General features: G+C 63.5%; 55 protein-coding genes (2 of these 55 running past the window's edge). 28 read left to right on the top strand and 27 right to left on the bottom strand.

Annotation, left to right across the window (positions count from 1 at the left end; all coding sequences use genetic code 11):
- The 10 genes from NKH67_RS08755 to NKH67_RS08710 form a co-directional block, all read right to left on the bottom strand.
- Positions 1–298: the 5' end (the start) of a sugar phosphate isomerase/epimerase family protein gene (locus NKH67_RS08755; protein ID WP_352452428.1), read on the bottom strand. Its footprint begins 641 nt before the window's first position; the window shows 298 of its 939 coding nt (coding positions 1–298); it begins with the start codon at positions 296–298; its stop codon lies off the left edge, out of view.
- Positions 298–1,815 carry a glycerol-3-phosphate dehydrogenase gene (locus tag NKH67_RS08750; RefSeq protein WP_353030590.1) on the bottom strand — a complete coding sequence of 506 codons (1,518 nt, stop codon included), beginning with the start codon at positions 1,813–1,815 and terminating at the stop codon, positions 298–300. Before NKH67_RS08750 ends, NKH67_RS08755 begins: the two co-directional genes overlap by 1 nt.
- Positions 1,816–1,834: 19 nt before the next feature.
- Positions 1,835–2,875, bottom strand: coding sequence for a 2-hydroxyacid dehydrogenase (locus tag NKH67_RS08745; RefSeq protein WP_352978598.1), 1,041 nt, complete (start codon positions 2,873–2,875; stop codon positions 1,835–1,837).
- A gap of 7 nt (positions 2,876–2,882) precedes the next feature.
- Entirely contained in the window at positions 2,883–4,445 is a 1,563-nt protein-coding gene (locus NKH67_RS08740; protein ID WP_353030588.1) for an FGGY-family carbohydrate kinase, read from the bottom strand.
- Positions 4,445–5,569: an ABC transporter ATP-binding protein gene (locus NKH67_RS08735; RefSeq protein ID WP_352680995.1), complete on the bottom strand. Its 1,125-nt coding sequence runs from the start codon at positions 5,567–5,569 to the stop codon at positions 4,445–4,447. Before NKH67_RS08735 ends, NKH67_RS08740 begins: the two co-directional genes overlap by 1 nt.
- A complete protein-coding gene (locus NKH67_RS08730; RefSeq protein WP_352502996.1) occupies positions 5,566–6,684 on the bottom strand; it encodes an ABC transporter ATP-binding protein in 1,119 nt (372 codons plus the stop codon). Before NKH67_RS08730 ends, NKH67_RS08735 begins: the two co-directional genes overlap by 4 nt.
- 4 nt (positions 6,685–6,688) lie before the next feature.
- A complete protein-coding gene (locus NKH67_RS08725) occupies positions 6,689–7,546 on the bottom strand; it encodes a carbohydrate ABC transporter permease (protein WP_023676025.1) in 858 nt (285 codons plus the stop codon).
- A gap of 9 nt (positions 7,547–7,555) precedes the next feature.
- A complete protein-coding gene (locus NKH67_RS08720; RefSeq protein WP_352452414.1) occupies positions 7,556–8,479 on the bottom strand; it encodes a carbohydrate ABC transporter permease in 924 nt (307 codons plus the stop codon).
- Between the two features lie 152 nt (positions 8,480–8,631).
- The gene (locus NKH67_RS08715; protein WP_023676027.1) at positions 8,632–10,077 is read right to left on the bottom strand and encodes an ABC transporter substrate-binding protein; all 1,446 of its coding nucleotides are present in this window, start codon (positions 10,075–10,077) and stop codon (positions 8,632–8,634) included.
- Between the two features lie 44 nt (positions 10,078–10,121).
- Positions 10,122–11,096 carry a sugar-binding transcriptional regulator gene (locus NKH67_RS08710; RefSeq protein ID WP_023676028.1) on the bottom strand — a complete coding sequence of 325 codons (975 nt, stop codon included), beginning with the start codon at positions 11,094–11,096 and terminating at the stop codon, positions 10,122–10,124.
- Between the two features lie 226 nt (positions 11,097–11,322).
- Between NKH67_RS08710 and NKH67_RS08705 the strand changes: the two genes are divergently transcribed.
- From NKH67_RS08705 to NKH67_RS08675, 7 genes are all read left to right on the top strand, one after another.
- Positions 11,323–12,366 (top strand): LacI family DNA-binding transcriptional regulator, encoded by a 1,044-nt coding sequence (locus tag NKH67_RS08705; protein ID WP_353030586.1) that lies wholly within the window; start codon positions 11,323–11,325, stop codon positions 12,364–12,366.
- A 36-nt stretch (positions 12,367–12,402) separates the two neighbouring features.
- Complete coding sequence (locus tag NKH67_RS08700) at positions 12,403–13,671, top strand: ABC transporter substrate-binding protein (RefSeq protein WP_353030584.1); 1,269 nt, start codon at positions 12,403–12,405, stop codon at positions 13,669–13,671.
- A 75-nt stretch (positions 13,672–13,746) separates the two neighbouring features.
- Entirely contained in the window at positions 13,747–14,592 is an 846-nt protein-coding gene (locus NKH67_RS08695) for a carbohydrate ABC transporter permease (protein WP_352472253.1), read from the top strand.
- The gene (locus NKH67_RS08690; RefSeq protein ID WP_353030582.1) at positions 14,589–15,431 is read left to right on the top strand and encodes a carbohydrate ABC transporter permease; all 843 of its coding nucleotides are present in this window, start codon (positions 14,589–14,591) and stop codon (positions 15,429–15,431) included. Before NKH67_RS08695 ends, NKH67_RS08690 begins: the two co-directional genes overlap by 4 nt.
- Positions 15,432–15,452: 21 nt before the next feature.
- Positions 15,453–16,493 (top strand): ABC transporter ATP-binding protein, encoded by a 1,041-nt coding sequence (locus NKH67_RS08685; protein WP_352542239.1) that lies wholly within the window; start codon positions 15,453–15,455, stop codon positions 16,491–16,493.
- 31 nt (positions 16,494–16,524) lie between these two features.
- Entirely contained in the window at positions 16,525–17,805 is a 1,281-nt protein-coding gene (locus NKH67_RS08680; RefSeq protein ID WP_352542240.1) for an amylo-alpha-1,6-glucosidase, read from the top strand.
- 606 nt (positions 17,806–18,411) lie between these two features.
- Entirely contained in the window at positions 18,412–19,803 is a 1,392-nt protein-coding gene (locus NKH67_RS08675) for an FAD-binding oxidoreductase (RefSeq protein WP_353030580.1), read from the top strand.
- A 35-nt stretch (positions 19,804–19,838) separates the two neighbouring features.
- On the opposite strand, the gene NKH67_RS08670 is transcribed toward NKH67_RS08675, so the two are convergent.
- The 3 genes from NKH67_RS08670 to NKH67_RS08660 all read right to left on the bottom strand — a co-directional run bounded on the left by NKH67_RS08670 (position 19,839) and on the right by NKH67_RS08660 (position 22,950).
- The gene (locus tag NKH67_RS08670) at positions 19,839–20,768 is read right to left on the bottom strand and encodes a pseudouridine-5'-phosphate glycosidase (protein WP_352502990.1); all 930 of its coding nucleotides are present in this window, start codon (positions 20,766–20,768) and stop codon (positions 19,839–19,841) included.
- Between the two features lie 12 nt (positions 20,769–20,780).
- A complete protein-coding gene (locus tag NKH67_RS08665; RefSeq protein ID WP_352819094.1) occupies positions 20,781–21,890 on the bottom strand; it encodes a carbohydrate kinase in 1,110 nt (369 codons plus the stop codon).
- Between the two features lie 211 nt (positions 21,891–22,101).
- Complete coding sequence (locus NKH67_RS08660) at positions 22,102–22,950, bottom strand: MurR/RpiR family transcriptional regulator (RefSeq protein WP_352472245.1); 849 nt, start codon at positions 22,948–22,950, stop codon at positions 22,102–22,104.
- Positions 22,951–23,137: 187 nt separating this feature from the next.
- On the opposite strand from NKH67_RS08660, the gene murA reads away from it, so the two are divergent.
- The 9 genes from murA to NKH67_RS08615 all read left to right on the top strand — a co-directional run bounded on the left by murA (position 23,138) and on the right by NKH67_RS08615 (position 33,794).
- Positions 23,138–24,394, top strand: coding sequence for a UDP-N-acetylglucosamine 1-carboxyvinyltransferase (murA, locus tag NKH67_RS08655; protein ID WP_352502988.1), 1,257 nt, complete (start codon positions 23,138–23,140; stop codon positions 24,392–24,394).
- Complete coding sequence (locus NKH67_RS08650) at positions 24,391–25,281, top strand: glucosamine kinase nucleotide-binding domain-containing protein (RefSeq protein WP_352542245.1); 891 nt, start codon at positions 24,391–24,393, stop codon at positions 25,279–25,281. The genes murA and NKH67_RS08650 overlap by 4 nt, the downstream gene beginning before the upstream one ends.
- Before the next feature lie 184 nt (positions 25,282–25,465).
- Positions 25,466–26,389 (top strand): N-acetylmuramic acid 6-phosphate etherase, encoded by a 924-nt coding sequence (gene murQ / locus NKH67_RS08645; protein WP_352542256.1) that lies wholly within the window; start codon positions 25,466–25,468, stop codon positions 26,387–26,389.
- 99 nt (positions 26,390–26,488) lie between these two features.
- Positions 26,489–28,009, top strand: coding sequence for an ABC transporter substrate-binding protein (locus NKH67_RS08640; RefSeq protein ID WP_352502986.1), 1,521 nt, complete (start codon positions 26,489–26,491; stop codon positions 28,007–28,009).
- Positions 28,010–28,043: 34 nt separating this feature from the next.
- Positions 28,044–29,003 (top strand): ABC transporter permease, encoded by a 960-nt coding sequence (locus tag NKH67_RS08635; protein WP_352502985.1) that lies wholly within the window; start codon positions 28,044–28,046, stop codon positions 29,001–29,003.
- Complete coding sequence (locus tag NKH67_RS08630; RefSeq protein ID WP_352472238.1) at positions 29,003–29,842, top strand: ABC transporter permease; 840 nt, start codon at positions 29,003–29,005, stop codon at positions 29,840–29,842. The genes NKH67_RS08635 and NKH67_RS08630 overlap by 1 nt, the downstream gene beginning before the upstream one ends.
- A complete protein-coding gene (locus NKH67_RS08625; protein ID WP_352993978.1) occupies positions 29,839–31,587 on the top strand; it encodes an ABC transporter ATP-binding protein in 1,749 nt (582 codons plus the stop codon). Before NKH67_RS08630 ends, NKH67_RS08625 begins: the two co-directional genes overlap by 4 nt.
- Positions 31,588–31,656: 69 nt before the next feature.
- Entirely contained in the window at positions 31,657–32,658 is a 1,002-nt protein-coding gene (locus NKH67_RS08620; protein WP_352472236.1) for a serine hydrolase domain-containing protein, read from the top strand.
- A gap of 5 nt (positions 32,659–32,663) precedes the next feature.
- Positions 32,664–33,794: an anhydro-N-acetylmuramic acid kinase gene (locus NKH67_RS08615; RefSeq protein ID WP_353030577.1), complete on the top strand. Its 1,131-nt coding sequence runs from the start codon at positions 32,664–32,666 to the stop codon at positions 33,792–33,794.
- Here the strand turns inward: NKH67_RS08615 and NKH67_RS08610 are convergent.
- Both NKH67_RS08610 and NKH67_RS08605 read right to left on the bottom strand, forming a co-directional pair.
- A complete protein-coding gene (locus tag NKH67_RS08610; protein ID WP_352993983.1) occupies positions 33,791–34,222 on the bottom strand; it encodes a GNAT family N-acetyltransferase in 432 nt (143 codons plus the stop codon). The genes NKH67_RS08615 and NKH67_RS08610 overlap by 4 nt on opposite strands.
- A 49-nt stretch (positions 34,223–34,271) precedes the next feature.
- On the bottom strand, positions 34,272–35,447 hold the full coding sequence (locus tag NKH67_RS08605) for an MFS transporter (protein ID WP_353030575.1): 1,176 nt from the start codon (positions 35,445–35,447) through the stop codon (positions 34,272–34,274).
- A 48-nt stretch (positions 35,448–35,495) separates the two neighbouring features.
- Here NKH67_RS08605 and NKH67_RS08600 point away from each other — a divergent pair, with 48 nt between their 5' ends.
- Positions 35,496–36,035 carry an Lrp/AsnC family transcriptional regulator gene (locus NKH67_RS08600; protein ID WP_352452390.1) on the top strand — a complete coding sequence of 180 codons (540 nt, stop codon included), beginning with the start codon at positions 35,496–35,498 and terminating at the stop codon, positions 36,033–36,035.
- A 202-nt stretch (positions 36,036–36,237) separates the two neighbouring features.
- Positions 36,238–36,489, top strand: a complete 252-nt coding sequence (locus NKH67_RS08595) for a sigma factor-like helix-turn-helix DNA-binding protein (RefSeq protein ID WP_502893733.1) — start codon at positions 36,238–36,240, stop codon at positions 36,487–36,489.
- Between the two features lie 5 nt (positions 36,490–36,494).
- Here the strand turns inward: NKH67_RS08595 and NKH67_RS08590 are convergent, their stop codons facing one another.
- Genes NKH67_RS08590 through NKH67_RS08565 form a run of 6 tightly spaced genes read right to left on the bottom strand, consistent with a single transcriptional unit; the run spans position 36,495 to position 40,874 of the window.
- On the bottom strand, positions 36,495–37,754 hold the full coding sequence (locus NKH67_RS08590; RefSeq protein WP_352472226.1) for an ABC transporter substrate-binding protein: 1,260 nt from the start codon (positions 37,752–37,754) through the stop codon (positions 36,495–36,497).
- A 48-nt stretch (positions 37,755–37,802) separates the two neighbouring features.
- Positions 37,803–38,231, bottom strand: a complete 429-nt coding sequence (locus NKH67_RS08585; protein ID WP_352819071.1) for a DUF4440 domain-containing protein — start codon at positions 38,229–38,231, stop codon at positions 37,803–37,805.
- Positions 38,232–38,239: 8 nt separating this feature from the next.
- Entirely contained in the window at positions 38,240–39,295 is a 1,056-nt protein-coding gene (locus tag NKH67_RS08580) for an aldo/keto reductase (RefSeq protein ID WP_352819069.1), read from the bottom strand.
- A complete protein-coding gene (locus NKH67_RS08575) occupies positions 39,292–39,651 on the bottom strand; it encodes a TIGR04076 family protein (protein WP_353030572.1) in 360 nt (119 codons plus the stop codon). Before NKH67_RS08575 ends, NKH67_RS08580 begins: the two co-directional genes overlap by 4 nt.
- Positions 39,652–40,140: a DUF3830 family protein gene (locus NKH67_RS08570; RefSeq protein WP_352452384.1), complete on the bottom strand. Its 489-nt coding sequence runs from the start codon at positions 40,138–40,140 to the stop codon at positions 39,652–39,654.
- Positions 40,137–40,874, bottom strand: a complete 738-nt coding sequence (locus tag NKH67_RS08565; protein ID WP_352502975.1) for a GntR family transcriptional regulator — start codon at positions 40,872–40,874, stop codon at positions 40,137–40,139. The genes NKH67_RS08570 and NKH67_RS08565 overlap by 4 nt, the downstream gene beginning before the upstream one ends.
- A gap of 125 nt (positions 40,875–40,999) precedes the next feature.
- Between NKH67_RS08565 and NKH67_RS08560 the strand changes: the two genes are divergently transcribed.
- The 6 genes from NKH67_RS08560 to NKH67_RS08535 all read left to right on the top strand — a co-directional run bounded on the left by NKH67_RS08560 (position 41,000) and on the right by NKH67_RS08535 (position 45,934).
- Positions 41,000–41,797 carry an ABC transporter ATP-binding protein gene (locus tag NKH67_RS08560; protein WP_352612206.1) on the top strand — a complete coding sequence of 266 codons (798 nt, stop codon included), beginning with the start codon at positions 41,000–41,002 and terminating at the stop codon, positions 41,795–41,797.
- Positions 41,794–42,543 (top strand): ABC transporter ATP-binding protein, encoded by a 750-nt coding sequence (locus tag NKH67_RS08555; protein ID WP_352819066.1) that lies wholly within the window; start codon positions 41,794–41,796, stop codon positions 42,541–42,543. The genes NKH67_RS08560 and NKH67_RS08555 overlap by 4 nt, the downstream gene beginning before the upstream one ends.
- Positions 42,540–43,448, top strand: a complete 909-nt coding sequence (locus NKH67_RS08550; protein WP_353030570.1) for a branched-chain amino acid ABC transporter permease — start codon at positions 42,540–42,542, stop codon at positions 43,446–43,448. Before NKH67_RS08555 ends, NKH67_RS08550 begins: the two co-directional genes overlap by 4 nt.
- Positions 43,445–44,422, top strand: coding sequence for a branched-chain amino acid ABC transporter permease (locus NKH67_RS08545; protein WP_352819163.1), 978 nt, complete (start codon positions 43,445–43,447; stop codon positions 44,420–44,422). The genes NKH67_RS08550 and NKH67_RS08545 overlap by 4 nt, the downstream gene beginning before the upstream one ends.
- Entirely contained in the window at positions 44,419–45,711 is a 1,293-nt protein-coding gene (locus NKH67_RS08540; RefSeq protein WP_353030568.1) for an NAD(P)/FAD-dependent oxidoreductase, read from the top strand. The genes NKH67_RS08545 and NKH67_RS08540 overlap by 4 nt, the downstream gene beginning before the upstream one ends.
- Positions 45,712–45,787: 76 nt before the next feature.
- Entirely contained in the window at positions 45,788–45,934 is a 147-nt protein-coding gene (locus NKH67_RS08535) for a hypothetical protein (protein WP_352452379.1), read from the top strand.
- A 51-nt stretch (positions 45,935–45,985) separates the two neighbouring features.
- Here NKH67_RS08535 and NKH67_RS08530 read toward each other — a convergent pair whose 3' ends face one another.
- From NKH67_RS08530 to NKH67_RS08505, 6 genes are all read right to left on the bottom strand, one after another.
- Positions 45,986–46,822 carry a GNAT family N-acetyltransferase gene (locus NKH67_RS08530; protein ID WP_353030566.1) on the bottom strand — a complete coding sequence of 279 codons (837 nt, stop codon included), beginning with the start codon at positions 46,820–46,822 and terminating at the stop codon, positions 45,986–45,988.
- 5 nt (positions 46,823–46,827) lie between these two features.
- On the bottom strand, positions 46,828–47,568 hold the full coding sequence (locus tag NKH67_RS08525; protein WP_353030564.1) for an aspartate/glutamate racemase family protein: 741 nt from the start codon (positions 47,566–47,568) through the stop codon (positions 46,828–46,830).
- 2 nt (positions 47,569–47,570) lie between these two features.
- Positions 47,571–48,389, bottom strand: coding sequence for an ABC transporter permease (locus NKH67_RS08520; RefSeq protein ID WP_352451583.1), 819 nt, complete (start codon positions 48,387–48,389; stop codon positions 47,571–47,573).
- 4 nt (positions 48,390–48,393) lie between these two features.
- Complete coding sequence (locus NKH67_RS08515) at positions 48,394–49,305, bottom strand: ABC transporter permease (RefSeq protein ID WP_353030562.1); 912 nt, start codon at positions 49,303–49,305, stop codon at positions 48,394–48,396.
- 202 nt (positions 49,306–49,507) lie between these two features.
- Positions 49,508–50,797 carry an ABC transporter substrate-binding protein gene (locus NKH67_RS08510; RefSeq protein ID WP_352451581.1) on the bottom strand — a complete coding sequence of 430 codons (1,290 nt, stop codon included), beginning with the start codon at positions 50,795–50,797 and terminating at the stop codon, positions 49,508–49,510.
- Between the two features lie 36 nt (positions 50,798–50,833).
- Positions 50,834–51,922: an ABC transporter ATP-binding protein gene (locus NKH67_RS08505; protein ID WP_352472207.1), complete on the bottom strand. Its 1,089-nt coding sequence runs from the start codon at positions 51,920–51,922 to the stop codon at positions 50,834–50,836.
- Positions 51,923–52,180: 258 nt separating this feature from the next.
- Here NKH67_RS08505 and NKH67_RS08500 point away from each other — a divergent pair, with 258 nt between their 5' ends.
- The 4 genes from NKH67_RS08500 to NKH67_RS08485 all read left to right on the top strand — a co-directional run.
- A complete protein-coding gene (locus NKH67_RS08500; RefSeq protein ID WP_023676076.1) occupies positions 52,181–52,894 on the top strand; it encodes a GntR family transcriptional regulator in 714 nt (237 codons plus the stop codon).
- A gap of 339 nt (positions 52,895–53,233) precedes the next feature.
- Positions 53,234–55,321 carry a di-heme oxidoredictase family protein gene (locus NKH67_RS08495; RefSeq protein ID WP_353030560.1) on the top strand — a complete coding sequence of 696 codons (2,088 nt, stop codon included), beginning with the start codon at positions 53,234–53,236 and terminating at the stop codon, positions 55,319–55,321.
- Positions 55,318–56,748 carry a putative sulfate exporter family transporter gene (locus NKH67_RS08490; protein WP_353030558.1) on the top strand — a complete coding sequence of 477 codons (1,431 nt, stop codon included), beginning with the start codon at positions 55,318–55,320 and terminating at the stop codon, positions 56,746–56,748. Before NKH67_RS08495 ends, NKH67_RS08490 begins: the two co-directional genes overlap by 4 nt.
- Before the next feature lie 36 nt (positions 56,749–56,784).
- A protein-coding gene (locus NKH67_RS08485) for a phosphoadenylyl-sulfate reductase (protein ID WP_352612185.1) crosses the window boundary here: on the top strand, positions 56,785–56,786 show a 2-nt sliver of it. 721 nt of this gene lie beyond the right edge of the window; a 2-nt sliver of its 723-nt coding sequence is all that appears in the window; only part of the start codon is in view: it crosses the right edge, with 2 bases visible at positions 56,785–56,786; its stop codon lies beyond the right edge, outside the window.

The following is a 56,786-nucleotide window of genomic DNA, read 5'->3' as shown; positions in this document are numbered from 1 at the left end:
TCTTGAACCAGTCGACGTAGTAGCGCCGCACGTCGGCATCGGGGTGGCCGAAATGATTGAGCCGGCCGTAAGGGCCGGTCATCGCGGAGGTCACGCGCACACCGGTGCGGTTGAGCGCGGAGCGGAACAGGCGGACGAATTTGGCGATCGTCGCCGCCGGCCAGCCGGGATTGACGAATTCATGGGTGAGTTGGACGTCCCTGATACCGATCTGATAGGCGATCGCGTCGATCAGGTCGTCCGGCTCCGCAAAGCGGTTGACCAGCGGATTGGTGTTGAGCGAAAGCGTAAAGGCCATCAGCCGGCCTTTGCCAGCCGGCTCGAGCACCAGTCCTCGAAGGCGGTTCTTTCCGCGGCGGACAGATGCAGGCCGTGCTTGGTGCGCCTTTCGAGAATATCGGCGGCGGTCTCGGCCCATTCATGCTCGAACAGGTAATTGGCTTCGCGCTCGAAAAAATCCTTGCCGAAGCGCCGGCCCAGTTCGGCGAGCGAGGTGGCCGCGCCGACCAGATCGCGCGTCCTTGTGCCGAAGAGCCTGCCGTAATGCTTGACCAGCGATGCCGGCATCCAGGGAAATTCATGGCCGAGGTCGCCGAGGAACTGCTCGAAATCGGCATTGGCGATATCGCCGCCCGGCAGGTGCCCTTTCGAGGTCCACGGCTTGCCCATTTTCGGAAAGAACGGGGCGATACGGTCGAGCGCGTGCTCGGCCAATTTGCGGAAGGTGGTGATCTTGCCGCCGAAGACCGAAAGCAGCGGCGCCTGCCCAGCCGGTGCGTCGAGTTCGAATATGTAATCGCGGGTCACCGCGCTCGGATTGTCGGCGTTGTCGTCATAGAGCGGCCTGACGCCGGAAAACGAGTAGACGACGTCGCTTCGTGCGAGCTGGCGCTTGAAGTAGCGATTGACTGCCTTGATCAGGTAATCGATCTCGCCGGCATCCGCGGTCACGTCCTCCGGCCGCCCTTCATAGGGAATGTCAGTGGTGCCGATCAGCGCCAGATCGTCCTGATAGGGATTGATGAAGATCACCCGCTTGTCGCTGTTCTGAACGAGATAGGCCTGCCGCCCTTCCCAGAATTTCGGCACAACGATGTGGCTGCCCTTGACCAGGCGCACGTTGCGCCTGGAATTCTGGCCGGCGACGCGGTTGATGACGTCGTTGACCCAGGGTCCGGCGGCGTTGATCAGCGCCCGTGCCCGGACTGTGGTCCTGACGCCGGTTCGACCGTCGCGCATCTCCACCGACCACAGGCCGTTTTCGCGGCGGGCGGCGGTGCAGGCAGTGCGGGTGAATATCCTGGCCCCACGCTCCGCGGCGTCGAGCGCATTGATGACGACGAGGCGGGCGTCGTCGACCCAGCAGTCGGAATATTCGAAGCCGCGCTTGAAGCTGTCCTTGATCGGCGCGCCTTCTGGCGCGGTGCGCAGGTCGAGCGTACGCGTGGCCGGCAGCCGCTTGCGGCCGCCAAGATGGTCGTAGAGGAACAGGCCGAGCCGCACCAGCCAGGCCGGCCGGTCATCGGGGCTGTGTGGCAGCACGAAGCGCATCGGCCAGATGATGTGCGGCGCGGATTCGAGCAGCACCTCGCGTTCGATCAGCGCCTCCCGCACCAAGCGGAACTCGTAATATTCGAGATAGCGCAAACCGCCATGAACGAGCTTTCCCGATCGCGAACTGGTGCCCTCGGCAAGATCGTCCTTTTCGCAAAGAATGACCGACAGGCCCCGGCCCGCCGCATCGCGCGCGATTCCGGCGCCATTGACACCGCCGCCGATGACGAAGAGGTCGACGATTTCGGTTTCACCGTTCATCTCGCTCTATGCCCTGTCGTCAGCATGGATTGACCGGAGGCAGCCCGGCGATGTAGCGGCGCACTTCCTCGGCCGCCTGCTCGGCCGCGTAGGTCACGGTGCGTACCGACGCGCCGGCGATATGCGGCGTCAGCGTCACGTTCGGCAGTTGCAACAGCGGCCAGTCGGCAGGCACCGGCTCGACGGCGAACGTCTCCAGCATAGCGCTGCCGATCTGCCCCGAGACGAGCGCCTCGTAGAGCGCATCGTAGTCGACCAGCGGTCCGCGCGCGGTATTGACGAAGATTACGCCGGGTTTCATCCGGGCGATGGCGTTCTTGCCGATCAGGCCGCGCGTCTCCTCGGTGACCCGGGAATGCAGCGTGACCACATCGGAGCGCGACAGCAGATCGTCCAGCGCAACCAGTTCGACGCCGGCATTGCGGTCCTCGGCGCTCAATTGCACATAGGGATCGCAAACCAGGATGCGGCAGCCGAAGGCGCGCAGCAGGCGAACCAGCCTGGTGCCGATATTGCCGTAGCCGATGACACCGACGGTCATTTCGTTGAGCTCGCGGCCGGTGCGATCGGCGCGGTAGAGATCGCCGCGCCATTCGCCCTTGCGCAAGGCTTCGTGACCGACGCGGATCAGCCGCGTTTCAGCGAGAATGGCGCCGATGGTGAACTCGGCCACGGCGCTGGCGTTGCGGCCGGGCACATTGACCACGATGATGCCGTGGGCCTTGGCGGCGGCCATGTCGATGTTGATCGGTCCGCCGCGCGAGACCGCAACCAGCTTGAGCGTGGGCAGGCGCTGCATCATGCTTTCGGAGAGCGGCGCAAGCTGGGTGACGAAGATTTCGGCGTCGCCGATGAAATCCACCACCTCGTCGGGATCGCCGAAATACTCCTTGACCTTGTCCAGACCAAGCGCGGCATTGCCGAATTGCATCGGCTCGTCGGGCCAAGCGGTCTCAATGCTGCGGATGTCGAGATTGTCGCCGCAGGCCGCCTCGATTTTCTCGCGAAACACTTCCGGAAGCATGAAGCGGTCGCCGATGATCGCAATTTTCTTGGGCATGCTCTTCTCAATTCACGTCGGTTTGCCTGGACGCGGCGATCGAGTGCCAGACCGGCCGCAGCGCCTCATGCGCCAATGTGTAGGACGGAGCCATCGCCTCATAGGCAGCGGCGAGTTTCCGATCGCTGGGTTCGGCCGTACGGAGCAAAGGCGTGACCCATTCGCTGACGCAATCGTCCATTGATGCGTATTGGCCGACGCAGACCGCAGCAATCATTGCGGCGCCCGCAGCACCGGCCTCCTCGCGCTCGCTGGTGCGAATGTCGGCTCCGACCGCAGCACCCAGGATCTTGCGCAGAGCCGGGCTCCTGGCCGCTCCGCCGGTCAGGCGGATTTCCTTGGGCAGTGGCCCCATGGCGGCGTAGCAATCGCGTGCCGCGAAAGCCAGCCCCTCGAACACCGCGCGGACCATGTCGGCATAGCCGTGCCTGGACGAAATGCCGATGAAGCCGGCCCTGGCATTGGCATCGACGAACGGCCCGCGCTCGCCGGCCTCCGAGACATAGGGCTGGTAGAGCAGCGAGCCTGGCTCGGACGACGATATCCACTGGTCGACCAGCGCGATCATCTCGCCATTGGTCCGCGTAATACCTTGCGAGGCGAGAATGCCGGAGGCGAGGCCAAGGACCCAGTCGATATTGAGCGTTGCCGCCATGTTCGACTGCATCTGCGCAAAGACGCCGGGTGCCGGCATCGTCATCGTGTAGCCGGTTGCAGCCTCGTTGAGCAGAACCTCGTCCGGCGTTTCGGCAAGCCGCATATGCATTCCGGTGGAGCCGATGATCGAGCATCCCGGCTTGCGTTCGCGATCGAACAGGCCGGCACCGAGCGCCGTGCAGGCGACATCGACATAGGCCAGAACGACCGGTGTGCCGGCGAGCAGGCCAGTCGCATCGGCTGCTGCCACCGACAGCGAGGTGCTTTGCCTTGTGCCATCGACGATGGGCGGCAACAGATGCCGGAGATCGGTGACGCCGAGTACCTCGAGCACATCATCGCAATAGCCGCGCGTGCGGAAGTCGCCGAAGGTGAAGGTGCCCTCGGACGGGTCGGTGGCGCGGTGGCCGGTCAACTTGAAATAGAGCCAGTCCTTGCAGTGGAACGCCGTCGCTGCATTGGCAAGCATCGCGGGCATGTGGCGCTTCATGAACACGAACTGCGATCCCTGCTGGCAGGCAGCGAGCCCGCTGCCGGTCTTTTCGAAGCGCAGCCGGTCCTCCGGCCGCGCGCGGATCTCCTCGACGACCGCGGCAGCGCGCGCGTCGAGCCACAGCCAGCCCTTGGCAACCGGCTCGCCATCCTTGTCAATCAGCCAGGTACCGTCGCCCTGCCCGGTCACGGCGATGGCAATGGTCCGGCTGGCGAGATCCGGCACCTTGTCGGCAAGCTCGCGCAAGGTCGTCGCGGTATCGGCCCAGGTGCGTGTCAGGTCCTGCTCGGCGCCGCCGCCCGGCAGTGTCTCGTATTTATTGGGCAGCGCGGCGGACGCGATCTGCCTGCCCGCCGTGTCAAAGGCGACGGATTTTATGACAGACGTGCCGGCGTCGATGCCGATCAGCACATCCTGCATCAAGCCAGCTCCGTGCCGTGCGAAATGGCATTGCCGCTCGCCTGATCGAAGACGTGAAGGTTTTTCGGATCGATGCTGATCTTGATCGGCGCGCCAAGCTCCAAGCGGGTTCGGTCATGTTCGACCAGGACCAGCGAACCGCCGGCGAAATCGGCGGCGATATGGGTCTGGTCGCCGAGCCATTGATTGGCCGAAACCGTCGCCGGCACACCATCCTTCGAGCGGCGGACCGCATAGGGCCTGACGCCGATGACGACGCGCTGCCGGTTGAGCAATTCGTCGCGAACCGGGCCGCTGAACGCATCCTTGTCGTAGTCGAGCGAAAGCCCGTCGGGCAGCTTGAGACTGATCTTGCCGGCAGCCGTGCCGACATAGGCCTCGAAGACATTCATCGGCGGCTCGCCAACGAACGTGCCGGTGAACAGGTTTGCCGGCCGCTCCTTGAGCCTGTCAGGCGTATCGAACTGCTGCAGCACGCCGCCCTCCATGACGGCAATGCGGTCGGCAAGCGCGTTGGCCTCGGTCTGGTCGTGGGTGACCAGGATCGCGGTCAGGCCGCGCTCCTTGATGAAATGCTTGATCCGGCCGCGCAGCACGGCGCGAAGCTGCGGCTCGAGCTGGCCCATCGGCTCGTCCAGCAGATGCAGGTCGGCCTCGCGGATCAGCGCCCGGCCAAGGCTGGCGCGCTGCTGCTGGCCGCCGGAGATCGAGCTCGGATAGCGCTCGAGAATGTCCTCGATCTCGAGCAGCTTGGCGATGTTGGCAACCTTTGCATCGACCGCACTCTTCGCCAGCCTGGCGGCCTTGAGGGCGAAGGCCATGTTCTCGCGCACGGTCAGCGGCGGGTAGAGCGAATAGCCCTCGAAGGCCATTGCGACGTTGCGCCTGACCGGCGGCAGCATGTGCACTTTGCGGCCGGCAACCGCGATGGCGCCGCGCGAGACCTCTTCGAAGCCTGCGATCATGCGCAATGTCGAGGTCTTGCCGCAGCCGGAGGAGCCGAGCAGCGCCACGATCTCGCCCTTGACGATTTCCATCGTCAGGTTCTTGACGGCGTGTACGCCACGGTCAATCGGACCGTAGAACTTGTCGACGCCCGAAATGGTGATTGCGGTCGGGCTCATGCCGCTTCTCCGCTGCGCAAATTGACGACGTTTTTCGAGCCGATGCGCTCGCCGCTTGTGCGATCGAACAAAAGGGCGCTTTTACTGTCGACGGCAATGTAGACCTTGCCCTCGGATTGGCCCGGTGTCCCGGAAGGACGCGAAACCAGAATTTCACGGCCGCGCACGGTGCGCACCAGCGTGACGATCTTCTCGTTGAGCGGCGTCTCAGCCTCGACCGTCACCGGGATGGCGCCGAGCGTGCGTTCATCGACAAACGCCAGCGCCTCCGGCCGCAAACCGATCACGCAGTCGCGGCCGACCGCCGCCTCATGAGCGCCGGCAAGATGGACCTGGACGTTGGACAGGCCGACATAGATGCCCTTGGCGTCCCGCGCCGGCTTGACATCCAGAAGGTTGATGGTCGGGTCGCCGAACAGCCGGGCAATCTCGACATTGGCCGGCTCGCGATAGATCTGCTCGGGCGTGCCGAGCTGTTTGACGACGCCCTGCGACATCACCGCGATGCGGTCGCCGAGCGCCATCGCTTCCTTGTAGTCCTGGGTCACGTAGATGACGGTCGCGCCACGATCCGCCAGCAGTCTTGGCAATTCCAGCCGCATTTCGAACCGCAACTTGGCATCGACGTTGCGCAAGGGATCATCGAGCAGCAGCAGCGGCGGCGACCCGACCAGGGCGCGGGCAAGCGCGGTGCGTTGCTTCTGGCCATTGGACAGCGCCCGCGGCTTGTGGCTGAGCACATGGCCGATTTTCAACAGCTTGGCGACGCTCTCGACGCCGGTCTTTATCGTGCCTTGCGATGAGTGCTTCGCCTGCAGCGGCGTCGCAATGTTATCGAACGCCGTCATATGCGGGAACAGCGCGAAGTTCTGAAATGCCATGCCGACGCCGCGGAACTCGGCGTCGAGATCGGTCATGTCCTCGCCGCCGATGAGTATCTTTCCCTCGTCGGGGTCGATGACGCCGGCCACCAGCCGCAGCAGCACGGTCTTGCCGGCGCCGGACGGCCCGAACAGGACCAGCGTTTCGCCGTCGGCGACGGTCAGCGACAGATTGTCGAGAACAGTCTGGCTTTTATAGCGCTTGACGATGTTTCGCAGTTCGAGGCTTGCCATCGGACTATCCTTTCACCGCGCCAAGCGACAGGCCTTCGACGAGATAGCGTTGCGCATAGAGCGCGAGCGCCAGCGTTGGCGTGATCGACAGCACGATCGCCGCCGAGATCTGGCCATACTGGATGCCCGAGGAGGTGATGAAGGCGAGCGCGCCGACCGTCACCGGCTGCTTGTCGGCCGAGGCGAGCACCAGCGCAAAAACGAAATTGTTCCAGGCAAAGATGAAGGCGAGCAGACCGGCAGCGGCGATGCCTGGGCCGGCGAGCGGCAGCGCGATCTTGCGGAAGGTGGCAAACCAGGAATGTCCGGCAATGCGGTAGGCGTATTCGATGTCGGCGGGAATGTCCTCGAAATAGCCGCGCACGATCCACAGGATCAACGGCAGGCAGATCAACTGATAGACCCAGATCAGCCCGATATAGGTGTTGGCCAGCCCGAGCTTCTGGAAATAGAGGGTGAGCGGCAGGAGCACCAGCAGCGCCGGCGCGAACCGGAACGACAGCAGCGTAAAGGCAATGTCCTCCGAGCCGCGGAATTTGTGCCGCGCAAAGGCGTAGGCCGCCGGAACGCCGAGCAGCAACGCGACGGCAACCGAGGTGACCGACAGGAAGACGGAATTCCAGAGGTTGCGCATGAAGGCGATGTCGAGCGTGCCGGCCGCCGTCATCAGCTTGCCGGTGATCAAGGCAGTGTAGTTGGCGAGCGTCGGCTCGAAGACAAGCTGCGGCGGAATCCGCAGGATTGTTTCGTTGGTCTGGAACGACATCATCAGGATCCAGACGATCGGGAACATGAAGAAGATCACGACCAGCGCCAGGGCAATGCCGCGCAGGATGCGTTCGAGAAGCGAGGTGTGTTCCACGCCAGCCTCCTATGCCTGGCCGCGAGCGCGTTCGCGCAGCCGCAGCCAGTTCTTGATGAAAATGTTCGAGAGGAAATAGGTGATCGCCCACAGGATGATCATCAGTGCCGCCGAGCGGCCGACATTGGTCGACTGGAAGAAATTGAGATAGGCCTCGACCTGGAACACGGTCAGCGTGTCGCCCGGACCGCCCTGCGTCATGGCGTAGATGATGTCGAACTGCTGGATGGAATCAAGCAGGCGGAACAGGGTCGCCGTCAGGATGTAGGGGGTCAGCATCGGCAGTGTGATGCGGAAGAAGACGAAGCTGCGTGGCACGCCGTCGAGTGCTGCCGCCTCGAAGGGCTGCGTCGGCAGGCTGCGCAGGCCTGCAAGCAGCAGGATCATGATGAAGGGGGTGTAGACCCAAATGTCGACGAGCACGACGGTGAGCAGCGCCGTCGACGGAGACGAGGCCCAGCGGAAATCCTGCAACCCGATCAGGCTGGCGAGATAGCTGAGCACGCCGAAACCGGGATTGGTCATCAGCTTCCACATCAGCGCGGCGAGCGCCGGCGCCGTCATCAGCGGCATCAGCAGCATGATCGAGATGAAGTTGTTCAGCGTCGAGCGCTTTTGCAGCAGCATGGCGATGCCGAGACCGAGAAGCAGTTCAAGCACAACGGTGATGCCGGCGTAGAGCAGCGAGATCTCCAGCGTGTTCCAGAACTTCGGGTCGGTGAAGAAGGAGATATAGTTGTCGCCCCAGTTGAACTGCCGCGCCCAGGGTTGGCTCAACCGGTAGCGCTGGAACGAATAGACCACCGACGTCAGGAACGGGATCAGGATGCCGATGCAGACCAGCAGAGCCGGCAGGCTGAGGAGATAGGGCAGCACCCGCTTGCTGATCCTGAAGCCCGACGGCCTGTTTCTTTGTATTGTCGCCGCAGTCATCGGCTGCTCCGTCATCCTGTTGCTTCGCCGTCCCGGCCGCCCAAGGGAGCAAGGCGGCCGGTCGGGCGAGCAGGCGGCACCTTTCGGGACCGCGTCGCAAACGTATCACATCTCAAAGGCTGGCCCGCGGACGGGCCAGCCTTGGCCGCGGCTTAGCCGAGCCCGGCTTCCTTGAGCTGGCTGTTGATGCTCTCGGCCAGCTTGTCGAGGCCCTCGTCGACCGGCACTTCCTTGGCCACCATCTTCTGCAGCGTCGCCGCCCATTCGGTGGTGAGATCAAAGAACAGCGGCTGCGGGGTGAACTTGATGCTGGCGCCCGGCGCCGAGACGTCGAACATCTCGACATAACCCGGATAGCTCTTGTTCAGCTTCTCGCGGAACATCTCGTCGTTCCAGACCGACTGACGAACCGGATTGACGAAGTCCATCTTGGTCGCACCGAACAATGCATGCTCGGGTCCGGATGCCCATTGCATGAAGTACCAGGTGGCGTCCTTGTCCTTGGAGAAGTTGGACATCGACAGCGACCAGATCCAGATATTGGGCGTCGGCGCCTTGGCGGCAGGATTGGCCTTGAATGCCGAAAAGGCGAGCTTGCCGGCCATCTTGTTGTCGCCGCCATTCATGAAGTAGCCAAGGATGTCGGCGTCGTAAATCATCGCCGAAGCACCTGCACCGAGATCGGTGCCGACCTGGTACCAGGTGTAGGTCGACCAGTCCTTCGGACCGCTCTCCTGGATCATCTGGACCCACTGCTTGTGGAAAGCCTTGGATTCGGCGGTGTTCATAGCAGCCGACAGCTTGCCGTCAGCCGAGACGTTCAGGTCCTTCTGGTCGAAATTGGCGTAGGCCGACAGGAAGCCCGGGTGGATCGTTGCCCAGGAGCGCGAGCCGCGCACGCCGATGCCGTAGACGCCACCGCCGACGTCCTTGGTGAGCTTCGCCGCCGTAGCGACCATCTCATCCATATTGCCGGGAACGCTGACGCCGACCTTGTCGAACATGCCCTTGTTGTAGGTGATGTTGTTCTGCTCGAAGCCCCACGGAATGCACCATTGCTTGGCGTCCGCCGAACCGAGCGCGCCGCCCGGCTGGCCGTTCCAGGCGCAGGAGTTCTTGACGCCCGGCAGGAAGTCGTCCCAGGCATATTTCGGGTTGGTCTTGGCCGGATCCTTGATCCATTCGTTGAGGTCGGTGATCCAGCCGGCCGGACCGTAGGTCCAGGTCATGTAGGCGCCGGTCATGAAGGCATCGTATTCGGGCGAGCTGGCCGACAGCGCGGCGGTAACCTTGTCGAAATAGACGTCTTCGGGGAACACGTCATAGACGACTTCCATGCCGGTCAGCTTCTTGAAATTGTCGAGGTTGGCAATCATCGCATCGGCGTAAGGATGCTTGTTGAGCAGCAGCTTGATGGTCTTGCCCTTATGCGCCTGCCAGTCGAAATCAGCCGCCAGGGCGCGGGTCTGCCCGAAATTGAGCAGTGTGCCGGCGGTGCTGGCGGCAAGGCCCATTGCACCGAGGCCCTTGATCAGCCCACGGCGGTCGACTTGTCCACGCAGGAATGCGTCGATGAGGTCTTTCTCTTTCTCATGCATTTCTCTTCTCCTCCACAGGGTAGTTTCAACGAAATGGTTGCCGGCTACCCGACCGGCGTCTGTTCCACGAGCGATCGCGCCGTCCGCTCGTCGGTTATCAAGCCTTTGAGATAACGGCCCTCCAGCACCGACTTGATGGCGCGAACCTTCACCTTGCCGCCGGCGACGGCGACAATCCTGCGGTTGCTGATGTCTTCGCGCGCCAGTGCCAGCGCCCGGTCGGAAAGCGTCGTCGCAACGGCCTTTCCGGCATCGTCGAAGAAATGGCCGAGCAGTTCGCCGACACCGCCGTTGCGGCGGATCTCCTCCATCTCGCCCTTCTCGATCATGCCGGTGGCGACAAGCGAGGCCTCACGTTCGGCGGTGCCGATGCCGGCGATGAGCAAGTCGGCGGACTTGGCGAGGTCGAAGACATCGCTGACGCCTTTCTGCCCGAGCAACACTGTTCGATCCTCGACCGTGTTGGCGAACATCGGTACGGGCATCACATAGGCCTCCGCGCCGGTGCGTTCGGCGACACGGTGGATGACGTCATGCGGATTGGCGGAGAACTTGCGCGTCAGGCCGCCAAGCAGCGAAACGAAACGGATCCTGCCCGCCGATATGCGCGGCAGATATTCGACGCAGGCGGCAAGCGTGCGGCCGTGGCCGACGCCGATCAGCGCCTCCTCGCCGCGTTCGATCTCGCGCTTGAGAAACTGCGCGCCAGCAATGCCGAGCGCCTTGAGCGGCAGGTCTTCGGCATCGAAGTCCGGAACCACCTCGCAGTAGTCGAGGCCGTACCGGCCGGACAACTCATCCTCAAGCTCCACGCATTCGGAGACTTCGCCGTCGATGTAGACTTTGACCAGGCCTTCCTGATTGGCCTTGGTGATCAGGCGATGCGCCTTGAGACTGGTCAGGCCAAGCCGTTTGGCGACCTCCGACTGGGTCAGGCCGCCGGCATAGTGAAGCCAGGCGGCACGGGCTGCCATGCCGGTCTCATCGTCGCGCAGCAGGCCGTTGCCAAAACCAACCATTTCCGCCCTTTGATATTTTTATCAGTTGCTGCAAAATTTTTCACAAGGCGTCGCCCGAGTCAAGCAACCGCTGCGTTTAAATCTCCGGCCAGGAGCTTGCCGGGCGGGGCCGAATTGGGCCGCGCTAACCAACGGGCAAGAAACAACACCGACCATGCGCATTTAAAACGTTTGCAATTTGAATTGGACGCATTACAAACGTTTCAAACTTCGTTCGGGAGGAACGATGCCGGCCCGCGTTACGACCCTCAAGGAACTTGCTGCGCAGCTCGGCCTGTCGATCACGACCGTTTCGCGCGCCCTTGCCGGCCACGAGCAGATCGCCTTGAAAACGCGCCAACGTGTCACCGAGGCCGCGCGCCAGGCCGGCTATGTGCCGAACACCGCAGCCCGCACGCTGGTCTCCGGCCGCAGCGGCTTTGTCGGCATGGTGCTTCCGATCCGCGGCCCCAATCTGGTCGACTCCTTCCTCGGTGAATTCGTCACAGGGCTCGGCGAAGGGCTGGTTTCGCACGGCTCCGACCTGATCCTGGCCGCAGCGGCGCAGGGCCAGTCGGAACTTTCCGTGCTTCGCCATGTCGTCGAATCGGGCCGCGCCGACGGGGTCGTCGTCACCCGCATCGCCGAGGTCGACGAGCGGCTTGCCTATCTGCGCCAGCGCAATTTCCCGTTCGTCGCGCATGGCCGGCTGCTCGACGGCGACTTTGCCTACCATTGGCTCGATACCGATGGCGCGCACGCATTCGGCGAGGCCTTCGACATGCTCTACGATCTCGGACACCGCCATTTCGGCCTGGTGACGATTTCCGAGCCGATGACATTTCGCCATCTCAGACAGGACGGGCTCGCCGCCGCGATCGCCCGCCGGGGCGATCCGTCCGTCAGCCTCGATGTGGCGACGGCGCCGCGTTTCGATCGCGGTGCCCGCATCCAGGCAATCAACCGGCTTCTGCACGCCACCGAGCGGCCGACGGCGATTGTCGCACTGTTCGACGAGCTGGCGCTGACTGTGATGGAAGAGGCGGGGCGCGCCGGACTTGCCATTCCTCGAGACCTTTCGGTGATCGGCTTCGACAACATAGCCGCCTCCGCCTATGCGCCGCCGGGGCTGACCACTTTCGACGCCTCGATCCGCCGGTGCGCGCGCGAGATCGGCGAGATGCTGCTGACCGTCATCGGCGACAGGCCGGACGCGCCACTGACGCGGCTGGTCCGGCCGACACTTGTCTCGCGGGCAAGCCATGGCCCGGCACCCACAGGACGGAACTGACGCCTTAGCGGCGCACAACCAGGGAGGAAGACGACGATGAATGCGTTGAGGACATTGGCAGGTGCGGTGCTGGCGTTGTCGCTTGCTGCCGGCGCAGCACAAGCCCAGCAGGTGTTGTTCTGGTCGACACAGGCGCGACCAGTGGAAGAGACGCAGAAGATGCGCAGCGAAGTGCTGAAGGGGTTTGACGGCCAGGTCGACTATCAGGTCGCCGAGGACGGGCCCTGGCTCACCCGCCTTCAGGCCGAACTGCAGGCCGGCGCCGGCACCATAGGCGTGCTCGGCGGCCTGCACGGAGACTTCTCCACCGTCGGCGCGAACCTTGTCGATCTCTCTGGCGTCGATCTCGGTGGCGTCACGGTCAACGAGACCTACAAGAAGCTCGGCATGCTCGGCACCGGCGAGCAGAAGTACCTGCCATGGATGCAGGCCACCTTTCTGATGGCGGCCAACAAACAGGCGCTGCAATATCTGCCGGCCGGCACCGATCTCAACACCATCACTTATGACCAACTGATCGAGTGGGCGAAAAACATCGCTGAAAAGACCGGTTCGCCCAAATTCGGTTTTCCGGCCGGCCCGAAAGGGCTGAAGCACCGTTTCTTCGAGGGTTTTCTCCTTCCATCGTATACCGGCTCAATGGTGACGAAGTTCCGCTCGGCGGAGGCCGAGACGGCGTGGAATAAGCTCAAGGACTTGTGGCAATACACCAACCCGAATTCGACCAACTATGCCTTCATGCAGGAGCCGCTGCTGACCGGCGAAGTCTGGGTGGCATTCGATCACGTGGCGCGCCTCGCCGACGCCTTCAACCAGAAACCCGACGAGTTTGTCGCCTTCCCGGCGCCGGCTGGCCCGGCAGGCCGCGGCTACATGCCGGTGGTGGCCGGTGTCGCTATCCCGAAGACCTCGCCTGACATGGACAAGGCCAAGGCGCTGGTCGCCTATATGCTGAAACCGGAAACCCAGATCGCGACGCTGAAGGCGACAAACTTCTTCCCGATCGTCGACGTCAAGCTGCCCGACGACATGCCGGCCTCGGTGAAGGCCTTCAGCCCAGTGATCGCCACCATGACCGGAGCTCCCGATGCGTTGCCGGCGCTGCTGCCGATGGGACTTGGCGGCCTCGGCGGCAAGTTCAATCAGATCTACACCGACAGCTTCGAGCGCATCGTGCTCGGCGGCGAGGATGTGCACGGCGTGCTCGACGAACAGGCGACGGCGCTGAAAGCGATCATCGAACAGGCGAAGGCGCCGTGCTGGGCGCCCGACAAGCCCTCGCAAGGCGCCTGCCCGGTCGATTAAGAATCCTCCCGGGCGTCCGGATTTCCAGCGCGCCGGGCGCCCACCCCTTTTGAAGCTTCGAATAGAGAGCGCTCCATGCACAGCAAGGCCCTGCCCTATCTGCTGCTGACACCGGCGACGCTGTTCCTCTGCGTCTTCTTCCTCTACCCGTTCGTGTTGGTCGCCTTCGAGGCGTTCACCCGCGACGGCGGCTTTACGCTCGACAATTTCCGCACCATGGCGGGCAGCTGGAAGTTTCCGGTCACTGTCCGCAATACGCTACTGCTGAGCGTCGTCGTCGTGCCGATTCAGTTGGTTATGGCACTGCTGATGGCAACCGCGGTGTCGCGGCTCGAAACGGGACGCAGCGCCGCGCTTTATATCTTCGCCATTCCGCTCGGCATCTCCGATCTGGCCGCCGGGCTGATCTGGCTCGCCATCTTCGACCAGTCCGGCTTCCTGAACACCTTGCTCTCCAATCTCGGCGTCATCGACAGCCCGGTCATGTTCCTCGGCTACCAGAGCAAGCTGACGATCTTCATCGCCGTGGCGCTGGCCGAGATCTGGCGCGCGACCGCCATCATGATGGTCATTCTGGTCGCCGGCATGGGGCTGATCCCCCGGGAATACTACGAGGCGGCGGAGGTTTTTGGCGCTAGCCCGTGGAAGCGCTTCATCAAGATCACGCTGCCTCTGCTGCGCCCAAGCCTGCAGACGGCGATCATCCTGCGCGTCATCCTTGCCTTTGAGGTCTTTGCCGTGGTTGCAGCACTCGGCGGCACCAATCTGCCGGTGCTGATGGGCGAGACCTACAATTGGCAGTTCACGCTGCAGGACCACAATGTCGCCGCCGCCATGGCGCTGTTCATCCTCGCCATCTCGATCGGTTTCACACTGTTCTTCCTGCGTGTGCTGCGTGTGCCGAAGGAGGCGCGGATATGAGCACTGTCGCGGAGGTCTCGATCGCCGCGCCTGAGGCCCGCAAAGCCGGCAACTGGTTGCTGGTCGCAACGGTCATCCTGCTTTGCGTCTGGGTGCTGCTGCCGATCTATCTGTTGATCGTCAACGCGCTGTCGTCGCCGGAAGAGGTGACCGCCTTTCCCAAGCGCTTCTTCCCGTCATTCGATTTCGGCAGCCTTTCTTTCTTCATCAATTTCGCCGGCGTCGCCAAGGCGCTGTGGAACTCCGTTCTCGTCGCCACGCTGACGATGCTCCTCTCGATCGGCTTCGGCGCACCCGCGGGCTACGCACTGTCGCGCTTCGATTTCCCAGGCAAGGAAACGTTCCGTTTCCTCGTGCTGATGACCCGCGCCTTCCCGCTGCCGCTGCTGGCGCTGCCGCTGGCGGTGATGTTCATCCGCACCGGCCTCGACGACACCGCGATCGGGCTGGCGCTGGTCCACACCACGCTGGCGCTGCCGTTTGCGGTGCTGATCACCTTCTCGCTGTTCTCCGGCATTCCCGTCGAGTTGGAGGAGGCGGCCTGGACGCTCGGCTGCACGAGATTGCAGGCATTCCGAAAAGTCATTCTGCCGCTGGCGCTGCCGGGCATCGCGGCGTCCGCGGTGTTTGCCTTCACCATCTCCTGGAACGAGGTGTTTGCCGCCGCCGTGCTCACCATCGAGAACCGGACGCTGACCGCCTTCCTGCTGCAGAGCCTTGGCGAATCGCCGCTCTACCTCAAATTCACCGGCGGTGCTGCCTTGGTTATCCCGGCACTGATCTTCATTTTTGCCGTCCGCAAATATCTGTTCGCCATGTGGGGGATCGCCAATCGATGACGCGCACAAAAGAGAACGCCGATGGCTGAGATCGTCATCAAGCAGGTGGCAAAACGTTTCGGCGGCTTCACCGCGCTGCATTCGATCGACCTGACCATCGCCGACCAGGAATTCATGGTGCTGCTCGGCGCCTCGGGTTGCGGCAAGACCACGCTGCTGAGGATCGTCGCCGGGCTGGAAACGCCAAGCCAGGGCGAGGTCTGGATCGGCGGCCGTCGCGTCGACCATCTGCCGCCGCGCGAACGCGGCATCGCTATGGTGTTCCAGAATTACGCCGTGTTTCCGCACCTGACGGTATTCGAGAATATCGCCTTCGGCCTGCGCATGAAGAAGCTGCCGCAGCAGGAGGTCGACGGGCGCGTCAACCGCACCGCCGAGCTAATGCATATCGAACAGCTTTTGAAGCGCTATTCGGGCCAGCTTTCCGGCGGTCAGCGCCAACGCGTGGCTGTGGCCCGCGCCCTGGCGATGGAGCCTGACGTGATCTTGATGGACGAGCCGCTGTCCAACCTGGACGCGCTGCTGCGGCTCGAAATGCGCGCCGAGCTCAAAGGTGTGCTCGCGGCGTCCAAGACCACCACCATCTACGTTACCCACGACCAGGTCGAGGCGATGAGCCTTGCCGACCGCATCGCCGTCATGCATCAGGGCCGTATCGTCCAGGCCGCCTCGCCGGTAGAGGTCTACCGCAATCCGGCGGCCCGCTTCGTCGGCTCCTTCATCGGCAACCCGCCGATGAATTTCATCCCGGCGACGAAGACGGCCGACGGCAGTTGGACCGTCGCCGGGCTGACGCTGCCCGGCCCCAAATCGGACAAGCAGACGATAGAATTCGCCATTCGCCCCGAGGATGTAGACGCCGGCAACGAAGGTATTAACGCCACCGTGCGCGTTGTCGAGCCGCTCGGACCGCACACGCTGGTCACCTGCGGCGTCGAGGGCGGCCTGTTCCGCGCCATCCTCGAATCGAATGCCACGGTCGCCGTCGGCGATCACTTGCGGCTTTCGCCCAAACCCGATCGCATCCGCTGGTTCGATCCCGAAACCACCAACGCCCTTTGATCCCCTTCGATTCTGAAAGTACGAACGCCCGATGATATCTCTTGCTGTCGACGAAACCATCGCCCGCGCCGTCGAGGTGCTCAGGGAAAATGACCAAGGCACCTACACCATACCGACCAAGGGCCTCTACCCGTTTCAGTGGAACTGGGATTCCTGCCTGACCGCGCTCGGCCTTGCCCACTATGACGAGGCGCGCGCCTGGACCGAGATCGACACGCTGTTCGCCCACCAATGGCCAGACGGCATGGTGCCGCACATCGTCTTCCATGTCTGGAGCGACGGCTATTTCCCCGGGCCGGAGGTCTGGCGAACCAATCGCCCGACTGCCACCTCCGGCATCACCCAGCCGGCGGTCGCCGGCTTTGCCGTGCGCCGCTTGTTCGACCAGGCCAAGGACAAGACCCCGGCGGCCGAGCGCGCCCGCGCACTGTTGCCGAAAATCGATGCCTGGCACCGCTGGTTCTACGAAAATCGCGACCCGGACGGCGAAGGGCTGGTCGCCATAATCCACCCATGGGAGTCCGGTCGCGACAACTCGATCGACTGGGACGAGGCGTTCGAGCGCGTGCCGACCGAAGGCGTCGAGCCCTACACCCGCCGCGACATCCTGCACGCCGATCCGGCGCATCGTCCAACCAAGGCACAGTATGACCGCTATGTCTGGCTGTTGCAGCATTTCCGCGGGCTTGGCTGGGACAATGCCCGGCTGCACGATGCCTCGCCATTCCAGGTCGTCGATCCCGGCTTCAACGCCATCCTGATCCGTTCCGCCGCCGACCTTGCCGATCTCGCCGAGGCACTTGGCGAAACCGAAATCGCAGAAGCCAATCGCGCCCGTGCCGAAAAGGGGCTTTCGGCAATGGAACGGCTGTGGAGCGACGCGCATGGCCAGTACATTTGTTTCGACCGAGTGGCCGGAAAGCATGTTGACAGCGCGTCGGTCGGCGGCATTCTGTCGGTATTTTCGGCCATCCCGGAAAGCCGGGCAGCGACCATCGCTGCAACGATCGAGCGCATCGCCGGCAAAACGCGTTGCATCGTCCCGTCGCACGATCCTGAGGATGGGCGCTTCGACCCAAAGCGCTACTGGCGCGGCCCGGTCTGGCTGGTGGTCAACTACATGATCGCCGACGGCCTTGCCGTCGCCGGCCACAGCCAAATCGCACAACGCATCACGCAATCCAGTCTCGAGCTGATCGCCGAGAGCGGTTTTGCCGAATATTACGATCCCCTCAACGGCGAGCCGCTCGGCGGCAATCGCTTCACCTGGACCGCGGCAATGGTGATCGAGTTCCTGAAGGGCAGAGCCTGAACGCTTCCGCCAAGGCCGCCGGCTACCAAAGCCCGTTCTGTCCGCCGAATAACAGTCGATACTATTTGCGTCTGAGGCACGTCCTGGGTCCATCAAAACAGGGCCAAGGCATGCCAATCTTCACCATGCCAGAGCTATAATAATTCTTCACAAACCGCTATCTATACTGCGTCGAGGCGGGGAGAAGCGCGGCTCGCGGCACTTGGCATTCCGGTCTTCGCCTGCACCCCGGATCTGTTTCCGGACATGATGGCGGCGGCACTGCGGCGGGAGGATATCGGCGCCTGGGCGGCGGGAGCCGACATCAAGCTCATTTGCGCCGAGGCTGAGGCGCCTGGGACGCGTGAGTGAGCGTTTGCCTCGGTCCAGAATACTGGGCCGCCCGCAGGTAAGCGCTTGCGGTCAAAGGTTTGACAAATAGCCGGCCGCGCCTATGGTCGACCTGTTACAGGAGCGACGCATGGCGAAGACAACCGGCTGTATTCTTGGCGGGTTTTCCGCACATTTGCTGAACAGTAGAAATCAGCCACGGCCGCTTTCACAGCCCTCGCCCTTCCCTCTCCCGGCCGCGTCGATGCGCCCGGGCCGTTCATGTCCTTGAGCCACATGTCGCAGAAAATTACCGAGCTTCTGTCGCGGCTGGAAAAGCGGCTGGACAGGTCAGCGATTGTCTCGGCTGAGGAGGCCGGACCACGCTACCGGGAAGACCCCGACGGCAAGGACGGCGCGCCGCCGGCGATCGTCTTGCGTCCACGCACGACCGGCGAGGTGTCGGACATTCTGCGCCTGTGCAACGAGGTCGGGCAAAGGCTCGTCGTCCAGGGTGGCCGCACCGGTCTTGCGGGCGCGGCGCGCATCCAGCGCGGCGAAGCGGTGCTGTCGCTGGAGCGCATGACTTCCGTTGAGGCTATCGACCGCGAGGCGGCGACCATCATCGCCGAGGCCGGCGCGCCGCTGCAAGCGGTGCAGGAAGCCGCCGATGCGGCCGGCTTGCTGTTCGGCGTCGACATCGGAGCGCGCGGCACGGCCACCGTCGGCGGCAATGTCGCCACCAATGCCGGCGGCATCCGTGTGCTGCGCTACGGCATGTACCGGGCGCAGGTGCTTGGGCTGGAAGCGGTGCTTGCCGACGGCAGTATCCTGACCTCGCTCAAGGGTTTGGCGAAGGACAACTCCGGCTACGACCTCAGCCAATTGTTCATCGGCAGCGAAGGCACGCTCGGCGTGGTCACGCGCGCATGCCTGCGGCTGCATCCGAAGCCGGCCACCGAGATCAATGCCTTCTGCGCGCTTGCTTCGCTGGACGCGGCGATCACGTTGCTTGCGCTGCTCAGGCGGAAGCTCGGGCCCTTGCTATCGGCCTATGAGGTGAATTTCGCACCGCTCTATGGCGCCATGATCGCCGGCATGGAGGCGCCGGCGCCGCTGCCGGTCGGCTCGCCCGTCTATGTGCTTGCCGAGATACAGGGCAGCGAGCCCGACCGCGACCGCGAACGTTTTGCCGCGGTGCTGATGCAGGCGGTTGAAGATGGCGTGATCGACGACGTGGTCGTCTCGCAATCGCCGCGCGAATTCCGGGCGCTCTGGGCGGTGCGCGAGGAGGCCAACCGTTTCCTGTTTTCGATGGCAGGCCTGATCGGCGTCGATATCAGCATCCCACTGGCGAGAATGGCGACTTTCCTGGGCGAAACAGAAGCCGTCATCAAGGCCGTCGACCGCAGCGCCGACATCTACGTCTTCGGCCATCTTGGCGATGGCAATCTGCATTATCAGGTTCGCACCGGGGATCCGGCGGCCGCATACGACATCGTCTACCGGCGCGTGGCCGCGGCTGGCGGCGGCGTCTCGGCCGAGCATGGCATCGGCCTGGACAAGAAGGAATGGCTGCACCTTGTGCGCAGCGACGCCGAGATCGCGGCCATGCGGCGCCTGAAAGCAGCCTTCGACCCGAACAACATCCTCAATGCCGGGCGCATCTTCGACCTCGCGCCGGGCTGAAATCGAAGGTGCGTAGCGCTGGCCGGGCGCTGTCTCTATCTGGTCGCGCCCTTCAATTCCGCATGCGCAACCGCGATGCGGGCAGCAAGCGCGGCGTTGTTGCGGACCAGCGCGATGTTGGCCTTCAGGCTGCGGCCTTGCGAAAGCTCATTGATGCGTGCGAGCAGAAACGGCGTCAGTTCCTTGCGCCCGATGCCGCGCTTCTCGGCCTCAGCCACGGCCGCTGCGATCGTGCCGTCGATGAACGCCGGATCGAGCGCGTCCGCTTCGGGAATAGGGTTGGCGACGAGAATGCCGGTGCCGGATTCCATCTCGTCATGCAGCAGCATGGCTCGCGCGATCTCGTCGGGCGTGTCGAGGCGATGATCGGCCTTGAGCCCGCTGGAGCGGGTGTAGAAAGCCGGAAAATCATCGCTCCCATAGGCGATCACCGGCACGCGCTGAGTTTCCAGATATTCCAGCGTCTTCGCAATATCGAGGATCGACTTAACTCCGGCGCAGACCACGGTCGTGCCGGTTTGGCCGAGTTCGGTCAGGTCGGCGGAGATATCGAAAGTGGCTTCGGCGCCGCGATGCACGCCGCCCACGCCGCCGGTCGCAAAAATGCCGATCCCGGCTAACGCGGCGATCCGCATCGTCGCCGAGACGGTGGTTCCGGCCGAGCCGCCGCGCACCATGATGGCGGCGAGATCGCGCCCGGAAGCCTTGACCACGCCCTTTGCCGCTGCCAGCTCTTCCAGCTCACGGTCGTCGAGGCCAACCTTGATCTTGCCGGCGACCACTGCGATTGTGGCGGGCACGGCGCCGTTTTCACGCACCACGGTCTCGACACCACGGGCAGTTTCCAGATTGGCCGGATAGGGCATGCCGTGGGTGATGATCGTCGATTCCAATGCCACCACCGCGCGGCCTTCATCAAGCGCAGCAGCGACTTCATCGTTCAGGTGGACAAGGAAAGGTTTCATATCATCTCGCTTTCAGGCAGGAATGCGGTACATGCCGGCGGCAAGGAAGCGCGGCGACAGATCGGGATGGACGCTGGCTTCGCTCTCGGTGGTCAGTGTGGCAAGCAGCGCGCCGGTGCGCACGGCATGAGCGACCGGCTCACCCGAAAGCACCTTGTACAGTGTGCCGGCGATCATCGCGTCACCGGCGCCGGTGATATCGACGGGCTGCGCCGGGACGGAGTGCATGGTCGTCACACCGCTCTCAGTCGCAACGGCAAATCCATGCGCGCCCACGGTCACGATCACCTCGCCGGCGCCGGCCGCGCGCAGCGCTGCCGCTGCTTCCTCCGGCGTCAGCCGCCTGTCGGCATCCGTCATGCCGAGCATCGTATTGGCCTCGTCATGATTGGTGAACAGAAGATCGATGCCGGTCAGGTCCTTCGGCAGGCGCGCTGATTTCGGCGCCGATACCGTGTCGACGGCGAGCTTGAAGCGCGCACCCTGCTTGCGCGACATCAGTGCTGCGAGGGTCGCGGCCGGCAGATTGCAGTCGATGAACACCCATGTCGCCGAAGCCAGATGCGGCCAGACGCGGTCGAGATAGGACGACGAAAACAGATCGAAGATCTCCATGTCGGCAATGCCGAGCACGAGGTCGTTGTTGCGGTCGAGGATGGCCGCGTATTCCGCCGTCGGCCGTTCCGTGGTGGTGATGACCTGGCTGACATCGGCGCCGAGGTCGCGCAGATGCCGCACCAGCGAGCGGCCGGTTTCATCGTCGCCGACGATCGAGACGAAGCTTATGTCGACGCCGAGGCGGGCAAGGTTTTCGGCGACGTTGCGGGCAACCCCGCCGAAGCTGCGATAGCCGTCGACCGGGTTCGACGTCTCGAAAATCAGATCCTTCTTGGCGTGGTATTTGCGGTCGAGCACCGCGCCGCCGACGCAGACCATGCGCTTGGACGTCGGCAAGACGTAACCACGGCCGAGAATGTATCCCTTGTTGACGAGTTGCACGATGTGGGCCGCAACCGTCGAGCGGGCGATGCCGAGCACCGTTGCTATGTCCTGCTGGCCGGCGAATGGGTTCGCGGCAATGAGGTCGAGAACCGCTTGTTCCTGTGCTCCAAGGTCGTCCATTGTCTCACCCGGCCGTCGAATTCGAGGCTGAATGTTGATATAACAACAGATGCTGTTGTCAACAGTTGTTTGGACCTGGGCATTTCCGGTCGGGTGCCCACATTTGGTCAGGCCACTTGTGTCGACCTATCGGACGCGCTCGCGCTGAAGGCCCTACGGCGCGGGCATTTCTCCGAGAACAGGGAGCCTTAACGCGAGACTGCGAACACCACTAAGCCTTCAGCACCGAGACGGCCAATTCGCTGTTGTGGACGTATTCGTTGGCGTCAGGCTGCTTCTGCACGAGCAGGATGAACAGCAGGTCGGTCAGCGTCAGTTGTGCATCACGCGCAGTTATCGATGACGAGCGCGCGCGCTCTTCATCGGCGATCGTGTGGAGGCGAATGTCGGCAACCCGGCTCAGCGGATTGTCGCGAAGTCCGGTGACGGCGATCACGGTGGTGCCACGTTTGCGGGCAAGTTCAGCTATCCGCAGGGTTTCGATGCTCGCCCCGGAATAGGAGAGCGCGAACAGCACGTCACCTCTTCCAAGCGTCGAGACATTGGCCATTTGCACATGGCTGTCGCTGTCGTGCAGCACGTTGCGGCCGAGTTTCATCAGCTTGTAGGAAAAATCGCGCGCCACCAGCGAGGATGCGCCGACGCCGGCCAAATGAATGCGGCGCGCACCATTCAATGCTTCGAGGGCCTTGCCGATTTCCTGCTCGGTGTTGGCCGCGACGGTCTGCTGCATCGACAAAAGCTTGCTGCCGATCAGCTTGCGCAGGATGACCAGATAGCTGTCGCCGACCTCGATCGAACCGTGGATCATGCCGGCCGGCACGTGCCATTCCTGCGACTTGGCCTCGCTGACGGCGAGCTTAAGCTCCTGATAGCTGGAATAGCCGAGCTTCTGGCTGAACTTGACGACGCTCGACTGGCTGCGGCCGATCTCGGCGGCAAGCGCCGCCGTCGACAGGCGGAGCATCTGGTCGGGATTATCGACGATATACTGACCGATCTCGCGGTCGCCGGGCGCCATGACTTCGAGCTTGGCCTCGATCTTCTTCAGGACGGACATGCGTTCCCCCATTGCCTGTCATAGACAACGCCAAGCCAAGGAATAAATTATTCCGCCTCTGATTGACAGCCAAGAATGAACCATCAAATCTCGACTGGTGCGGTTGCGGCCCAGCCTTCGGGCATGTCGACGATTCGGACATGAAAAGATCGTAGACTCGCCGACAGCTCGGGATTAGGTCAGAGCCATGGACAAATTGCGGATCGTCGGCGGGCACAGGCTTGAGGGCGCGGTGACGATCTCCGGCGCCAAGAACGCGGCCTTGCCGCAAATAGCGGCGGCGTTGCTCAGCCCCTATCCGCTGCAGCTGACCAACCTGCCTGAGGTGACGGATATCGACAACATGCTTGGCGTCGTCGGCCTTCATGGGGCCGAAGTCACCAGATCGGCGCATGCCGCCACAATCGATACCAGTGCTGCCGCTTCCAGGGAGACAAGCTACGATACCGTCAGGCGCATGCGCGCGACGGTGCTGGTTCTCGGTCCACTGCTTGCCCGCTTCGGCCATGCCCGGGTCTCGCTGCCTGGCGGCTGCGCGATCGGCGCACGGCCGGTCGACATGCATGTCGCCGCACTTGCCGCACTTGGCGCCGATATCGCGATCGAAAACGGACTGATCGTCGCGTCTGCGCCGGGCGGACTGAAAGGCGCGCGCATCGTTTTGAGCTCGCCGTCGGTCGGCGCGACCGAAACGGCGATGATGGCGGCGACGACGGCAAACGGCGAGACCGAGATCCTCAACGCGGCCCGCGAGCCGGAGGTGGCCGATCTTGCCGCCTGCCTGAACGACATGGGCGCGCGGATCGAGGGCGCCGGCACGCACCGCATCCTGATCGGGGGCAGCACAGACTGGCGCGCCGCCACGCACGACATCATTCCGGACCGGATAGAGGCTGGCACCTATGCCGTCGCAGCGGCCGTCACCGGCGGTCAGCTCGAGCTGACCCACGCGCGGCTCGAGCACATGGCATCCGTCGTCCAGCTCCTCGAAGCAGCCGGTGTGAAAATATGGCCGGGCGACCGCGGGCTGATCGTATCGAGAGACGGGCCGCTCAAGGCGGTCGACGTGACGACGGAGCCCTATCCGGGCTTTCCGACCGATCTCCAGGCGCAGTTCATGGCGTTGATGTGCTGTGCCGAGGGCGCTTCGCTGTTGCGCGAGACGATCTTCGAGAACCGCTTCATGCATGTGCCTGAACTAATGCGGCTCGGCGCCAATATCAAGCTGCAAGGCACCATGGCGCTGGTGCGCGGAGGCGAGAAGCTGAAGGGCGCGCAAGTGATGGCGACCGACCTGCGCGCCTCCGTCTCGCTGGTGCTAGCAGCGCTGGTGTCGGAGGGCGAGACGACGATCAATCGCGTCTATCATCTCGACCGCGGGTACGAGCAGTTGGACCGCAAGCTCCGGCTGTGCGGCGCCCAGATCGAACGAATAAGGCAATGAGTGCCGGTGGCGCGTCTCCGCATTATTTCCTGGGCGTCGATGGCGGCGGAACCGGCTGCCGGGCGCGTATCGAAGACGAGGCAGGAACCGTGCTCGGGCAAGGCCTGTCGGGCCCGGCGACAACGCGACTCGGTATAGAGGTGGCCTGGGCCTCGATTGCCAAAGCCTTTGGCGCGGCGATCGAAGAGGGAGGGTTCACGGCGGCGGAAATCGCCAGGATCCGCGCGGGTATCGGTGTTGCCGGCATCGGCCGTAAGGGTGCGCTCGAGGCGTTTCATGGCATCGAACAACCCTTTGCGAGCATCGACTTCGTCAGCGACGGCGTCGCGGCTTGCCTTGGCGCGCATTCGGGTCAAGACGGCGCCATCGTCATAGCCGGGACCGGTTCGATCGGGCTCGGCTTTGTCGAAGGGCGCGACCTGCGCGTCGGCGGCTACGGTTTTCCGATTTCCGATGAGGGCAGCGGCGCCGATCTCGGACTGAAGGCAGTGCAGCTTGCCTTGCGAGCCCATGACGGTCGGCATGAGCGGACGGCGCTGCTGGCCGAGGTGATGCAGCGCTTCAAGGACGATCCGTTCGAGGCGGTGGCCTGGATGGACCGCGCCAGTGCGACGGACTATGCCGCCCTGGCGCCGATGGTGATCCGCCATGCCGATCAGGGCGATCCGGCCGGTCGGCGGATCGTGCAAGGCGCTGCCGAGCAGATCGACACCTTCGTGCGGGTGCTGTTCGAAAAAGGCGCGCCGCGGGTTACGCTGCTCGGAGGGTTGTCCAGCCCGCTTGAGCCATGGCTCGCTCCCGACGTCCGCCGACGGCTGAAGCCGGCCGACGGCGACGCGGTTTCGGGAGCCATAATCCTGGCCAGAAAATCCCTCTGCCGCCAGTGATGCCTTGCTCGCAAGGAATATAATATTCCTACTTTCCGTTGACACAGGGAATATCGAATTCTAAAAAGTTAACGAAACAGAACCGGCGCAGCCGGTACGGAGCCGACGGCCAGGTGCAGGCACTGGACGCCGCTTGCTGTGGGCATCACAGTCCTGCTCGCAGTCGCACTTGAAAGTAAGCGAAGTGGTCGAACAAGGGTTGATGTCGGAGCTGGAGCGGCTGGTTTCCGAGGACCGGAACCCGAAAACCATGGACATCGATCTGTTGCCGACCCTCGAGGTGCTGCGCAAGATCAATGACGAGGACAAAGGCGTTGCGGCAGCCGTCGAGAAGGTCATCCCCGATATTGCTGCGGCCGTGGACCGGATCGTGAGCGCGTTCCAGGACGGTGCACGCCTTGTCTATATGGGGGCTGGCACCAGCGGCCGGCTCGGCGTCCTTGACGCCTCGGAATGCCCGCCGACCTTCGGCGTACCCGAGGACATGGTGGTGGGCCTGATCGCCGGCGGCGTCGACGCGCTGGTGCACTCTGCGGAAGGCGCCGAGGACGATCCGAAACAGGGAATAAAGGCGCTGCAGGACATCAAGCTGACCGCCGACGACGTGGTGGTCGGCATCGCTGTCAGCGGACGCACACCTTATGTCATCGGCGGCCTGACCTATGCCAAGGAGGTGGGAGCCACCACCGTGGCGTTGTCCTGCAATCCTCGATCGACCATTGCCGGCATTGCCGATATTGCCATCTCTCCGGTGGTTGGCCCGGAGGTCCTCACCGGCTCGACCCGGCTGAAATCGGGAACCGCGCAAAAGCTGGTGCTCAATATGCTGTCCACCGCCAGTATGATCCGCATCGGCAAGAGCTATCAGAACCTGATGGTTGACCTCAATCCAAGCAACAAGAAGCTTGTCGCAAGGGCGGTCAGGATCGTGATGCAGACGACCGGCTGCGCGGCACAGCAGGCACGACAGGCACTCGACCAGACCGGCAATGATGTAAAACTGGCAATCCTCGTGACGATCACCGGCATGGGTGTCGAAGAAGCACGTAAGGCGCTTGCCAACGCGGGAGGTTTCCTGCGCAAGGCGATAGGCGAAAAGACGGTGTAAAACCGCATGGATACTGGGCCGATGTTCCGGGGCGTGTGTCCCTTTGAAGCGGTCCGGGGAACTGCAAGGCATCTGGTTTAACAATAATGGGAGACGACAATGGTACGGCACATTGGCAAGAAACTGCTTTCCGGCATGACGCTCGCGGCAATGGTTGGCATCGCCGCGCTACCGGTGCAGGCGAGTGCGGCGACGCTGCATATGGCGTGGTCGCAGGACGCCACCGGTCTTGATCCGCACAAGCAGACGGCATTCTCCTCACTGCGGCTGCTGGAGCTGATCTACGAACCGCTGGTGCGGCTCGACGCAAACCTGCAAATCACGCCCGCGATTGCCGATTCATGGCAGTTCTCGCCGGGCGGCAAGGAGCTGAGCTTCAAGCTCAATCCGAAAGCAAAATTCCAGAACGGCGCCGCCGTGACCTCGGCCGACGTCAAGGCATCGTTCGAGCGTATACTCGACGAGAAGACGGGTGCTGCGGCGCGCGCGAACTTTCTCTCGATCGCCAGCATCGACACGCCCGATCCAGCCACCGTCGTGTTCCACCTCTCGCAGCCGGACGTGCCGATCCTGACGGCGATGAGCGACGTCAACGCGGCGATCGTCCCGGCAAGCGAAATCGCGACTGGCTCGATCGGCACGACAACGATCGGCTCGGGTCCGTTCAAGCTCGAAAAATGGGATCCGAATTCCAAGGAAGTGCTTGTCGCCAACAAGGACTGGGCAGGCGGCGCGACCGGCGTCGACGGCATCGATATCAGCGTGCTGCCGGACGAGACGGCGATCCTGGCGGCGATGCGCACCAAGCAGATCGATTTTGCCCTGCTCAACGATCCGCTTGTCGCCACGCTGGTGCCCAAGGAGGCCAGCCTGCAGTTGAACCGCGTGCCGGTGCTTGCCTATCACGTGCTGCAGCTCAATCCCTCCCGCAAACCGATGACCGAACTCAAGGTGCGTCAGGCGATTTCCTGCGCCATCGACCGGCAGGAAGTGCTGGACACCGCCTCGCTCGGCGAAGGCAAGGTCACCGGCCCGCTGACCATCCCGGCACTGGCGACCGATCCGAAGCAGTTGTTCTGCTATAAGCGCGACATTGAGAAGGCCAAGCAGTTGATGGCCGAAGCCGGGTATGCCGACGGCTTTTCGGCGACCGTGATCGGCGCCACCGGCGAGCCGCCGACGGCAGCGGCGGAAGCCCAGGTCATCCAGTCGCAACTCGCAGAAATCGGCGTCAAGCTCGACATCAAGATGATGGAGCTCAACGTCTATGTCGACGCCTGGCTGAAGGGCGATTTCGACATGGCCGTCGCGCTGAACGGCGGCAGGGCCGATCCCTACACTATGTACAACCGCTACTGGACCAAGACGGGCAATCTGCAGAAGGTGGCGAACTATGTCGACGACACGCTGGACAGTCTTATGCAGAAGGGCCGCACCGAGACCGACCCGGCAGCGCGCAAAGCGATCTTCGCCGACTTCGAGAAGCACATCACTGAGATGTCGCCCTGGATCTGGCTCTACACGTCCTACAGCTACACGGCACAGCAGAAGAATATCGCAGGATTCGAACCGGTGCCGACAGGTTCGCTGTTCAGCCTCGCCAAGGTGACGATCCAGTAGCTGCTTTGATGCCGGACGAGAGGATATTCTTCGCGTGAACTATCTGATGCGGCGACTGGCGACCTTCCCTCTCGTCCTGCTTGGCGTGTCCATCGTGGTGTTCCTGGCGATCAGGATGGTTCCGGGCGATTCGATCACGGCAATGCTGGGGACCGAAGCCGGCCTGCTGACGCCGCAGCAGCGCGATGCGCTTGCAGCTTATTTCGGCATCGACCAGCCCTGGTTCATCCAGTACTGGCGCTGGCTGCTTGGTCTTTTCCAAGGTAATCTCGGCATTTCGTCCACCTATGGCAGGCCGGTACTCGACGTCATCCTCGAGCGTTTCCCGCTAACGCTGGAACTCGCCTTGCTGTCGATGATCATCGCCCTGGTTGTCGGCATGCCGGCCGGGATTTTTGCCGCCACCCATAATGAAAAGCTATCCGACCTCGGCGTGCGCGTTGTCGCAATGATCGGGCAGTCGACGCCGAACTTCGTCCTTGCCCTGCTGATCATCTACACGCTGTCGGCGGGGTTTGGCGTTTTGCCGGCGATGGGCGAGTTTTCGCCGCTGTGGCAGGATCCGCTGCGCAATCTCGGCCAGCTGTTGCTGCCTGCGGTCACGCTTGGATTTGCCTTCGCGGCTTCGGTGACCCGCATATCGCGTTCGGCGATGCTCGATGTGCTCAGCGACGACTATGTCAGGACGGCGCGTAGCAAGGGCGTTTCGGCGCGCGGCGTCATCTGGCGGCATGCTTTGCCCAACGCGCTCATCCCGGTCGTGACGCTGAGCGGCATAGAGTTCGGCTACCTCCTGGGCGGAGCTGTCATCGTCGAGCAGATCTATGCGCTGCCCGGTCTCGGCCGCATGGTGCTGGATGCCATCCTGCAGCGCGACTACGCGCTGGTGCAGGGAAGCGTGCTATTCATCGCCTTCAACTTCATGATCGTCAATCTCCTCGTCGACCTCGCCTATGTCGCGCTCGACCCGCGTATCCGGTTAAGCGAGCACTGATGGCGACATTGCGGGCTATATTTGCGCATCCCAGCGGCCGGATCGGCGGTGCCATCGTTGCGCTTTATCTGCTGCTTGCCGTGCTTGGCATGCTGGGGCTGACGCCGCACAATCCGCTGACGCAGCACCGGGTCGAGCGACTGCATGCGCCTGACGGCATCTACTGGATGGGCACGGACCTGTTCGGCCGCGATGTCGCAAGTCGGCTGATGACCGGGATCGGCCAGTCCTTCATCGTGGCCTTCTTTTCGGTCGCCTTTGCGACACTGGCCGGCACCGTGCTCGGGCTGGCGGCAGCCTGGTTCGGGCGCCGCTGGGACGGCATGGTGATGCGCATCATGGACGTTGTGCTGGCGTTCCCGGCGATCCTGCTGGCGCTGCTGATCGTCGCGGTTGCGGGACCGGGAACCTCGACCAGCGTCATTGCCATCGCCGTCGTCTACACACCGATCTTCACGCGCGTCGTGCGAGGTCCGGCTCTGTCGCTCAAGGCGCGCGAGTTCGTCGACGCGGCCCGCACGTTCGGCAGCAGTGCGGGCTATATCGTAACACGGCATCTGCTGCTCAATCTGGTGGCGCCACTGACGGTTCAGGTGACGCTGGCGCTGGCCTGGGCACTGCTGACCGAAGCCGGCTTAAGCTTCCTCGGGCTCGGCACGCAGCCGCCCGCCGCGTCGCTCGGCCTGATGCTGAGCGACAGCCGCAATCTGATGGAGACAGCTCCCTGGCTGATGATCTTCCCGGGCGTGGCGATCATGATCGGCATCCTCGGTTTCAACCTGCTCGGCGATGCGTTGCGCGATGTCCTCGACCCGAAGATGCGGAGATCGATCGCATGATCCCGCTGCTGTCCGTCAGCGGATTGCGCGTCGGCTTCGGCCGCAACCCGCAAGCCAATGAGGTCGTGCGCGGCGTCAGCTTCGATCTCGCCGACGGCGAAACGCTGGCCATCGTCGGCGAAAGCGGCTCGGGCAAATCGGTTACGGCGCTGTCGATCAATCGCCTTGTCGATTATGGCGGCGGCCGCATCACCGGCGGGTCGATCAAGCTGAGGCGGGCCGACGGCAGCACCTTCGACCTGACAGCCGCAGCCGAGCCGCAATTGACGAAGATCCGCGGGGGCGAAATCGGCATGATCTTCCAGGAGCCGATGACCTCGCTCAATCCGGTGCTGACCATTGGCTGGCAGATCGAGGAATCGTTTCGCCTGCATCGCGGCCTGACCGGACGACAAGCAACGGCGGCAGCCAAGGACGCGCTCGACCGCGTCCGTATTCCCGACGCAGCGAGGCGGCTGAAATACACGCCCAACCAGCTGTCGGGCGGCATGCTGCAGCGGGTGATGATCGCCATGGCGATTGCGTGCAACCCGCGCCTGCTCATTGCCGACGAGCCAACGACGGCGCTGGATGTTACGGTGCAGGCGCAGATCATGGCGCTGCTCGCCGAATTAAAGCAGGAAACCGGGATGTCGATGATCTTCATCACCCACGACATCGGTCTGGTTGCAGGCATCGCCGACAAGGTGATGGTGATGCAGGGCGGAGAAGCTGTCGAGCAGGGCGCATTGAACCAGATATTGGACGATCCGCGGCATCCCTATACGCGGCATCTGCTTCATGCGGTGCCGCATTTCGCCGGCGGCAGTGCCGCACGCAAGGACGTGCAACGCGAAACGCAAAAAGCTGCCGACCCGGCGCTGAAGGTCGATGGCCTCGTAGTGCGGTTTCCGGTCAAGGCTGGGTTTTTCAGCCGCGCCAGCGGTGCCGTGCACGCGGTGGACGGGGTGGATTTCGAGCTAATGCCGGGCGAGACATTGGCGGTCGTCGGCGAGAGCGGTTCCGGAAAGTCCACTACCGCCCGCGCGATTCTGGGGCTGGTGCGCCCGACGCACGGCACAATCTCGGCCAGCACGCGCAAGCCCGTCGCCGGGCAGAGCACCCTGCCCATGCAGATGGTGTTCCAGAATCCCTATGGCTCGCTCAATCCCAGACTCACCATCCAAAGCATCCTCGCAGAGCCTGTGATCGCTACCGGCGGACGGATAACTGCTGAAACGCGGGCGAAAATGGCCGCGCTGCTGAAACGCGTCGGCCTTCCGGAAAACAGCCTGCAGCGCTATCCGCACGAATTCTCCGGCGGCCAGCGGCAACGCCTGTGCATCGCTCGCGCGCTGATGCTCAATCCTTCGGTTGTCGTCCTCGACGAAGCGGTTTCGGCGCTCGATGTGTCGGTGCAGGCCAGGGTGTTGGAGCTTTTGATCGAGCTGCAGCGTGAATTCGGGCTGGCCTATCTGTTCATCTCGCATGACATGGCTGTCGTCGAGCGGATCGCCCATCGCATCGCGGTCATCTATGCCGGCCAGATTGTCGAGATCGGCGATGCCAGATCGGTGCTCTCGGAGCCGAAGCACTCCTATACCAAACAGCTTATCGCGGCCGTTCCTACTATAGACCGGCGGCATGAACGTTTCGAGCTGGACACGCGCCAGGTCCCCTCGCTCGTGCGTCCGCTGGGGTTTGAGCCGGGGCCGGCTAATTGGCAGCAATTCGGGCCGGATCATAGAGCACGGGTGGAAGTGTGATGATTGTCGCCCAAGGATACGAAAGGCCGGAGGGACAGCCCCATCGCTGCCTTCCAAACGGAGGCGTAGTTGATCGACCATGATTTCTTCTCCCGCGCATTCGCCCCGCTCGAAGCGGCCGTGGCCGCATCGCGCATTCCGGGCGGCGTGCTCGGCATAGTTGACGGGGACGGCGAACGCATCGTCCGGGCAATCGGTTGGGCTCAAACCGTGCCCAAGATACGGCCGATGCATGTCGGGACATGGTTCGACCTGGCCTCGCTGACCAAAATCATCTTCACCACGTCGCGTATCCTGGCACTGGCGGAAGAAGGCGTCATCGACCTCGACGCGCCGCTGATTTCCGTCCTGCCCGACCTTCGCCAATATGACGAAAAAGCCTGGGAACGGAACGTAACGTTTCGCCAGTGTCTCGGCCATCAGACACCGTTTCCCGCCGTCGCGCCGATCTACACCTATGGCCACGATCCGGACCTGCTGCGCGCCTTCATCCTGCAGCGCGAATGGCAGGCTGGCGAGCCGGTCTATTCTGATATCAACTTCATCCTGCTTGGCTTCGTCCTGGAGCGCCTGTCTGGCAAGACCATTCGCGAGATGGATCCCGGTCCGGGCTTCGCGTTCTCCGCCGAACGGGATCAAGCGGCGGCGACCGAAGACTGCACATGGCGTCATCGCGTGCTCTGCGGCGAAGTCCACGACGACAATTGCTCGGCCTTGCAAGGTGCCGGTCACGCCGGTCTGTTCGGAATGGCGGCTTCGGTCCTCGACTTTGCGCAAGGGCTGCTGGACGGGACCGGCGCGTCGCAGCGTTCGATCGCGCTAATGCGCACGCCCTTGTCGGCAACCCGCACCCATGGCTGGGAGCGACCCTACGAAGGCTGGTCCGGCGGCCGGTTATGCAGCCCCGAAACCATCGGGCATACCGGCTTTACCGGTGTCGGGCTGTGGGTCGACTTCGACAAAGGCAGAGCCTGGACCTTGCTCACCAACCGGATCCATCCGACACGTCATTTCAACAGCGGGATCGCAGCGCTTCGCCAAGCGGTCGGCGATCTCGTCAACGGAGCCTGACAACCATGAATCCGAAAAATGGCGAACCCATGTGGGCCGTCGGCCTGATGACTGGCACCGTGCTGGACGGCAATATCGATGTCGCGCTGATCAAGACCGACGGCGAACGGATTGACGACTTCGGCATCTACACGCTTGCCCCCTACCCGCAGTCGATCCGGACCTTGCTGGAAGAGACGCTGCGGCAGGCAAGGAGCTGGAATTTCACAGGGCCGGAACCGGCAATCTTCGATGAGGCAGAGGAAGCGCTGACGCGCGCCCAGTCCGCGGCAGTCAAGGATCTGGTCGAAAGCCACGGGCTGACGATGGCCGATATAGGGGTCGTCGGCTTCCACGGCCAGACCGTGCTGCACCGTGCCCCGCAAGTGGGCCGACTGGGCCAGACCCGCCAGCTTGGCGACGGCGAGCTGATGCATGCCATCCTTGGCACCAGGGTCGCCTATGACTTCCGCTCGGCCGACATGCGCGCCGGCGGCCAGGGCGCGCCGCTGTCGGCCGCCTATCACGCCGCGCTGCTGCGCGAAGCCGACACCACCGGCGACACGGCGGTGCTCAATCTCGGCGGCGTCGCCAACATCACCTGGTGGGATGGCACGGACAATGTTGTTGCCTTCGACACCGGGCCCGCCAACGCACCGCTGAACGATTTCATCAAATCGAAGGGGCTCGGCGAAATGGACCGCGACGGCGCCCTTGCCCGCGCCGGCACGGTCGACGAAGCGCGGCTGGCCAAGCTCCTGCAGCATCCGTATTTGACCAAACCCTACCCGAAATCGCTGGACCGTTTCGATTTCGGCGCCTCAATGGCGGACGGAATGAACGCCGAGGACGGCGCAGCCCTGCTGACGGCCTTCACCGCGGCCGCCGTCGGCAAGGCGCTCGATCTTCTGCCGCGCCGGCCGAAGCGGCTGGTGGTCAGCGGTGGCGGTCGACACAACCCAACGATCATGGCCATGCTTGCCAGCCGCGCTGACGTCGAAGCGATTCCGGCCGAGGCGCTTGGCTGGAAGGGCGATGCGGTGGAGGCGGAGTGTTTTGCGTTCCTGGCAGTGCGCGTGCTCAGGGGCTTGCCGATCAGCTTCCCCAGTACGACCGGCGTGCCAGAGCCGATGTGCGGCGGACGCCTTGCCGGCTAGTCAGGCTTCAGCCTCTTCTGCAGGAAGATGCGGCTGCGGCCGACGGGAAAATCGGCAAGCACGCCGAAGGGCTGATAGCCCTGGCGCTCATAGGCCTTGGCCGCCTTGGGATTGAACGTGTCGATCCAGGCGCCGTGACAGCCGCGCGCGATCGCCTCCCCCTCGGCCGCCTCGAGCATCCTGCCGGCCATGCGCTGGCCGCGCAGTTTTTCATCGACCCAGAGCCATTGCACATAGAGCCAGCCCCAGGCTGTATATCCCGAGATGCCGGCGACAATAGCGCCGTGCTCATCGCGCACGAACACGGCCAATGCCTTCCTGCAGGAGGCGCCGACATCACTGTCGTTGAACGCCGCAAGCCGCTCTCCGAGAAAAGCCAGCTCGTGCGGCAAGGGATCGGCGGTTGTCTCAAGCGTTGTACTGTCCATCCACCAAGCATCTATCGAAGGACCGGACCGAGACGCAAGCCTTGCTGCGCTATAGCCTCGGCGAACGCCACGCCGCCGCCGCAGCAGCGATCAGCATGAGCAAGGCTGCAACCACCGCCGATGTGGCAAAACCGAACGTGGAATAAAGCGGTCCGAACGCCGTGGTGCCGACGAACACCGCGAGATAGGTCACCGCGCTGTTCAAGCCCATGATCGTGCCGCGCCGCGCAGGGTCGAGCGCCGACAGGCGCATCACCAGGACGTTCAGCCCGAAATGATTGGCAAGGCCCCAGACGGCTATCACCACTATGGTCAGATGAAAACTACTGCTTGCCGCGGCAATCACTACATAGACGACCGCGACAAGCAGATAGGCAAATGGCATGACACGCCGCGCGCCTAAGCGGTCGATAACGCCGTCAAGAAGTGCCGCCGCGCCAAAGCCGACACCATAGGCGAGCGCGGCCAGCCCGTTGGCACTGACCGGCCGTCCCAAGCCGTTGTGAAGGTGATCGCCCAGATAGCCGTAGATGCCGTAGAACGCGGTCATGAAGGCCGCGCAGGCGACCAGCAGCGGCACTATGCCCGGAACGGCCAACGCACCCAGCGGCGTCGGTGCCGGACCGCTCTTCCTGACATCGCTGAGCGAGGTCAGCGACAGGCTGGCCAAGGCGAGTGCTGAGAGCACCGCGACCGCAGCGAATACGGCGCGCCAATGCACCAGATCGGCAAGCACGGCCGACAGCGAAACCCCGGCGACCATGCTCAGCGTCCAGCCGGTCAGCACGACGCCTATGGTGCCGCTTTCACGACCGGGCGGCGCAATCGCGGCGGAGCTGGCATAGATTGCCGGCATCGCGACACCTGCAGCGATGCCGGCGAGAAGCTGGGCCGCGACCAGCGTCGTCACGGTCGGCGCAGCGGCGCTGGCGACGAGCGCTATCGCCAGCAGCAGCAACGCCCCTTGCAGCATGCGACGGGCGCCAAGCCGATCGATATAGCGCGCCAGGAACAAGGCGCTCGCCGACGTACCGAGCCCGAACGCGGCGGACGCGATCATAACCGCCGGCACGCTTGTGCCGAAGGACGCGGCCACCGCCGGTGCGATCGGACCGAGCACCAGCGAGTTCGAGCCGATCACGGCAATGCATCCGGTGAGGAGGTAAGCGAGGGCCGGGATAGGCGGCCTTGCTGTAAATATTGCGACTTGATCAGTGTTCGACATATGGCAATAATGGCCGTATTAAATTCTGCATCAATCGGGAATTTTAATATGGATGAAGAAACAGATGGCATTCCGCAGAACAGGCCCGCCGCCCGCGATATCGATGCAACCGACCGAAAAATATTAGGCGTTCTGGTCGACGACGCCACGATCAGCTATGCCGAGCTCGGCGACCGCGTCGGCCTTTCACCGCCGGCAGCCCATGAACGCGTCAAGCGCCTCCGGCGCAGCGGCGCCATCCGCAACACCGCGGTCATCATCGATCCCAAGGCGGTGCACAAGCCGCTGCTTGCCTTCGTCCATATCGACACAAAGGGGTGGGGAAAGACGCCGGAGCTGATGGCAATCTCCGAACACCCCGAAGTCGAGGAGATCCATTCGGTGGCCGGCGACACATGCATGCTGATCAAGGTCCGCACCGAGGACACGCGGGCGCTCGAGGGCCTGCTGTCGCGCCTCTACGAAACACCCGGCGTCACCTCGACCCGAAGCTATGTGGTCCTGTCGACCTATCTCGAGCGGCCGGTGCAGCCGGGGATAACGACGGAATGGCCGACCCCCCGGCATATGGCCAAGCCGCTTTATTAGCTCAAACGATTCTCACGCGTATCCAAAGTCGAACCGGAAACGTCTCAGGCAAGCATCCTGTGGTCATCCGTCGGGCCGGTTCGTTTGCGCCGGTTCTTGGATCCGACTGGATGCCTGTTGCGCAACCGGAGACACGCGATGAGAAAATTGATCGTGGGCAGCTTCATTTCGCTGGACGGCGGGCCAGGGCGCGGATCGCGCCATCGAGCGGCTGGTGATCCATCTGCCGCCCAAGGAGCGCGCCTGCGTCCTGCTCAAGGATGTCTTCGACTATTCGCTGGAAGAGATTGCCGATCTCGTCGGCTCGACCGTGGGTGGTGTCAAAGCTGCGTTGAACCGAGGCCGCTCTGGGCTGGTGCGGTGGTCGTTTCCAGGCCGGCCTGACCGGCAACAGGACATGCAAGTGTCCGGCATCAAGCTCAATGGAATGGGATCGATGCCGGACAAGACATAGGCGGCTTACTGAAGCTTCGCCTGCAAGGCGTTGACGTCATCCGTCGTCATTTCGCCGTCGGTCGTCACCTTGCCGTCGACGATCTTCCAGAGGCGGAACGGGCCGGTGATGTCGCCGTATTTGTCGAAGGCGACCGGGCCGATGACGCCTTCGTAGCGGATCGGCTTGCCATCCTTGATCAGGCCGAGCGCCTTAGCGAACTCGTCCTTGCCGGCATAGATCGGCGTGCCGGCCGGGTCGACCGCCTTGTACATCGCCTCCTTGATCTTGGCTGGATCCTCGGAGCCCGCAATGGCGATGGCCAGGCCGACGATGGCGCCGGCATCATACGACCGGTCGGCCGCCGGGTTCGACGGTTCGATGCCCGAAAATTCCTTGTAGTTCTTGGTGAAATACTCGGTCGATGCGGTCGGGCTGGTGCCGGAGGAAGTGCCGTACGCATCCTTCAGATAATCCGCGCCAACGGATTCGATGAAGTCCGGGCTGTTCATGCCGTCATTGAGCAGGAATTTCTGGACACCGCCCTGCGAAATCCAGGTGCGGGCGATGGTTGCGCCGTCGACAGGCGTGCTGACGAGATAAAGCCCGTCGGGCTCGCCGGCCATCGCCGCCGTCACTTCCGAGGCATAGCTCGACTGCTTTTCATTGTAGGGCGTGTCGGAGACGATGGTGCCGCCGAGTGCCTTATAGGCGCGCGAAAATTCCGCCACCATGTTGACGCCGAAGTCGTTGTTGACGTGGATGACCGCCAGCTTCTTGAAGCCTTTGTCGATGGCATATTTGGCGGCGGCGACGCCCTGCAGCGCATCAGATGTGATGGTGCGGAAGAAGATGCCGTTGGTCTTGCCGTCGCGCCCGAGCGCCGTCAGCGTCGGCGACGAGGAAGCAGGCGACACCTGGACTATCTTGGCCGGAGCGGTGACCGAGGTCAGGATCGGGATCGACACCGAGGAGATGATGCCGCCGATGATCACTGGCACCTTCTTGACCTGCACGAGTTGCGTCGCGGCGTCGACCGCAATGTTGCCCTGGCTCTGGCTGTCGCGCGTGTCGGTTGCGAGATCGCAGCCGCGGACGCCACCCGCATCGTTGATGTCGCGGAAGGCCATCTCGACCGATTTGGCGCCGGCCTGGCCGTACTCGCCGGCCGGGCCTGTCAGTTCCATGACGAGGCCGACGGTGATCTTGCAATCGGCGGCTTGCGCTGCGCCGGCCGCTGTCAGCAGTGCGAGCGCGGTGGTGATCTGAAGTATGGTCTTTTTCATTGCTGTTCCCCTTTCGTTACACGACTCTCATTGATGTCTTGAGCCTGTTCAGCCTTCCGGCATCTGCAGCCAGGTTTCATGCAGATGTCGCCATTCGACGCCGTTGGGCGCCGATGAACTGGTGGTGAAAACGGCACTTGAGCGGCGGCGGCTATGTTTGCCGGCGCGCTGCTGCGCTTCGATGTAGCTGACGACGATCGTGTCGCTTTGTTGCCAGCCGGCCCGGATTTCCTCGATCGAGATGGTGAAATCGCCGTCACAAGTGGCGCGGCTTGCCCTGACATGGTCGAGCACCGCGTCACGATCGAGGACCTGGCCGTCCGGCACAACCATGCGGAAGCCTTCGCCCATGACGCGTTCGAAGCGCCTGAAATCTGAATTGTCCGCACTCGCCGCATTGAACCAGTCGACGAAGAAGCGGTGGAGATCGACCACCTCGGCGCTGGCGCGGGAAAGCAAGGAGGGCTTTTCGTCCATGGCCGCGTTCATTTCCTGCCTGCATTCAAATTGTAATGCATGATCGAGCCGTGGCGGCCGTGACGGTCGCGTTCCAAAGTGTAGACGTCTCCCAGCGGCCCACGGCTTTGCGCGATCACGGCAGCGATCCTCGCCCGGTCGTCGGCATCGAGCGCGACGTCCATGATTCTGGCATTGGCAAGGGCGTGCGCCTGGTTGCGAGCGCCGACGATGATGGCCGCCACTTGCGGCTGCTCCAGCACCCAGGCGCTGGCGATGGTGGCGATATCGACGCCGTGGCGGTCGGCGACGGCCTTCAGTGTGCGAAGCAACTCCTGGAAAAGCTCCCAGCCACCAAAGTCGTCAATGATCAGCTTGTATTTGACCAGCGATCGGTTTTCGAGCGGCGTCTGCGGCTCGGCAGCGCCAAGCCATTTTTCGCTGAGGAAGCCGCCAGCCACCGAACCGTAGCAGAGGAAACTGACGCCGTGCCGGCTGGCGAGCGCTGCAAGGCTGTTGGCTGGCCGCTGGTCGAGCACCGAGTATTGCAATTGCTGGCTGACCAGCGGCACACCGGCGGCCAGGATCTCGGCCAACCGCGGCGTGTCGAAGTTCGTGGTGCCGATGTTGCGCACCTTGCCTTCCCTGCGGATTTCGTTGAGCCAGCCCATCGCTTCGACATAGCCGGGCAGCGCATAGTCCCACCAGTGGAACTGCACGAGATCGAGCCGCTCGGTCTTCAGCCGCCGCAGCGATTGCTCGACGATGCTGCTGATGTAGTCGCGGCTGATCGTGGAAAGCCGTTCGAGGTCAGGCACCAGCTTGGTGTGCACCTTCATCTTGGCGGCAGCATCAAGGCCACGCTCATTGGCAAGGCGCAGGCGTGCCGCGCCGATCAGCTCCTCGACACCGGTATAGATATCGGCGCAATCATAGGTCCTGATGCCGGCGTCGAAGGTGGCGATCAGGTCGGTTACCGCCTGTTGGCGGTCGATGGCGCCGTGCCCGCCGGCAAGCTGCCAGCCGCCGCGAATAACGCGCGAGATCGTATAGCCGGGGCTGAGCTCGAAAGCCTTGGCGGTCATCTCCGGTCATTCTCCTTCGGCAGCGGCACCGCCGTCGTTTCGGCATGGCTGAACCGCCGCTTGCCGGTCCTGACGATCCTCAGCCGGCTGGCACAATTGGGATCCGGACAAGCGATCTCGGCGTCCGACGTCATCCAGTCGTTCCTGTGGGTCGGGCGCTGCTTTGCGGCCAGAAGCGGCAACACTGCCGCAATGGAATAGATCGAGAAACCTTGCCCCGCCGGCATCGACAGCATCTCGCCCTTCAACTCGAAATAGTCGACGGGCTTGGCGCCGCAATAGATCGGCTTGCCCTCGGGGATAACCGCCTCGACGCGAAGGTCGAAGAGCTCAAAACTGTCGTCGGTCTCAGCCATTCAGATCTCCACCCGGGTGAAGGTGATGTCGCAGGCACCGTTGCGGCGGATCACGCCACAAGCAGCTGCGAATTTGTCGCGATCCTCAGGCACCACCTGCGCGACGACGCTTCCGGCAAGCCAGCCGATCGGGAACAGCAGGCGTGCACCCGCTCCGTAGAACAGGCCGACGTCAAAGATGGCATTCGGGTTGCCGCCCCACATGCGCGGCGGCACGTAGGACAACACGATGTCGCCCGGCTGCGGCGTCAGCGTTGCGTTCTCCGCCGGCAAGGGCCTGGCATAGGTTTGGCCCTCAAGTTCGGCTGATGGAACCGGGCAGGAGATTTCCGGCCCCGTCCACATAGCATGGATGCCGGAAACGACGCGCGGCTGCTCGAGATACGCCAGCAGGAAGGCGGCGTTGTCGGGCGCCTTTTCAGGCAACAGAAGCGCGGTCACGGAAAGCTTCGAGCGTGGCTCGGTGATGCTGATGCCAGGCGCCGTCATGCCCTCAATCCTTCCTTGCTTGTGGATTGGAGCTTGTCGCGCAGAAAGGCGAAGGGCCGGCTGATATCGGCCACCAGCGCCTCGCGCGCCGCTTGCGCATCCTGCCTCGCAAGCGCTGCGACGATGCTGCGGTGGTAGTGGGCCGTATCGACCTCGCCGGCGTCGGAGAAGGCGTAGATGGCAACGCGGATGCAAGGCCCGGATTGCAACCACAGGCTCTCGATCATCGGGATCAGCACGGCGGAACCGCAGCAACGGTAGATCTCGAAGTGGAAGCTCTGGTTGAGCGTGGCCTCGCGGTCGATATCCTTCTTGTGCTTCAGCGCCCGCATCTCGTCCCATTCGCCGAGCATGGCCTCGACCGAAGCAATCTGGCGCGCGTTCATGCGCGTGGCGGCCAGGGCGATCGCTTCGCCCTCGATCAGGGAGCGGGCCCGCAAGAGGTCGTCGATGCGCTCCAGCGTGATCGGCGGCACGCGCACCGAACGGTTGGGAAGCGCCTCCAGCGCCTTCTCGGTGATCAGCCGTCCGAGCGCCTCGCGCACCGGCATGGTGCTTGTGACCAGCGCGTCGGCGAGGCCGCGGATGGTTAGCACCTGGCTCGGCTCGAAAAGGCCGCCGATCAAGGCGCGGCGCAGCTCCGAATAGACGCGATCCTGCACGGTCTCGCGGCCGACCGGCGTAAGCTGGGCTGCGATCACCTCATTGTTCTTTTCGATGGCGGCCTTCTGCATGGGCAATCCCGGTCTTGGCCGTTTTCGGCTTGCGGAAGAAATTAAAGCCGAATAGCGTGATCAAAGCAAGTGTGATCACAAATCAAATCATTGGCGGCGAAGATCGCTTTCGGCCTGAGGGATTCATGGGCGACACGACGGAACGGCAGGAGGAGATCCGCACGCCGGTTCTGACGGCCAGGAACGTCGTCAAGCGCTTCGGCGGCCTCGTCGCGGTCAACAATGTCTCGTTTGACGTCCGGCCGGGTGAAATACTCGGCCTCATCGGCCCGAACGGCGCCGGCAAGACCACGATGTTCGACCTGCTCGCCGGCAGCATTCTGCCGACCAGCGGCGAAATCCTCCTCAATGGCGTATCGGTGTCGGGGGAAGCAGCCCATCGGCGCATCGGCCGCGGCCTTGGCCGCACGTTCCAGATCCCCCGGCCCTTGCCTAACCTGACGCTGATCGAAAACGTCATGCTGGCCGCGCAAGGACAGACTGGAGAAAAACTGCTCGCCAATTTCCTGACGCCCCGGCGGGTCGCTGCCGAAGAAAGGGCTGCCGAGACAAGAGCCGTCGAACTGCTCGAGCTCGTCACGATCGCTCACCTCGCGCACGAACCTGCGCGCGTGCTTTCAGGCGGCCAGCGCAAGCTGCTCGAGTTGGCCCGCGTGATGATGGCCGACCCGGCGATCATCCTGCTCGACGAGCCGGCGGCCGGGGTCAACGCAACCCTGCTCGAGATCATTATCGATCGCATCCGCGACATCAATGCGCGCGGCATCACCTTCCTGCTGATCGAGCACAATATCGACATGGTGACGCGGCTTTGCCACCGCGTCCTGGTCATGGCAAGCGGCCAGCTTCTGTGCGAAGGCACCCCGGAGGAGGTGGCGCGCGACCCGCGCGTCATCGAGGCCTACCTCGGAGGCACGGCATGAGCCAAAAGGTACTCGATGTCCGCGATCTCGAAGCCGGCTACGAGCCTGGCGTTCCGATCGTGCGCGGCGCTTCGATCACCGTCGACCAGGGCGAGATCGTCGTCGTTCTCGGTCCCAACGGCGCCGGCAAGTCGAGCCTTATCAAGGCCATCGCCGGCCTTGTCCCGATCACCGGCGGCACGGTGCTGCTGGACGGCAAGGATATCACGGCGTCGCCCGCTCACATCATGGTCCGCCGTGGCCTTGCTTTCGTGCCACAGACAGAGAACATCTTCCCGCTGATGTCGGTCGAGGACAATCTCAGGGTCGCCTGCGGCATCCTGAGGCCGCGCGAGGTCCCAGCCCGCATCGAGGAGATGTATGCGGCCTTTCCCGATCTCGCCCGTCAGCGCAGAACGGCCGCGGGCAATCTGTCGGGTGGACAGCGGCAGATGCTGGGCGTCGCCCGGGCGTTGATTGTCCATCCCAAGGTGCTGGTGCTCGACGAGCCGTCGGCCGGCCTGTCGCCGAAATTCGTGGCGATGGTGTTCGAGATGCTGGCCGGCATCCGAAAATCCGGCGTCACCATCCTGCTGGTCGAACAGAACGCCAAGGCAGCGCTTGCCATTGGAGACCGCGCCTATGTGCTGGTCGAGGGCAAGGAGCGGCACCAGGGCGTCGCCTCCGAGCTCTGGAACGACCCGGTCGTCGCTGAACTCTATCTTGGCCAGCGCCGCCTCGACCTTGGACAAGGAAGCGCGGCATGAACCTGCAATTCGTCGTCGACGGACTGCTGGCAGGGTCGATGATCGGCCTCGGCGCCATCGGCGTGACACTCACCTATTCGATCCTGCGCTTCTCGAACTTCGCCCATGGCGACTTCATGGCCTGGGGCGCCTATGCGACGCTCGCCGTGGTTGGCGCCATTGGCGCGATTTTCGGCAAGATCGCGCCGATCGCGCCCCTCTCCCTCGGTTGGCCGTTGATCGTCGCGCTCATCATCGGCATGGCGGCCACCGGCCTGCTGGCGCTGGTGCTCGACATAGTGCTGTTCGCGCGGCTGCGGGCCAAGGGCCAGGCGATCATCGTGGTGATGGCCAGCTTCGGCGCCTCGATGGCGCTGAGAAGCCTGCTCGAATTCATCTTCACCTCGCGTCCGACCTATTTCAGCCGGGCGATCCAGATCGCCATGCCGATAGGTTTCGGCATCCGCATCACCCCGGACCAGATCGCGCTGCTGCTGCTGACCGCCGTGCTGGTGCTCGGCGTGCATCTCCTGATGACGCGGACCCAGACCGGCCGCTCAATGCAGGCATTGAGCCAGAACGCGGCACTTGCCCGCATCGTCGGCATCGACGTCGCCAGGGTGGTGCGCGTCACCTGGATCATCGGCGGCGCGCTGGCCTGCGTCGCCGGCGTCATGATCGGCATTCTCATCCAGGTCCGCCCGTTCATGGGTTTCGAGATGCTGCTGCCGATGTTCGCGGCCGCCATCCTCGGCGGCATCGGCAGCGTGCCTGGCGCCGTTCTCGGCGGCCTGATCATCGGCATGGCCGAAGCGGCTGCCGTGCATTTGATCGGCGCCGAATGGCGGGCAGCCGTCTCGTTCATCATCCTGATGGCGGTGCTGTTCGTGCGGCCCATCGGCCTTTTCGGAGCGAGGGAACGCTGATGGATCTGCTCAGCTACGGCGCCTTCTTCCTGACCACCGCGCTGATCTTTTCGCTCATCACGCTCGGGCTCAATCTGCAATGGGGGCTGACCGGGCTTTTCAATGTCGGGGTCGCTGGTTTCGTTGCCATCGGCGCCTACACCTCGGCGCTGCTGACCACGCCCGACGATGCCGCGCGCCTGGGCGGCTTCGACCTGCCGATCCTTATCGGCTGGCTTGGCGCCATGCTGTTGGGCGGCGTCACCGCCGCCATCACCGGCATTGCCACGCTACGCCTGAGATCGGACTATCTGGCGATCACTACTTTCGGCGTCGCCGTCGTCGTGCAACTGGTAGCGCTCAATGCCCAGAAGCTGACCGGCGGGCCGTTCGGCATCGGCTTTATTCCGCGTCCGTTCGGCGGTCTTGCCGAAACGCCGTTGCTGTTCAACCTTTCGAACCTTGCGATCGTCTCGGTGGTGACGCTGATCGTCTATCTCGCGCTGGAGCATCTGTCGCGCAGCCCGTGGGGGCGCGTGTTGAAGGCGCTTCGCGAGGATGAGCGGGCCGCGATATCCCTAGGCAAAAGCGCACGGTTCTACCGCGTCCAGGCCTTTGCCGTCGGTGGCGCCATCATGGCGCTTGCCGGTGCGCTGCAGGCGCATTTCACCGGCTTCATCGCCCCGGACAATTATTTGCCGGCACTGACTTTCCAGGTCTGGGTGATGCTGATCGTCGGTGGCTCGGGCAGCAACATCGGCGCCGTCATCGGCAGCATCCTGGTCTGGGCGATATGGGCAGGATCGGGAGCCTTGACCAGTATGTTGTTCTCGCCGGAACAGCAGGCCCGCGCCGCTTCGCTGCAGATCGTCGCCATCGGCGTGATGCTGTGCGTCATCCTTCTGGTCAGGCCGAACGGCCTGTTTGGCGACAGGCCGCGGCGTCCAAGGTTCGGCAAGCGTGCACGCGTGGCCCCGAGCGAGAGCGGCTCATGAACGGCGTGACCGGGCCGCACGGCGTTTCCCTTTGGCATGCCGTCAGCCGCAGTCGCCACGACCGGCCCACCCTCGAAGGCGCACTCGATGTCGATCTGGCAATTGTCGGCGGCGGGTTTTCAGGTCTTTCCACCGCGCTGCACAGTTCCGAGAAAGGCAACTCGGTTGCCGTCCTCGAGGCGGAAATCATGGCCTGGGGGGCAACCGGCAGGAATGCCGGCTTCGTCGTGCCGAATTTCGCGAAAAGAGACCCCGACGATATCATTGCCCAGCTCGGCCCCGAACGCGGTGAACGCCTCGTCGATTTCGCCGCCGGCAGCGCCGACCTCGTCTTCGACCTGATCAGGCGGCATGCCATCGAATGCGATTCTGTCCAGAGCGGCTGGATACAACCAGCCCATTCACCGGCCGCTTTGCAAAAGACCAGATCGCGCGCCGAACAATGGGCAAGGCGCGGAAGGCCGGCTGTTGCGCTGGACGGACAGGCGGTCGAAGAGCTGACCGGCGTTCGCGGTTATCTCGGCGGCTGGATCGACAGATCGGGTGGCGTCCTCAATCCGGTCGAATATGCGCGCGGATTGGCCGACGCGGCGGAAAAGGCCGGAGCGCGCATCTTCGAGAATACGCGTGTCGCGTCGATCGATCACATAGGCGATGGTTGGGCTTTGAAGACGGCCTCCGGTTCGGTACGCGCAGGAAAGGTGCTGGTCGCCACCAACGCCTATGGCGGGCCGCTGGATCGGGCGCTGCGGCGAACCTATTTCCCGCTGAAAATCTTCCAGATCGCGACAGCGCCGCTGCCGCGCGAAATACGCACTCGCCTGCTTCCTGGCGGGCAAGGCGTCGGCGACACAAGACGCAATCTCTTCACCTTCCGCTTCGACGGCGGAAACAGGCTGATCACCGGCGGCATGCATGTTTTTGGCCCCGGTGCCGACACGCGGGTGCCGCGGGCGATCTGGCGGCGGCTTGCCAGATATCTCGATCTCCCGGACATTCCGCCGCTTGAATACAGCTGGTCGGGGATGGCTGCCGTCGAGCCCGACTTCCTGCCGCACCTCGTCGATCTCGGCCCCGGGCTGATCGCCGGCTTCGCGTGCAACGGACGCGGCATCGCCATGACCACTGCGATGGGCAAGGTGCTTGCGGATTGGGCTGATGGAACAAAGCCTCAGGATTTGCCGCTGCCGTTTGCGCCGCCGTCGCCGATCCCGTTCCATAGCCTGATGCGGCATGCACCAAACATGGTGCTCCCCTGGAGCATCCTGCGCGACCGGCTGGATGGCTGATCGACGTGCGTCTCCGGCCGCCGTCCTGATACCCGAACTGCTAGACTCGCCCACACCATGTTGTTAACGACAGCGGATGAAGCAGAACTATCTTTATCTCATCATCGGCGCTTTGGCCGTCGCCGTTATTGCGTTGGGGATTTACGTTTATCGCGAGGAGACTAGGCCGAAAGGCGTGGAACTTCGCATCGACGATTCCGGCATTTCAGTTCAGGAAAAATAGACCGCGTAGTCCTGTTGCCCGACTTTGCACTGGAAGTCGGCTTGTACCGCCTCACCCCAACTCCAACGTCGTTATCGCAAAAACTCCGGACTGCACGAGCTGCGGCGCCTTTCCCTTGTACATCCGAGCCGTCTCGAAGCCCGGTTGAAGGCCTGCGGACGACAGCAAGTCTGCAAATTGCCGGCTGGTTTCGGGAACGTCGAGATGGACGTTTCCGGGACCGGACATGTGCGCGAGCGCGGCGAAGAGATGGCTTGCCGCGTCCAGGCTGTCGGCAAAGAGCGGGCCGATCTTGCAGCCGTCCCGGCATTGGCGCGCGACGCCGTATCCCGCAATGGCGCCGTGCTTGAGGATCGCAAGCGCCATATGCGGCGGGCGCAGCCAGTGTTCCAGGAAGGATCGCCTCGGACCGGGAAAGAAGCGGCGGTCATAGTCCAGTATGTCCGGCACGAGTTCCGGCCCTATGGCGCGAATGTCGTTGCCGACGGCTGCCGGCACATTCGGTGACCCCATGAACCGGATCGTCCGGTAGGCCGGTGCAAAACCCATGCTGCGGTAGTTGACCTGCTGTTCGACAACGCCGTCGAGGCCGATCGTGCGGTTGCCGAGCCGCGCTATGCCGGCATCCCAGACCGCCTTGCCATGACCTTGGGCACGCCTGTTCGGCCGGCAGATGTAGAGGCCGATGAAGCCGAAACCGTCGCCATAGGCAACGGCCGAAATGCCGGCCGCCATCTCGCCATCGATAAAGGCGCCGATGAAGCCCTGCGGGTCGGCTGCCTGAAACAGCGCGGCATCGTTAAGGCCGGGATTCCAGCCTTCCGCCGCCGCCCAATCGACAAGGGTTTGCACTTCTTCACGTGCGAGCGTTCGGATCGTTCGGGGCATTGCGATCACTCGGCGGCGCCAGGCGCGAAGGATTTCAACGCGCCATGATAAGACTTTGCCAACGGGCTTGCATAGGCGCCGCGCTTGGATGTCGTCAGGCCAAGGGCGATCAATGCCTCGGCCTGTTTCACGGCAGCGCCCACGCCGTCGATGACCGGAAGCCCGAATTCCCGCTGCAGCGCCGCCGCCAGATCGGCCATGCCGGCACAGCCGAGCACGATCGCCTCGGCGCGATCCTCGTCGACGGCGCGCGCAATCTCGTTGCGCAGCCTGAGCAGTGCGTCGGACGCCGGATCTTCGAGGGCAAGAACCGGGATGTCGGCGGCGCGCACACGCGCGCGCCCTGCCATGCCATAGCGCTGCACCAGGCCTTCGACCGGCACGCGCGAACGTCCGGTGGTGGTGACGACGGTGAAGCGCTGGGCGATGAACGAGGCCGTGCTGAGCGATGCCTCGCAAATGCCGATGACCGGAATGTTGGCCATGGCGCGCGCGGCATCGAGGCCGGTGTCGTCGAAACAGGCAATGATCGCGGCTTGCGCGCCCGAGCGTTCGCCGGCGGCGATCTCGACCAGCAGGCCGGGCACGGCAAGTGCTTCATCGTAATAGCCTTCGATCGATACAGGTCCCATCGACGAGGTGACGGCAACGATCTTCGTCGATTGAGCAGCGACCGATCGGGCCGCCGCCGCGATAGTGCCGGTCATGCTGGCGGTGGTGTTTGGATTGACGACGAGGATCTGCACTGTCAGGCACGCTCGCGGCGGCGGCCGACATAGACGATTGCGCCGAGCGTCAGCAGGATCACCAGGAAGGAAAATACGGTCGTCACCGTGCCCAGCGCATAGAGCACCGGCGTCGTGACATTCGTCGTCATGCCGTAGATTTCGAGCGGCAACGTGTTGAACGTGCCCGAGGTCATCAGCGTGCGGGCGAACTCGTCATATGACAGAGTGAAGCCGAACAGGCCGACGCCGATCAGGCTGGGCGCGATCATCGGCAGCACGACATGGGCAAAGGTCTGCCACGACGATGCTCCGAGATCGCGCGCGGCTTCCTCATAGGCTGGCGAGAACCGGTTGAAGACAGCAAACATAATCAGCACGCCGAAAGGCAAGGTCCAGGTCAGATGGGCGCCGAAAGCGGAGGTGTACCAGGCGGGGCGGAAGCCGATCTGCTGGAAGACGACGCCGATGCCGAGACTGATGATGATCGACGGCACGACCAGGCTGGCGACGGCCAGATAGAACAGTGCGGTTGCGCCGCGAAATTTCTGCCGGAAGGCCAGGCCGGCGAGCAGCGACACGGCGACAGTGACGACCATCACCATCAGGCCAAGGACGAGCGAGCGTTTGAAGCTGCCGCCGAAGTCGCCGACCGCCTGGCGCTCGAACAAATTGGCGAACCAGTGCAGCGACACGCCGTTCAGCGGAAATGTCAGACCGCCGTTCTCGCCCTGGAAAGAGAGGATCAGGATCGCCGAAAGCGGGCCGTAGAGGAACAACACGAAAAGACCGAAGAACGCCGCCAACACATAGAATTCGAGGGTGCGCTTGTCCTGGCTCATCGCCTCACAGCTCCTTGCGGATGTCGACGATGCGCAGGATGCCCGCGACCATCAGCAGCACCAGCACCAAGAGCACGACGGCGTTGGCGGCGGCTGCCGGATATTGCAGCAGCGACATCTGGTTCTTCATCATCAGCGCGACGGAGGCGCTCTGCCCGCCGGACATCACCTGCACCGTCGAGAAGTCGGCCATCACCAGGGTGACGACGAAAATGGTGCCGATCGCCATGCCGGGCTTGGCGAGCGGAATGACGACGTTCCACAGAACCTGCCAGCCGGAAGCGCCGGCGTCGCGCGCGGCTTCTATCAACGACTTGTCGATGCGCATCAGCGTGTTGAAGATCGGCGTCACCATGAACAGCGTATAGAGATGCACCATGGCCAGCACCACGGCGAATTCGGAATAGAGCAGCCATTCGATCGGCTTTGGGATCAGCCCCATTTGCACCAGCGTCGAGTTGACTAGGCCATTGCGGCCAAGCACCGGAATCCACGAGATCATGCGGATGATGTTGGAGGTCAGGAACGGCACCGTGCAGACAAGGAACAGCACCATCTGCATGGCCGTGGTCCTGATATGGAAGGCAAGGAAATAGGCGACCCAGAAACCGATGAACAGCGTCAGCGCCCAGACGATGGCGGCGTATTTCAGCGTATTCAGGTAGGTTTTCCAGGTGACCCAGGAGCCGAGCGTGTCGGAATAATTGGTGGTCAGGAAATCCGGATACATCGCCGCGAAATCGTAATCCCAGAATGAGACCACGGCGATCATCAGAATTGGCAGCAGGAGGAACGCGCCGAGGATCAGGGCAAGTGGTGTTGCCTGGAGATAGGGGACGAGGGCGGCAAAGGAGCGCCTACGTCTGGCAGGCTTTGCAGACGTAACGTGCGTGGATTGTTCGAGCGCTACTGCCATCTATATCTCGGTCGAAGTCGGCGATGCGACTGAGGGGTGTTCCCTTCTCCCCCTGTGGGAGAAGGTGGCCGAGCGAAGCTCGGCCGGATGAGGGGTGTTCCAGCTTGGCACCAACAGCGCTCCAGCCAGCACCCCTCAACCGTCTTGGCGCTGCGCGCCAATCCACCTTCTACCACAAGGGGAGAAGGGGAAGACGTTGTACCTACGCAGCGATGAACTCGTTCCAGCGCTTCACCATGTAGCGGTCCTCGTCCATGACCGAGTTCCAGCAGGCGACCTTGCCCATGCGCTCTTCGAACGAGCCGCCGTCACGCACGGCACCGGCCTTCTCCATGACCTTGCCGTCCGGCGACAGGATATCGCCCTTTGCCGGCTTGCCTTCGATCCAGTAGCCCCACTCGTCCTCGGACATGAACTTCTTGGCCGACACCATGTTGGCCGAGTAATAGCCCTGGCGGTTGAGATAGCCGCCAACCCAGCCGGACGTGTACCAGTTGATGTATTCATAGGCGGCGTCGAGTTCGGCGCCGGAGAGATGGGCTGCCAGGCCAAGCCCGCCACCCCAGGACCGGTAGCCTTCCTTGAGCGGCTGGAACCGGCACGCGATGCCCTTGGAGCGGACCGCGGCCACGGCCGGCGACCACATCGACTGGATTACGACTTCGCCTGAAGCCATCAGGTTGACGCTCTCGTCGAAGGATTTCCAGAAGGCGCGGAACTGGCCGGCTTGCTTGGCCTTGATCAGGAAGTCGATCGTCTTGTCGATCTCCTCCTTGGTCATGTTGCCCTTGTCGGCGTATTTGATGTTGCCCGTTGCCTCCATGATCATCGCCGCATCCATGATGCCGATTGACGGGATGTTGAGGATGGCGGTCTTGCCCTTGAAGGCCGGATCCATGATGTCGGCCCAGGTGGTGATATCGCGGCCGACGAGGTCGGGGCGGATGCCAAGCGTATCGGCATTGTAGATCGTCGGCACCATGGTGAACCAGTTGGTCGGCGCCTTGGCGAAGACCTTGCTGTCCTGCGCCTCGACGTAACCGACGGTATGCGGCGCGGTGCCCTGGGCAATGACGCTGTCCGGCGTCAGCTTGCCGGTTTTGAACAGCGGCACCAGCTCGTCGTAATATTTCAGCTTGGTGACATCCATCGGCTGCAGGACGCCTGTCGGGAACACCTTCTTGCAGATCCAGTATTCGATGTCGGCGATGTCGTAGCTGTCGGGCTGCGTCACGGCGCGCTGCGCGGCGGCGTCGGAATCGGTTGCTGTCATCTCCAGCGTGATGCCGAGGTCGGCCTTGCACTTGTCGGCGATGGCATTGAGGTTGGATACGCCGGTGCCGAACTGGCGCAGCGTGATGTTCGATTGCGCCCAGATGGTCGGAAAGCCTGATATGGCGCCGGAACCGGCGGCGAAACCGACGGCGGCGGCACCTGTCTTGAGCAGCGAACGTCGCGATATTCCAGTCTTCTTGTCGGTGGTGTTGGTCATGTTCAGTTCCCCTGTTTTGGTTGGTTATGCTGGATTTCAGGAATCGAGACGGCCAAGGACGATCGCGTCCTCGGCGTCCCAGGCGATCGGCACTGCGTCGCCGACGGCAACCGGCCTGGCGAAGAAGCTGGTGTCGTCGACGATCACCGTGAAATCCTCGATGCCGGCGCCATTGACCGAGAGCTTCACGGTCGAACCGCGGTACTCGACGTTTGCAATAATGCCGGTGAAGCCGAGCCCGGCTGCCGGCGGCTCGCCGATGCGCACGTGGTCGGTGCGAATGGCGATGTCGATGGGTTCCCCGGTCTCCCTGCCCTGCCCGCTGGCGGCGAGCGTGACGCCGCCGGGCACATCGAAAACGACCATGCCGTCGCGACTGCCGGCGACGCGCCCGGAGATGACATTGTGGTCGCCCATGAAACGAGCGACGAAGGCCGTGGCCGGCCGCTCGAACACCGTGCGAGGGTGCGCCGCCTGCTCGATACGGCCGTCGTTCATCACCACGATCAGGTCGGCCAGCGCCATCGCCTCTTCCTGGCTGTGGGTGACGTGGACGAAAGTGATGCCGAGCGACGTCTGCAGCTTCTTCAGCTCGGCTCGCATGCGGATCTTCAGGAAAGGATCGAGCGCCGAAAGCGGTTCGTCGAGCAACAGCGCCTCGGGATCGGTGATCAAGGCGCGCGCAAGGGCAACGCGCTGCTGCTGCCCGCCGGAAAGCTGCGCCGGGCGGCGGCTGGCATAGGCCTCCATCTGCATCAGCTTCAGCATGTCGAGCGCCTTGGCGCGGCGCTCCTCCTTGCCGACGCCTTTCATCTTCAGGCTGAAGGCGACGTTGTCGATCAGGTCGAGATGCGGAAACAGTGCGTAGGACTGGAACATCATGGCAGTGCCGCGCCTGGCCGGCGGCAGGTCGGTGACCACTGTGTTGCCGAGACGCACGTCGCCACTCGATATGCTCTCGTGCCCGGCGATCATGCGCAGCGTCGAGGTCTTGCCACAGCCGGACGGACCGAGCAGGCAGCAATAGGTTCCGGCAGGGATTTTCAGGCTGATGCCTTCGACGGCAGTCGTCGCGCCATAGACTTTCGAAACGGACACAATGTCGATTTCGGCGGCTTTGGACATCCAGCTTCCCCTTTGGTCGGATTAGCCAAAGCATCATGCGTGCCAGTTGCGCACCGCCGCACCAACTGACTGAATCCTCGAAGAAATCAGGGCCGCCTCTATGTAGCTGCCGATACGTCGGCCTTGTGCAATGCACAAATTATAGGCGATTGCCGCCGATCTCCGCAAAGATCGTATGCAATCTTTTTCATCTCTGTATTCACTTTGTCTCTCGTCCAAGCGATGCGATTCAGGGTAGAAGAACGCAGGACCACTGCCATGAACATTGCCGACCAGACCTTCCCTGCTATCGAGGCCGCCAACGAGGATCGCGCGCAGGCGATCCGCGACCAGTTGCGCGACGCGATCGTCGATCGCCGGCTGGCGCCGGGAACAAAGCTTTCCGAAGGCGAAGTCGGCACGCTGTTCGATGTCAGCCGCACCGTGGCGCGTGCCGCACTGCAGATGCTTTCCTTCGAGGGATTGGTGCGCACCGAGCGCAATCGCGGCGCCTTCGTCGCCAATCCGTCGCCGGAGGAAGCGCGGCAGGTTTTTGCTTCGCGCCGGCTCATCGAACCAGGCATCGCGATTGCCGCCGCCGGACGGATGACGCCGGCGCATGTCGCCGCGTTCAAGGCCCAGCTCGACGAAGAAGGCCGTTTCATCGCCGAACGCGGACCGAACGCAAGGCGATCGGAGATCAAGGCGTCGGGGGATTTTCACCTGCTTCTGGCGTCGGTCGCGGGAAACGTCATCCTGCAGCGCTTCATGGAGGAATTGGTCGCTCGTTCATCGCTGGTGATCGCACTCTATGGCCGCTCGGGCATCTCGAGCTGCGGCCACAACGAACACACGCAGATCCTCGAGGCGCTGGAAAATGGCAATGCCGAACGCGCCAGCGCGCTGATGCTGCACCACATCGACCATATCGAGGCCGACCTCGATTTGCGCGTCAGGAGCGGCCCGGCACTCAGGCAGGCGCTCGAGTTCTGAAAATTTGCCGTTCGCGGCAACCTCGCCATGCCCATAATCACCTTGGCCCGACAAGCGCTTGCCTTGCGAAGCGCGCGCGGCCGCACGCCTTCCCCCAAAGCGCAAGATACGGCCGGCGGTTGAGGTGCCGTACACGATACGTAAGTGCACCCGCTCAATGATTGCGTCGAGATAAGCGTCACATGCTCGGGGCCGCATGTAGACGCATCGAGGTATCGAGCCGGGGATGTCGCAATGCGCAAGGGCCTTGCCGCGGTGCTTATGGATTTCGTCAAAACTCGTCGGTCGCGAGGAAGCTGCGCCTCGCTGGACCTTTCGTTTGGCCGGATTATCTCCGGAATGACAGCGGTGTCTTTCATCTTGCTGCCGACGGTGGGCTTCACCAGCGATCACATCTCCGCCTGGCGCCTGGGCGCCCGTATCGTCGCCGTCAGGCTGCCGGGCGTGGCCGGCGTGCGCGAGGTGGGGCGTTTTCATAATGGCGGACCGATACCGGGAAATCCGGAATTCCTGCTGACCACGCGCGAAGGACGTGTGCTCGATCCGCTTAGGGTTCTGGTCGCGGTAGGCAGCAATTTCGGCGCGCCACCAGGCGATCTCTTATTCAAACCTGGCGCGATCCTGTCAATCGATCCGCGCGGCGACAAATCGGGCACGATCCTGGTTCCGCAGGATCTCACCGACCAAGATCTAGCCGACTATGGCGGAGCGAGCCCAGTCCAGCTCTACACGGCGCAGAGCGAGCCATTCCTCAACCGGCGCTACAATGGCCAGGCTCGAACGGCGCGGCTGGCGGCGGCATCCGGACCGCGCTACATCTCGATCAACAACGCCTTTGGAAGGCCCTGGATCGCCAACGCGCCGAACGGATTGGCCGGCGAAGGCAGCGTCACCGTCGTCGACCCCGACGGAGCCCCGCTCGACAATGCGCCAAGCCGCGAGGCCGGCGGCGTGTTCGCCGGCCGGTCTACCGATCGCGAACAAGCGCAGATCGCTCAACCCACTGGATGGCTGGCGAGCGGCTGGCTGGCCAACGGATGGCTGGCGAAGCGGCTGAACTACCGGGCAAGCGGCCAACTGACGCCCGGCGGGCTGCAGACCGGTGCGCTCGGAACGGCGTTTCTCGGCCCGTCACCGGACGGCAGCGGATTTGCCGTGTTCGCCGCGGTCACTGCGGACGGCAGCGTGGTCCAGATCCATGTCCAGGACGGTGTCGACGGCCTAGCCGGCCCTGGCACGGTGAGCATGGGCCGCAACAGCGGCGACGATCCCGGCGTCATCGGCATTGCCTTCAAGTGGAATCCGGACCGTGTTCTCTACATCGCCGACCCCGGCCGCGACCGGCTGGTGCTGCTGAAACTGCAAGACGACCGGCGGCATTTCACGGTCGCCGGGGCTGGCATGGTCTCGCTGCCGGAATTCGATCGTCCAGTCGACATCGCCGCCGCTGTCCCCGAGATCGCCAATCCGCACTTTTCGAGCCATACGACGCTTGCCGGCGGGTCGGACCTGTTCGTCGCCAATCGCGGCGACGGCTCGCTACTGCGCATAAGCCAGGACGGCCGGCTTCTCGCCCGAGCGACGATCGACATCCCTGGCCTTGGGCCTCTCGGCGGCGATCGCCTGCGAGCCATCGCAACGTCGGCGGACGCGCAGCGGATCTGGATAACGATAGGCGGCGAGCTTCCCGGATTTCCCGGCCGCGACGGAGCGCTGCTCGAGGTCCCTGCTTTTGACGAGCACGGCGTGTCGGCGACGGCCCAGCAGACGCAAAATGCTGCCGCCAACCCCGATCTCGCCGCTCGCGGAAGGGAGCTGTTTCAGACCGATTTCACGCCGCGGACCGGTCTTGGACCATTGTTCAATGCGACGTCCTGCCTGTCCTGCCATCCCGGCCCCGGCGGTGCGAGCGCGGATGAGAACCGTTTCGCGCGCAGGATAGCCCATATGGATCCGGGATCCGGGCACACTGTCCCGATCGATCATCCCAACAGCCCGGTCGCCCGGCGCTACATGCTGCGCGATGCTGCCGGCATCGCGGCTGAACCGGCTGCACTGCCGCAGCAGGCCAATGTCATCTCGCTGCGCATGCCGCCCAGCCTCTACGGCGTCGCTGGCATAGACGACATATCCGACAGCGTCATCGAGGCGCAGGCAGTCAGCAAAGACGACGGGATCAAGGGCCGCCCGCACTATGTCCTCGATGCCAACGGCGCGACGCGCGTCGGCCGCTATGGCTGGAAGGCCGACATTGCGGTCCTCGAAGAGATGGTCGCCGACGCTTTCACCAGGGAGCTCGGCATCACCAGCGTCGTCTCCGGCCACAGCGGGACGGACACGCAACCCGTCGAACAAGGGTCCGGAGAGATCGAGGCGGTGGCTGCCTATCTGCGAATGCTCACCCCGGCCGAGGAGGCCAGGCGATGAGCATCGCCCTGACGTTTTCGCATGCGCCGGAACAAGCGCGCTCGATCTTGCCCGGTATCGCCGTGGCGGCCGCGCTCGCCCTTGCGGGCGGCTGGATTGCCGGCGGATTGGGCGAGCCGCTGTCGCGCAATCCGGTCCTCGTCGCCATGCTCTTCGGGCTGCTGATCGGCAACAGCTTTGCCTGCCCCGACGTCCTGCGCCCGGGGCTCGACTTCACCAAGCGCTACCTGTTGCGCCTGGCGGTCGTCCTTGTCGGCTTCCGCATCACGACGCGACTGTTCCTCGATCTCGGGCTGATGCCGCTCGCGGTGGCGGCCATCGAACTGATCCTGGTCGCGGCTTTGCTCTACGCCATCGCACGTAGGCTGTTCAGGCTGGAGGCCGAGATCGCGTTGCTGGTCGCGGTCGGAAGCGCCGTCTGCGGCGCAGCCGCCATTCTCTCAGTGGCTGCGCTGATGCGCGCACGCGACCAGAGCGCGGGGGTTGCGATCGCCCTGATCACGCTCAGCGGCACCGCGGCGCTGCTCGTCTATCCCGTGATGTTCCTGGGCGGCTGGCTGCCGCATCTCGACGACCGGCTCTACGGCGTGTTCGTCGGCGCGAGCATCTTCGAACTGGCGCAGGTCTACGGCGCCTCCTTCGCAGTCTCGGACGGGGCGCTGAACACCGCTACCCTCGTCAAGCTCAGCAAGGTGCTGATGCTCATCCCGCTTCTGCTGGCCATCGGCACGTTCTTTCGCGGCCGCAAGAGCGCGCCCGGAGCAACGCCGATCCCGTTCCCGTGGTTCGTCGTCGCCTTCATCGGCGTGGTGATGCTCAATTCGCAAATCACGCTCGATCCGCAACTGCGCCGCGGCATTCTCGACGTCGACCAGTTCCTGTTCCTGATGGTGATTGTCGCGCTCGGGGTCACCACACGCATCGGCCGTCTCGGCGAAGCCGGCGGTGCGTGGCGCCTGATCGGCCTCGGCTCCAGCGGAGTGCTTTTGTCGGCAACCCTGGCCTATGGCGCACTGATCCCGTTCTCGGCCGGCTTCCTGGCCTCGCCGTCGGTCTCGAGCGAAAGCGCAATGCTGGCCAGCGATGGCGGAAGGCTCTTCGCTTCGGTCGGCTGCGCCAAATGCCATGTGCCGGCGCTGGCGGGCACAAAAGGCGAAGTCAGGCTCTACTCGGACCTTCTGCTGCACGACATGGGATCGGCGCTCGACGACAAGATCATCCAGGGTAACGCCATCGGCGCCGAATGGCGGACAACGCCGCTGGTCGGCATCCGCCTGCGCCAGCGCTTCCTACATGACGGCCGCGCGACCACACTGCGCGATGCAGTGTTCGCGCATGGCGGCACGGCGCAGATCGTCCGCGACCGCTTCTTCGGCCTGGACGAGGCCGACCGCCAGGCGATCCTCGATTTCGTGAGCAGACTATGAACCGGCCGCGTCACGCCAAAACCGGACCGAATCGCCAT

This window comes from Mesorhizobium sp. M0968, assembly GCF_040319065.1.
In the GTDB taxonomy this organism is placed as follows: domain Bacteria; phylum Pseudomonadota; class Alphaproteobacteria; order Rhizobiales; family Rhizobiaceae; genus Mesorhizobium.
Note: the sequence above shows the minus strand (reverse complement) of the source record. Positions and strands in the feature narration are given on the sequence as shown.

Coding starts and splice junctions, on each gene's coding strand:
- NKH67_RS08530 (WP_353030566.1), bottom strand. CDS start 46,822: ATGCCCCGAACGATCCGAACGCTCGCACGTGAAGAAGTGCAAACCCTT.
- NKH67_RS08510 (WP_352451581.1), bottom strand. CDS start 50,797: ATGACCAACACCACCGACAAGAAGACTGGAATATCGCGACGTTCGCTG.
- NKH67_RS08585 (WP_352819071.1), bottom strand. CDS start 38,231: ATGGACGAAAAGCCCTCCTTGCTTTCCCGCGCCAGCGCCGAGGTGGTC.
- NKH67_RS08505 (WP_352472207.1), bottom strand. CDS start 51,922: ATGTCCAAAGCCGCCGAAATCGACATTGTGTCCGTTTCGAAAGTCTAT.
- NKH67_RS08700 (WP_353030584.1), top strand. CDS start 12,403: ATGAATGCGTTGAGGACATTGGCAGGTGCGGTGCTGGCGTTGTCGCTT.
- NKH67_RS08490 (WP_353030558.1), top strand. CDS start 55,318: ATGAGCATCGCCCTGACGTTTTCGCATGCGCCGGAACAAGCGCGCTCG.
- NKH67_RS08575 (WP_353030572.1), bottom strand. CDS start 39,651: ATGGCTGAGACCGACGACAGTTTTGAGCTCTTCGACCTTCGCGTCGAG.
- NKH67_RS08735 (WP_352680995.1), bottom strand. CDS start 5,569: ATGAGCCCGACCGCAATCACCATTTCGGGCGTCGACAAGTTCTACGGT.
- NKH67_RS08660 (WP_352472245.1), bottom strand. CDS start 22,950: ATGTCCGTCCTGAAGAAGATCGAGGCCAAGCTCGAAGTCATGGCGCCC.
- NKH67_RS08720 (WP_352452414.1), bottom strand. CDS start 8,479: ATGACTGCGGCGACAATACAAAGAAACAGGCCGTCGGGCTTCAGGATC.
- NKH67_RS08705 (WP_353030586.1), top strand. CDS start 11,323: ATGCCGGCCCGCGTTACGACCCTCAAGGAACTTGCTGCGCAGCTCGGC.
- NKH67_RS08580 (WP_352819069.1), bottom strand. CDS start 39,295: ATGACCGCCAAGGCTTTCGAGCTCAGCCCCGGCTATACGATCTCGCGC.
- NKH67_RS08495 (WP_353030560.1), top strand. CDS start 53,234: ATGACAGCGGTGTCTTTCATCTTGCTGCCGACGGTGGGCTTCACCAGC.
- NKH67_RS08650 (WP_352542245.1), top strand. CDS start 24,391: ATGAGTGCCGGTGGCGCGTCTCCGCATTATTTCCTGGGCGTCGATGGC.
- NKH67_RS08685 (WP_352542239.1), top strand. CDS start 15,453: ATGGCTGAGATCGTCATCAAGCAGGTGGCAAAACGTTTCGGCGGCTTC.
- NKH67_RS08675 (WP_353030580.1), top strand. CDS start 18,412: ATGTCGCAGAAAATTACCGAGCTTCTGTCGCGGCTGGAAAAGCGGCTG.
- NKH67_RS08610 (WP_352993983.1), bottom strand. CDS start 34,222: ATGGACAGTACAACGCTTGAGACAACCGCCGATCCCTTGCCGCACGAG.
- NKH67_RS08710 (WP_023676028.1), bottom strand. CDS start 11,096: ATGGTTGGTTTTGGCAACGGCCTGCTGCGCGACGATGAGACCGGCATG.
- NKH67_RS08730 (WP_352502996.1), bottom strand. CDS start 6,684: ATGGCAAGCCTCGAACTGCGAAACATCGTCAAGCGCTATAAAAGCCAG.
- NKH67_RS08690 (WP_353030582.1), top strand. CDS start 14,589: ATGAGCACTGTCGCGGAGGTCTCGATCGCCGCGCCTGAGGCCCGCAAA.
- NKH67_RS08520 (WP_352451583.1), bottom strand. CDS start 48,389: ATGAGCCAGGACAAGCGCACCCTCGAATTCTATGTGTTGGCGGCGTTC.
- NKH67_RS08750 (WP_353030590.1), bottom strand. CDS start 1,815: ATGAACGGTGAAACCGAAATCGTCGACCTCTTCGTCATCGGCGGCGGT.
- NKH67_RS08570 (WP_352452384.1), bottom strand. CDS start 40,140: ATGACGGCGCCTGGCATCAGCATCACCGAGCCACGCTCGAAGCTTTCC.
- NKH67_RS08605 (WP_353030575.1), bottom strand. CDS start 35,447: ATGTCGAACACTGATCAAGTCGCAATATTTACAGCAAGGCCGCCTATC.
- NKH67_RS08630 (WP_352472238.1), top strand. CDS start 29,003: ATGGCGACATTGCGGGCTATATTTGCGCATCCCAGCGGCCGGATCGGC.
- NKH67_RS08680 (WP_352542240.1), top strand. CDS start 16,525: ATGATATCTCTTGCTGTCGACGAAACCATCGCCCGCGCCGTCGAGGTG.
- NKH67_RS08665 (WP_352819094.1), bottom strand. CDS start 21,890: ATGGACGACCTTGGAGCACAGGAACAAGCGGTTCTCGACCTCATTGCC.
- NKH67_RS08615 (WP_353030577.1), top strand. CDS start 32,664: ATGAATCCGAAAAATGGCGAACCCATGTGGGCCGTCGGCCTGATGACT.
- NKH67_RS08600 (WP_352452390.1), top strand. CDS start 35,496: ATGGATGAAGAAACAGATGGCATTCCGCAGAACAGGCCCGCCGCCCGC.
- NKH67_RS08640 (WP_352502986.1), top strand. CDS start 26,489: ATGGTACGGCACATTGGCAAGAAACTGCTTTCCGGCATGACGCTCGCG.
- NKH67_RS08535 (WP_352452379.1), top strand. CDS start 45,788: ATGAAGCAGAACTATCTTTATCTCATCATCGGCGCTTTGGCCGTCGCC.
- NKH67_RS08515 (WP_353030562.1), bottom strand. CDS start 49,305: ATGGCAGTAGCGCTCGAACAATCCACGCACGTTACGTCTGCAAAGCCT.
- NKH67_RS08500 (WP_023676076.1), top strand. CDS start 52,181: ATGAACATTGCCGACCAGACCTTCCCTGCTATCGAGGCCGCCAACGAG.
- murA (WP_352502988.1), top strand. CDS start 23,138: ATGGACAAATTGCGGATCGTCGGCGGGCACAGGCTTGAGGGCGCGGTG.
- NKH67_RS08565 (WP_352502975.1), bottom strand. CDS start 40,874: ATGCAGAAGGCCGCCATCGAAAAGAACAATGAGGTGATCGCAGCCCAG.
- NKH67_RS08745 (WP_352978598.1), bottom strand. CDS start 2,875: ATGCCCAAGAAAATTGCGATCATCGGCGACCGCTTCATGCTTCCGGAA.
- NKH67_RS08555 (WP_352819066.1), top strand. CDS start 41,794: ATGAGCCAAAAGGTACTCGATGTCCGCGATCTCGAAGCCGGCTACGAG.
- NKH67_RS08715 (WP_023676027.1), bottom strand. CDS start 10,077: ATGCATGAGAAAGAGAAAGACCTCATCGACGCATTCCTGCGTGGACAA.
- NKH67_RS08590 (WP_352472226.1), bottom strand. CDS start 37,754: ATGAAAAAGACCATACTTCAGATCACCACCGCGCTCGCACTGCTGACA.
- NKH67_RS08670 (WP_352502990.1), bottom strand. CDS start 20,768: ATGAAACCTTTCCTTGTCCACCTGAACGATGAAGTCGCTGCTGCGCTT.
- NKH67_RS08625 (WP_352993978.1), top strand. CDS start 29,839: ATGATCCCGCTGCTGTCCGTCAGCGGATTGCGCGTCGGCTTCGGCCGC.
- NKH67_RS08560 (WP_352612206.1), top strand. CDS start 41,000: ATGGGCGACACGACGGAACGGCAGGAGGAGATCCGCACGCCGGTTCTG.
- NKH67_RS08550 (WP_353030570.1), top strand. CDS start 42,540: ATGAACCTGCAATTCGTCGTCGACGGACTGCTGGCAGGGTCGATGATC.
- NKH67_RS08540 (WP_353030568.1), top strand. CDS start 44,419: ATGAACGGCGTGACCGGGCCGCACGGCGTTTCCCTTTGGCATGCCGTC.
- NKH67_RS08740 (WP_353030588.1), bottom strand. CDS start 4,445: ATGCAGGATGTGCTGATCGGCATCGACGCCGGCACGTCTGTCATAAAA.
- NKH67_RS08695 (WP_352472253.1), top strand. CDS start 13,747: ATGCACAGCAAGGCCCTGCCCTATCTGCTGCTGACACCGGCGACGCTG.